The organism is Streptomyces sp. NPDC099050, from assembly GCF_044759865.1.
In the GTDB taxonomy this organism is placed as follows: Bacteria; Actinomycetota; Actinomycetes; order Streptomycetales; family Streptomycetaceae; genus Streptomyces.
In genome coordinates this window covers 225488-281977 of record NZ_JBIWAE010000009.1, presented here as the reverse complement: position 1 = coordinate 281977, position 56490 = coordinate 225488, and the positions used below count along the sequence as shown (strand labels likewise).

At 71.6% G+C, this 56490-nt stretch carries 48 protein-coding genes (1 of these 48 running past the window's edge); 21 read left to right on the top strand and 27 right to left on the bottom strand.

Annotated features, from left to right (window positions below; all coding sequences use genetic code 11):
* The first annotated feature begins 345 nt into the window (after positions 1–345).
* Together ACIQV3_RS18240 and ACIQV3_RS18235 are read left to right on the top strand one after the other, a co-directional pair.
* Positions 346–1170: a S1 family peptidase gene (locus ACIQV3_RS18240; RefSeq protein ID WP_403713440.1), complete on the top strand. Its 825-nt coding sequence runs from the start codon at positions 346–348 to the stop codon at positions 1168–1170.
* A 143-nt stretch (positions 1171–1313) separates the two neighbouring features.
* Positions 1314–1793, top strand: a complete 480-nt coding sequence (locus ACIQV3_RS18235; RefSeq protein WP_403713394.1) for a hypothetical protein — start codon at positions 1314–1316, stop codon at positions 1791–1793.
* A 20-nt stretch (positions 1794–1813) separates the two neighbouring features.
* Here ACIQV3_RS18235 and ACIQV3_RS18230 read toward each other — a convergent pair whose 3' ends face one another.
* From ACIQV3_RS18230 to ACIQV3_RS18200, 7 genes are all read right to left on the bottom strand, one after another.
* On the bottom strand, positions 1814–2770 hold the full coding sequence (locus ACIQV3_RS18230; protein WP_403713393.1) for a DUF4231 domain-containing protein: 957 nt from the start codon (positions 2768–2770) through the stop codon (positions 1814–1816).
* A gap of 54 nt (positions 2771–2824) precedes the next feature.
* Complete coding sequence (gene fxsT, locus ACIQV3_RS18225) at positions 2825–6871, bottom strand: FxSxx-COOH system tetratricopeptide repeat protein (protein ID WP_403713392.1); 4047 nt, start codon at positions 6869–6871, stop codon at positions 2825–2827.
* Positions 6855–8276: a TIR-like protein FxsC gene (locus tag ACIQV3_RS18220; protein WP_403713438.1), complete on the bottom strand. Its 1422-nt coding sequence runs from the start codon at positions 8274–8276 to the stop codon at positions 6855–6857. Before ACIQV3_RS18220 ends, fxsT begins: the two co-directional genes overlap by 17 nt.
* A gap of 43 nt (positions 8277–8319) precedes the next feature.
* The gene (locus tag ACIQV3_RS18215) at positions 8320–9066 is read right to left on the bottom strand and encodes an aminoglycoside N(3)-acetyltransferase (protein WP_403713391.1); all 747 of its coding nucleotides are present in this window, start codon (positions 9064–9066) and stop codon (positions 8320–8322) included.
* 76 nt (positions 9067–9142) lie between these two features.
* Positions 9143–11425, bottom strand: a complete 2283-nt coding sequence (gene fxsBH / locus ACIQV3_RS18210; RefSeq protein ID WP_403713390.1) for a radical SAM/SPASM protein FxsBH, inactivated beta-hydroxylase extension form — start codon at positions 11423–11425, stop codon at positions 9143–9145.
* A gap of 29 nt (positions 11426–11454) precedes the next feature.
* Positions 11455–11619, bottom strand: coding sequence for an FxSxx-COOH cyclophane-containing RiPP peptide (gene fxsA, locus ACIQV3_RS18205; RefSeq protein ID WP_254384685.1), 165 nt, complete (start codon positions 11617–11619; stop codon positions 11455–11457).
* A 412-nt stretch (positions 11620–12031) separates the two neighbouring features.
* Positions 12032–12934 carry an alpha/beta fold hydrolase gene (locus tag ACIQV3_RS18200; RefSeq protein ID WP_403713389.1) on the bottom strand — a complete coding sequence of 301 codons (903 nt, stop codon included), beginning with the start codon at positions 12932–12934 and terminating at the stop codon, positions 12032–12034.
* 300 nt (positions 12935–13234) lie between these two features.
* Between ACIQV3_RS18200 and adhE the strand changes: the two genes are divergently transcribed.
* Entirely contained in the window at positions 13235–15871 is a 2637-nt protein-coding gene (adhE, locus tag ACIQV3_RS18195) for a bifunctional acetaldehyde-CoA/alcohol dehydrogenase (RefSeq protein ID WP_403713388.1), read from the top strand.
* 139 nt (positions 15872–16010) lie between these two features.
* Here adhE and ACIQV3_RS18190 read toward each other — a convergent pair whose 3' ends face one another.
* Positions 16011–16568 carry a TetR/AcrR family transcriptional regulator gene (locus ACIQV3_RS18190; RefSeq protein ID WP_403713436.1) on the bottom strand — a complete coding sequence of 186 codons (558 nt, stop codon included), beginning with the start codon at positions 16566–16568 and terminating at the stop codon, positions 16011–16013.
* Positions 16569–16816: 248 nt separating this feature from the next.
* Here ACIQV3_RS18190 and ACIQV3_RS18185 point away from each other — a divergent pair, with 248 nt between their 5' ends.
* From ACIQV3_RS18185 to ACIQV3_RS18165, 5 genes are all read left to right on the top strand, one after another.
* Complete coding sequence (locus ACIQV3_RS18185; protein WP_403713387.1) at positions 16817–18214, top strand: purine-cytosine permease family protein; 1398 nt, start codon at positions 16817–16819, stop codon at positions 18212–18214.
* 213 nt (positions 18215–18427) lie between these two features.
* Entirely contained in the window at positions 18428–20080 is a 1653-nt protein-coding gene (locus ACIQV3_RS18180; protein WP_403713386.1) for an amidohydrolase, read from the top strand.
* Between the two features lie 234 nt (positions 20081–20314).
* Positions 20315–21784: a hypothetical protein gene (locus tag ACIQV3_RS18175; RefSeq protein ID WP_403713385.1), complete on the top strand. Its 1470-nt coding sequence runs from the start codon at positions 20315–20317 to the stop codon at positions 21782–21784.
* Positions 21785–21870: 86 nt separating this feature from the next.
* Complete coding sequence (locus ACIQV3_RS18170) at positions 21871–23127, top strand: AAA family ATPase (RefSeq protein WP_403713384.1); 1257 nt, start codon at positions 21871–21873, stop codon at positions 23125–23127.
* Positions 23128–23159: 32 nt separating this feature from the next.
* On the top strand, positions 23160–24431 hold the full coding sequence (locus ACIQV3_RS18165; protein WP_403713435.1) for a VWA-like domain-containing protein: 1272 nt from the start codon (positions 23160–23162) through the stop codon (positions 24429–24431).
* A gap of 67 nt (positions 24432–24498) precedes the next feature.
* Here the strand turns inward: ACIQV3_RS18165 and ACIQV3_RS18160 are convergent, their stop codons facing one another.
* From ACIQV3_RS18160 to ACIQV3_RS18150, 3 genes are read right to left on the bottom strand one after another with little or no spacing between them, the layout of a single operon-like run.
* Positions 24499–25683, bottom strand: a complete 1185-nt coding sequence (locus ACIQV3_RS18160) for an AAA family ATPase (protein ID WP_403713383.1) — start codon at positions 25681–25683, stop codon at positions 24499–24501.
* A 24-nt stretch (positions 25684–25707) separates the two neighbouring features.
* On the bottom strand, positions 25708–26373 hold the full coding sequence (locus ACIQV3_RS18155; RefSeq protein WP_403713382.1) for an acetate uptake transporter: 666 nt from the start codon (positions 26371–26373) through the stop codon (positions 25708–25710).
* Positions 26370–27473 (bottom strand): DUF3533 domain-containing protein, encoded by a 1104-nt coding sequence (locus ACIQV3_RS18150; RefSeq protein WP_403713381.1) that lies wholly within the window; start codon positions 27471–27473, stop codon positions 26370–26372. Before ACIQV3_RS18150 ends, ACIQV3_RS18155 begins: the two co-directional genes overlap by 4 nt.
* Positions 27474–27717: 244 nt before the next feature.
* On the opposite strand from ACIQV3_RS18150, the gene ACIQV3_RS18145 reads away from it, so the two are divergent.
* On the top strand, positions 27718–28578 hold the full coding sequence (locus tag ACIQV3_RS18145) for an esterase/lipase family protein (RefSeq protein ID WP_403713380.1): 861 nt from the start codon (positions 27718–27720) through the stop codon (positions 28576–28578).
* A gap of 86 nt (positions 28579–28664) precedes the next feature.
* On the opposite strand, the gene ACIQV3_RS18140 is transcribed toward ACIQV3_RS18145, so the two are convergent.
* From ACIQV3_RS18140 to ACIQV3_RS18125, 4 genes are all read right to left on the bottom strand, one after another.
* On the bottom strand, positions 28665–29735 hold the full coding sequence (locus ACIQV3_RS18140) for a lytic polysaccharide monooxygenase (RefSeq protein WP_403713379.1): 1071 nt from the start codon (positions 29733–29735) through the stop codon (positions 28665–28667).
* A gap of 211 nt (positions 29736–29946) precedes the next feature.
* The gene (locus ACIQV3_RS18135; RefSeq protein WP_403713378.1) at positions 29947–30486 is read right to left on the bottom strand and encodes a hypothetical protein; all 540 of its coding nucleotides are present in this window, start codon (positions 30484–30486) and stop codon (positions 29947–29949) included.
* A 139-nt stretch (positions 30487–30625) separates the two neighbouring features.
* Positions 30626–31108, bottom strand: a complete 483-nt coding sequence (locus ACIQV3_RS18130) for a DUF402 domain-containing protein (protein ID WP_403713377.1) — start codon at positions 31106–31108, stop codon at positions 30626–30628.
* A complete protein-coding gene (locus ACIQV3_RS18125) occupies positions 31105–32058 on the bottom strand; it encodes a GNAT family N-acetyltransferase (RefSeq protein WP_403713376.1) in 954 nt (317 codons plus the stop codon). Before ACIQV3_RS18125 ends, ACIQV3_RS18130 begins: the two co-directional genes overlap by 4 nt.
* Before the next feature lie 71 nt (positions 32059–32129).
* Between ACIQV3_RS18125 and ACIQV3_RS18120 the strand changes: the two genes are divergently transcribed.
* Positions 32130–32522, top strand: coding sequence for a GntR family transcriptional regulator (locus ACIQV3_RS18120; RefSeq protein ID WP_403713375.1), 393 nt, complete (start codon positions 32130–32132; stop codon positions 32520–32522).
* Between the two features lie 126 nt (positions 32523–32648).
* Here ACIQV3_RS18120 and ACIQV3_RS18115 read toward each other — a convergent pair whose 3' ends face one another.
* Both ACIQV3_RS18115 and ACIQV3_RS18110 read right to left on the bottom strand, forming a co-directional pair.
* Positions 32649–33245, bottom strand: coding sequence for an FABP family protein (locus ACIQV3_RS18115; protein WP_403713374.1), 597 nt, complete (start codon positions 33243–33245; stop codon positions 32649–32651).
* Positions 33246–33364: 119 nt separating this feature from the next.
* Positions 33365–34465 (bottom strand): DUF5925 domain-containing protein, encoded by a 1101-nt coding sequence (locus tag ACIQV3_RS18110; RefSeq protein ID WP_403713373.1) that lies wholly within the window; start codon positions 34463–34465, stop codon positions 33365–33367.
* 224 nt (positions 34466–34689) lie between these two features.
* Between ACIQV3_RS18110 and ACIQV3_RS18105 the strand changes: the two genes are divergently transcribed.
* The gene (locus tag ACIQV3_RS18105; protein ID WP_403713434.1) at positions 34690–35490 is read left to right on the top strand and encodes an SGNH/GDSL hydrolase family protein; all 801 of its coding nucleotides are present in this window, start codon (positions 34690–34692) and stop codon (positions 35488–35490) included.
* A gap of 108 nt (positions 35491–35598) precedes the next feature.
* Here the strand turns inward: ACIQV3_RS18105 and ACIQV3_RS18100 are convergent, their stop codons facing one another.
* Entirely contained in the window at positions 35599–37296 is a 1698-nt protein-coding gene (locus ACIQV3_RS18100) for a serine/threonine-protein kinase (RefSeq protein WP_403713372.1), read from the bottom strand.
* 323 nt (positions 37297–37619) lie between these two features.
* On the opposite strand from ACIQV3_RS18100, the gene ACIQV3_RS18095 reads away from it, so the two are divergent.
* Positions 37620–37889 (top strand): hypothetical protein, encoded by a 270-nt coding sequence (locus tag ACIQV3_RS18095; protein WP_030720225.1) that lies wholly within the window; start codon positions 37620–37622, stop codon positions 37887–37889.
* Between the two features lie 74 nt (positions 37890–37963).
* On the opposite strand, the gene ACIQV3_RS18090 is transcribed toward ACIQV3_RS18095, so the two are convergent.
* A complete protein-coding gene (locus tag ACIQV3_RS18090; RefSeq protein WP_403713371.1) occupies positions 37964–39172 on the bottom strand; it encodes a CaiB/BaiF CoA transferase family protein in 1209 nt (402 codons plus the stop codon).
* 404 nt (positions 39173–39576) lie between these two features.
* Between ACIQV3_RS18090 and ACIQV3_RS18085 the strand changes: the two genes are divergently transcribed.
* The 4 genes from ACIQV3_RS18085 to ACIQV3_RS18070 all read left to right on the top strand — a co-directional run bounded on the left by ACIQV3_RS18085 (position 39577) and on the right by ACIQV3_RS18070 (position 43558).
* On the top strand, positions 39577–41136 hold the full coding sequence (locus ACIQV3_RS18085; protein WP_403713370.1) for a recombinase family protein: 1560 nt from the start codon (positions 39577–39579) through the stop codon (positions 41134–41136).
* Between the two features lie 1193 nt (positions 41137–42329).
* On the top strand, positions 42330–42566 hold the full coding sequence (locus tag ACIQV3_RS18080; protein WP_403713369.1) for a hypothetical protein: 237 nt from the start codon (positions 42330–42332) through the stop codon (positions 42564–42566).
* Positions 42567–42568: 2 nt separating this feature from the next.
* Complete coding sequence (locus ACIQV3_RS18075) at positions 42569–43066, top strand: hypothetical protein (RefSeq protein ID WP_403713368.1); 498 nt, start codon at positions 42569–42571, stop codon at positions 43064–43066.
* Positions 43067–43393: 327 nt separating this feature from the next.
* Entirely contained in the window at positions 43394–43558 is a 165-nt protein-coding gene (locus tag ACIQV3_RS18070) for an HNH endonuclease (protein ID WP_403713367.1), read from the top strand.
* Positions 43559–43631: 73 nt separating this feature from the next.
* Here ACIQV3_RS18070 and ACIQV3_RS18065 read toward each other — a convergent pair whose 3' ends face one another.
* The 4 genes from ACIQV3_RS18065 to ACIQV3_RS18050 form a co-directional block, all read right to left on the bottom strand.
* Positions 43632–44030 (bottom strand): hypothetical protein, encoded by a 399-nt coding sequence (locus ACIQV3_RS18065; protein ID WP_403713366.1) that lies wholly within the window; start codon positions 44028–44030, stop codon positions 43632–43634.
* Between the two features lie 89 nt (positions 44031–44119).
* Positions 44120–44449 (bottom strand): hypothetical protein, encoded by a 330-nt coding sequence (locus tag ACIQV3_RS18060; protein WP_403713365.1) that lies wholly within the window; start codon positions 44447–44449, stop codon positions 44120–44122.
* 211 nt (positions 44450–44660) lie between these two features.
* Positions 44661–44879: a hypothetical protein gene (locus ACIQV3_RS18055; RefSeq protein WP_403713364.1), complete on the bottom strand. Its 219-nt coding sequence runs from the start codon at positions 44877–44879 to the stop codon at positions 44661–44663.
* 690 nt (positions 44880–45569) lie between these two features.
* On the bottom strand, positions 45570–46676 hold the full coding sequence (locus ACIQV3_RS18050) for a helix-turn-helix domain-containing protein (RefSeq protein WP_403713363.1): 1107 nt from the start codon (positions 46674–46676) through the stop codon (positions 45570–45572).
* Positions 46677–47003: 327 nt separating this feature from the next.
* Between ACIQV3_RS18050 and ACIQV3_RS18045 the strand changes: the two genes are divergently transcribed.
* On the top strand, positions 47004–47234 hold the full coding sequence (locus ACIQV3_RS18045; RefSeq protein WP_403713362.1) for a hypothetical protein: 231 nt from the start codon (positions 47004–47006) through the stop codon (positions 47232–47234).
* Between the two features lie 246 nt (positions 47235–47480).
* Positions 47481–47972, top strand: coding sequence for a glycine-rich domain-containing protein (locus ACIQV3_RS18040; RefSeq protein WP_403713361.1), 492 nt, complete (start codon positions 47481–47483; stop codon positions 47970–47972).
* A 334-nt stretch (positions 47973–48306) separates the two neighbouring features.
* Here ACIQV3_RS18040 and ACIQV3_RS18035 read toward each other — a convergent pair whose 3' ends face one another.
* Both ACIQV3_RS18035 and ACIQV3_RS18030 read right to left on the bottom strand, forming a co-directional pair.
* Positions 48307–48537, bottom strand: coding sequence for a GntR family transcriptional regulator (locus ACIQV3_RS18035; RefSeq protein WP_403713360.1), 231 nt, complete (start codon positions 48535–48537; stop codon positions 48307–48309).
* Positions 48538–49550: 1013 nt separating this feature from the next.
* On the bottom strand, positions 49551–50702 hold the full coding sequence (locus ACIQV3_RS18030) for a type ISP restriction/modification enzyme (RefSeq protein ID WP_403713433.1): 1152 nt from the start codon (positions 50700–50702) through the stop codon (positions 49551–49553).
* A gap of 172 nt (positions 50703–50874) precedes the next feature.
* Here ACIQV3_RS18030 and ACIQV3_RS18025 point away from each other — a divergent pair, with 172 nt between their 5' ends.
* Positions 50875–51036, top strand: a complete 162-nt coding sequence (locus ACIQV3_RS18025) for a hypothetical protein (RefSeq protein WP_403713359.1) — start codon at positions 50875–50877, stop codon at positions 51034–51036.
* A 37-nt stretch (positions 51037–51073) separates the two neighbouring features.
* Here ACIQV3_RS18025 and ACIQV3_RS18020 read toward each other — a convergent pair whose 3' ends face one another.
* Positions 51074–51874: a GntR family transcriptional regulator gene (locus ACIQV3_RS18020; RefSeq protein WP_403713358.1), complete on the bottom strand. Its 801-nt coding sequence runs from the start codon at positions 51872–51874 to the stop codon at positions 51074–51076.
* 10 nt (positions 51875–51884) lie between these two features.
* The gene (gene hmgA, locus ACIQV3_RS18015; RefSeq protein ID WP_403713356.1) at positions 51885–53207 is read right to left on the bottom strand and encodes a homogentisate 1,2-dioxygenase; all 1323 of its coding nucleotides are present in this window, start codon (positions 53205–53207) and stop codon (positions 51885–51887) included.
* An 847-nt stretch (positions 53208–54054) separates the two neighbouring features.
* Here hmgA and ACIQV3_RS18010 point away from each other — a divergent pair.
* Both ACIQV3_RS18010 and ACIQV3_RS18005 read left to right on the top strand, forming a co-directional pair.
* Positions 54055–56235: a right-handed parallel beta-helix repeat-containing protein gene (locus ACIQV3_RS18010; protein WP_403713355.1), complete on the top strand. Its 2181-nt coding sequence runs from the start codon at positions 54055–54057 to the stop codon at positions 56233–56235.
* A 92-nt stretch (positions 56236–56327) separates the two neighbouring features.
* On the top strand, positions 56328–56490 hold the beginning of the coding sequence (locus ACIQV3_RS18005) for a hypothetical protein (RefSeq protein WP_403713432.1). 653 nt of this gene lie beyond the right edge of the window; only the first 163 of its 816 coding nucleotides appear in the window; the start codon lies at positions 56328–56330; its stop codon lies beyond the right edge, outside the window.

The following is a 56490-nucleotide window of genomic DNA, read 5'->3' as shown; positions in this document are numbered from 1 at the left end:
AGGGGGAGGGGCGGTACGGGTGTCCGACCTGACCGCACCAGGCCGCGCCGGGTGTTCGGCACGCGCCGCGGGTCGCGGCGGACCCCGCCCCTCGGGATCGCGGCGGGCGGGAAGCGGCTGAAAGGCGCCCTTGCTAGCGGTATCCGACACCAGGAGACTCCCGTCAGCGTCTCTCGGGGCTTGTCAGGGGCACGTCGAACGCCATCCCGTCCGCCGTGCCCTCGGCCGCCCTCCACGGGCTCCGGCACCACCCCACCCCGCCGGGCCTCCGAACCCCACTCGGGAGGACGACAAGTGACGATCAAGAGCATCATCCGTTCCAGGCTCTTCGCCGTGGCCACCGGCATGGCCGCGGTGGCCGCCCTCGCGGCCCCCTCGGCCGCACACGCCGACGGCGGCTTCAGTGCCGACCGGCTCGCCTCCGCCGGCGCCTCGGTCCTGCGCGCCGACGTGGCCGGCACCGCCTGGCACACCGACCCCGCCACCGGCACCCTGGTGGTCACCGCGGACTCCACCGTCTCGGCGGCCTCCATCGCCAAGATCCGCAGCGCGGCCGGAGCGAACGCCGCCGCCCTGCGCATCGAGCGCACCCCCGGCAAGCTGACGAAGCTGCTCAGCGGCGGCGACGCCAAGTACGCCACCAGCTGGCGCTGTTCGGTCGGCTTCAACGTGCGCAGCGGAAGCACCTACTACGTCCTCACCGCCGGCCACTGCACCGACGGCGCGGGCACCTGGTGGACCAACTCCGCCCGCACCACCGTCATCGGCGCGACGGTGGGCTCCAGCTTCCCGAACAACGACTACGGGCTCGTCCGCTACGACAACGCCGCCGTCGCCCACCCCGGGACCGTCGGCAACCAGGACATCACCAGCGCCGTCAACGCCACCACCGGCATGTCCGTCACCCGCCGCGGCTCCACCACCGGCACCCACAGCGGCTCGGTGACGGGGCTCAACGCCACCGTGAACTACGGCGGCGGCGACGTCGTCTACGGAATGATCCGGACCAACGTCTGCGCCGAGCCCGGTGACAGCGGCGGTCCGCTCTACTCGGGCACCCGCGCGGTCGGCCTCACCTCCGGCGGCAGCGGCAACTGCTCCTCGGGCGGCACCACGTTCTTCCAGCCCGTCGTCGAGGCGCTCAACGCGTACGGCGTGAGCGTGTATTAGCCGTGAGCGTGCCCTAGCCCTGCCCCCCGTGCGCCGTGGGGCCGCCACGGAGCCGTGCGCCCCCGCCGCACCCCTGGACGTCCTCCCGCCTTCTGGGAGGATGTCCAGGGCGTTCGTGTCCACGGGGGGGAGCGGGTTTCCGCATGAAGCGAATCGGCGTGACCGGGCACCGGTCGATTCCGGACGAGCTGCTCGGCCATGTGGAGGAGGGGCTGCGGGCCGTCCTGGAGGGCCACGAAGGGCCGTTGGAAGCCCTCTCCAGCCTCGCCGAGGGAGCCGACCAGCTGTTCGCCGCCATCGCCCTGGAATGCGGTGCGGACCTCACCGTGGTCATCCCCAGCGGGGACTACGAGGAGGGCTTCGGGGACACCGGCGCGCTGGACCGGTACCTGGGGCTCAAGCGCCGCGCCGCCCAGGAGGTCCGGATGGACTTCGCCCGCTCCACCGACGAGGCCTACTACGCGGCCGGCACCTACATCGCCGATTCCTGCGACCGCCTCGTCGCCGTCTGGGACGGCCTGCCCGCCCGCGGGCACGGCGGCACCGCGGAGATCGTCGCCTACGCCCGCGCGCTCGGGAAGCCCGTCACCGTGATCTGGCGGGAGGGCGTGGCCCGGGACTGATGCCACGCCCTCGCGGATGGTCAACTACTGTGCCGCGCCAGCCAGTCCGTGTGCTGCGGGGACACGTACCGCTCGGTCTCGTAGACCGCTGTCGGCCACTGCGTCTCCGTGATCGTCGTCTGCATCACGACCATCATCGCGGAGAGGTCCTGCTCGATCAGGGTGTGCGCCTCGATCAGCGGATGGTGGCGCCGCACCTCGTTCCAGGCGATGCCGGCCGTCGCCGCCGCGCTCAGCAGCCCCGTCAGCGCCGGCCCCGGACCCGAACCGAACGCCCCGAAGAGGGCGAACAGCAGCGCCAGCAGGGTCAATAGCACGATCGACCACGACCACAGGGCCGTGGCCCGCCGGGACACCTCCGTCTTGCGCTGGTACCAGTTGCGCTGCTCGATCAGCCGGTCGCGGACGTACGTCTCCCTGCGGACCTGGTAGTCCAGTCCCCGCAGCCGGAACATCGCCCCGGTGATCTCGCCGCCCTCCGGCACCAGCCCGGCGGTCCGCGGATCCTCCCAGCCCATCTTCCGCAGCTCGTTCAGTCCCGCCTCCAGCCGGGTCCGGTACGTCTCCTCGGCGCCCGGGACCTCGCTGCCGAAGGGGGCGCCGTGGACGGCGTACCGCCAGGCCAGCGATTTGATGAACTCCGCGGCGCTGCGGTTGAGCTGCCACTGCGGGCGGGCCCGGCGCCGGGTGGCCCGTACGCCCACGCCCAGCACCCCGGCGTACGCGAGCACGCTGAGGAGCCCGGACAGGTAGGCGGAGCCGAGTTTCGGCCCCTCGGGCAGGGCCGCGATCGCGGCGGCCACGACGAGCAGCATCAGCTGGGCGCGCGTGGCCTGGGTGGACTCCCGCTGCCGGGAGATCGCCGCCTGGTCGGTGTGGTGGAAGAGGGCCGGCAGGTCCTCGTTGCGAAAGGTGATGCTGTCACTCACAGCGAACCCCCCAGTCTGCTGGTTCTGCGTTCTGCGTTCTGCGTCCATCGGGAGGGGAGGGGAGGCGCGGGGGCGGCGCCCGGCGGGAGCCGCCCCCGCGGATCACACCGCCAGCGGCTCCAGGTCGCGGTGGACCCGGCGCTCGTCGCGGGCGTACCGGGTCAGACCGTGGTCCTCGCCGAGCAGCCGGGTCAGCTCGGCCACCGATTCGGCCCGTACCCGGTTCGCCTCCTCCTTGCGGCCCATCATGTCCAGGCTGACCGCCATGTTGGAGGCGCTCGCGAGGGTCTCCGGGTGGTGTACGCCCAGCGCTTCGCGCAGCCGCATCACCGATATCCGCTCCAGCTCCAGGGCGCCCTCCGGATCGCCCAGGTCGGCACGGGCGTTGGCCAGGTTGAGGTTGGCGAAGATGGTGTGCGGGTGGTTGTCGCCCAGGACCTCGCGCATGTGCCGGATGGTCTGGCGCAGCATCGGATCGGCGGTCTCCGCCGCCCCCGTGCCCCAGTGGAACACCGCGAGGTTGTTGACCGCGGCCAGGGTGTACGGGTGCCGCTCGCCCGGCACCTTGACGTACTCGTCCACCACCTCCTGGGCCAGGTCCCGCGCCCCGCCCGGGTCCCCGGTCGCGAACAGGTCCGCGGCCAGGTTCAGTTCGCAGGCGAGCAGGTCCGGGTTGACCGAGGTGTACTTGGCCCGGTAGCGGTTGCGGGTCGCCGTCGTCAGCCGCAGCGCGTCCTCCACGTCGCCCGCCCTGCGCAGCGAGACCGCGAGGTTCTTGGCCGCCGACAGGGTGCCGGGGAAGGCCCGGCCCAGGGTCCGCTTGTAGATCTCGTACGTCCGGCTCAGCAGTTGCACCGAGTCGTCGTACCGGCCCACCTCGCGCAGGTCGCGCGCCAGGTTCTGCGCCGAGGACAGGGTGTACGGGTGGTCCGTGCCCAGCACCTCGGTGCGCCGGTCGAGGACCTCCTGGTCGATCTCCCTGGCCCGCGCGTACTGCCCGATCATGCGCAGGTTCAGCGCCAGGTTGTTCGCGGCGGCCAGGGTCCGCGGGTGGGCCTCGTGGAAGATTTGCCCGAAGCCCTCGTGCGCGGCGTTCGCCAGCTCCATGGCCTCGCCGTAGCGGCCGAGCGCGCCGAGGTCCATCGCCAGACCGCTGGTGGTCATGTACGTGTGCGGGTGCGAGACGCCCAGCGCTGCCTGCTGGCGCTCCAGCGTCCCCTCGTCCAGCTCCATCGCCTCCACGAACCGGCCCTGCGAGCGCAGGATGTTGGAGAGGTGGAAGCGCAGGTACAGGTACTGGAGGTCATCGCCGCCCAGGGTCTCGCGCCAGGTCTCGCGCAACTCCTCGCCCAGCGCGTACGCGGCCTTGAAGTCACCGCGCTTCCAGAGGTAGCGGACGCGGTCGATCAGCAGCCGGCGGGTCTCCGGCTCCTTGCAGAACCGGGCCTCGGAGGGGGTCAGGTGCGGCCAGATGGTGTTGAACCGCGGCCAGGTCTCCGGGTTGTCTATCGGCTCGTCGTCGTCCGGCCGGGCACCCGCCAGGATCCGGTGCACCGCGTGCCGGGCCTCGCGCTGCTCCTCCTCGGAGAGCTGCGCCCGGATCACGGCCTGCACCAGGCGGTGCACCTGGATGCTGTTGCTGACCTGGTCGACCTTGGCCAGCGCGAACCGGCCGATCTCCCGGATGACGCGGCCGAGCACGAGCTTCTCCTGGAGGGAGGAGTCGTACGGCTTGAGGGCGTCGATCATCTCCTTGCTGTAGAGCAGGTTCGCCGAGATCGGCTCGGGCGCGAAGAAGGCGCACAGCTGGAGCAGCCGCACGGCCGCGGGGGAGCGGGACTGGAGCCGCTCTATGGAGACGTTCCAGGTGGCGGCCACCGGCTCCGGGTAGCCGGGCGGCTGGTTCAGCGCCAGCACGCGGGCGGCCTGCTGGGCCAGCTGCTCGATGTACGCGGACACCGGGGTCGCGGTCTCCGCGATCCAGGCGCCCGCCTGCTCGACGGCCAGCGGCAGGTCGCCGACGGCGACGGCCACCTGCTCGGCGTCCTCCTTGCTGAGGCCGGGGGCCCGGCGCTGGAGGTGCTCGATGGACTCCTCGCGCAGGAACACGTCCACCGGGAGGGCGTCGCCGTACTGGGACCAGGACTGGTTGCGGGAGGTGACGAGCACGTGCCCCGGGCCGCCCGGCGGGAAGTACCGCTTGAGCGTTTCGGGATCGTCGGCGTTGTCGAAGACGAGCAGCCAGCGCGAGGTGGGAACCCCGCGCCGCAGCAGGTCGATCGCCTCCTGGGAGGCGGCCGACATGTCCTCGCCGGTCTGCGCGCCGAGCCGTACGGCCAGTTCCGCGAGGGCGGCGACCACGTCGTCGGTCTGCTCGGCGGAGATCCACCAGACCAGGTCGTAGTCGGCCATGAACCGGTGCACGTACTCCAGCGCCACCTGGGTCTTGCCGACGCCGCCGAGCCCGAACAGGGTCTGCGGCTGGGGCAGCACCACGGATATGCCGCCGCCGAGCTGGTCGCGCATCCGCTCCAGCACGATGGAGCGGCCGGTGAAGCCGGGGTTGCGGGGCGGCGCGTTCCAGATCTTCGGGACCGTCCCCGGGAAGCGGGGGCCGGGCGCGGAGGCGCTGGCGACGGTGTCGGGCAGCGCCATGGGCCGTTCCACCGCGCGCAGCAGCGCGGTCGTGGCGTGCACCTCGTCGAGGCGGAACAGGTCCACCGGGTTGCGGTCGATGTACGGGGTGGACAGGCGGACGTCGCCCACCCGCAGCGGCACCAGCTGGCGCCGGCCCCCCGTCGGGTCCTCGGCGGCGGCCCGCTCCCACACGTCCACCGCGCGGGCGGACTTGAGGTAGGCGCTGGAGAGCAGCACCACGGTCCGCGCGGCCGTGTCCACGCTGATCCCGGTACCGCCCAGGGTGTCGCCGGCGGCGGTGGCCGGGGCCCTCTCGGCGGAGACGTCCCGGGGGACGACCCGGAAGCCGGCCCGGGTGAGCACCGATTCGATCCAGTCGGCCCACATGCGGTTCTCGGCGACGTAGGAGAGGAAGAGGTCGGCGGGCAGGGCGGGTCGGCGCCGGGTGAAGGCGTCGCGGATGCGCAGCCGCACCTCCTCGCCGATGGCCGGCATGGAGGTGACGTCGCCCTCGGTGACGACGGCGGTGAGCCGCTCGAAGGCGGACAGCAGGGAGTTGGTGAGCCCGGCCTCGTCCCCGAAGGTGGCCAGGGTCTCCTCGTAGGCGTAGTAGGGGCGGTACGGGATCTCCACCGCGCCCCAGTAGGAGGTGAGGTCGTCCCCGATCAGGCCGTTGGGGAAGCGGTCGAACTTGATGCGGGCCAGCGCGCGGCCCGCGTCGGCCTTCTCCTTCTCGCCCTCGTCGATGCGCATCGGAACCGGGTAGATCTTGATGCCGCGGTCGTTGAACCGCTCGTCGATCTGCCGGGCCACGGAGGCCGCGCCGTCGATGGACTGGTCGGACAGGGTGAAGCAGTCGACCAGGACGTCGGGCAGGTGGACCGTGCAGATGTCGGCGATGTCGGAGAGGCCGGTGCGGCTGTCGATCAGGACGTAGTCGTAGTTGCGCTTCATGTCGGCCCGTAAGGCGTCGAAGAAGAGCCCGCCGCCGAGCCGGTCGTAGAAGTTGTCCCAGTCGAAGGTGGAGACGGTCGCCGAGTACTCGCGGTTCTGCCGGCCCGCCGAGACGAAGTCGAGGGTCCCGCCGTCGGGGAACTCCCAGCCGAGGTTCTCGGGGGTGAGCGAGACGGCGTGCGGCTGGATCCGCGCGTAGTCCTTGTGCCAGTCGTCGGCGCGCTGCACCGGGCTGGTGGCCGCCCACGCGTACTCGCTGATCAGATCGATGACACCGGTGGTGGCGCCGAGGGTGGAGGGGTCCAGGAAGGGGTGGAAGAAGCGGTGCAGGCCGGGTGCCTCCAGGTCCCAGTCCACGGCGAGGACCCGCTTGCCGTTGGCGGCGAGGATCCAGGCGGTGTTGGCCAGCGCCATCGTGCGGCCGGTGCCGCCCTTGTACGAGTAGAAGGTGACGATGCGCCCCTCGCGGTGCTCGTCACCGCTGCCGTGCCGGCTGTCACGACTCTGGCTGTCACGACTCTGGCTGTCATGGCTCTGGCTGTCACGACTCGATGTCATCCGCGTCCCCCCGGTCGTTGTCGTTGTCGGTGTCGGGCCCGCCCGACCCGCTGTGCCCGTCGCCCGTGTCGCCCAGGGTGGGCGGGAAGGGGGCGGGCGGTGGGGCCGGTGGCCCGTTCATCCCCATCGGACCGAGCAGCCGGGGCCGTTCGGTTCCGGCCACGGGGCTGCCGGCCGGTGGATAGACCTGGGCGTGTCTGAGGAACTGCTGGGCGGCGGCCTCCACCACCTGCGGCAGGATCTGCCCGAGCGTCTCCATGTTGGCCACCCCGTTGGCGGCGGCCCGGCAGGCGGCCCGGCCCTGGCTCATCTTGACGGGCATGGTGTCCTCCAGCCGGTGGGCCAGCTCGCCCTCCTTCGCGCGGCTCTGGTGGTCGTACCGGTTCCACGGCACGACCACGTTGATCCAGGGCCGGGACTCCTGGTCGAAGGCGGCCAGGCGCTGCCGGCGCTGCTCGTCCTCCACCGCCCACCGGTCCACGATGAGGATCTCGGGCCGGGTCGGCGGCTGCTTGGAGTCGAAGTGGCCGGCTTCGTCGTCGAACGAGCCCACCGTCGTCTGGTAGTTGAGGTTGCGGACCAGGTCCTCGGCCACGTAGGCGATGGGCCGCTGGGAGACCGGGTGGTACGGGTTCCAGTCCAGCGCGCTGTCCCCGTAGTACTCGGGGCTGCGGCCCTCGGGCAGATCGTGCCGGGAGGCGGCGGCCACGGTGACGTGCAGGGTGCGGGTGGTGGGCCCCGGGGTGCTGCCCGGGGAGCCGAAGGCGCTGGGCACGAGGCGGTAGTCGAGCGGCCGGATCGGATCGAGCCGGACGGTCTCGGCGACCCGGACGATGCGTTTGGCGAGTTCGTAGACGGCGCTCTCGTACTGCTCGGCGTAGCCCCGCAGTTTGATCAGGCCGTAGAGCCCGTCGGTGACGTACCGCTCGCCGAAGGTGTTGTGGTTGAACTGCAACCGCTCTGCGGGCAGCGGGAGTTGTGAGGGAGGCACCGGCACCCATAACGCGGGCACGATGGCCTCGGCCGGCTGATTGCTGAGTGCCACGTGGTGGATGGTGCGCTGCGCGAAGGCGAACCATTCCTTCCCGCACATTTCGCTGGCGAAGTAGCGCGGCGAGAACAGGGGGACGAAGACCCGGCAGGTGGCGAGCGCCGCCCCGAGCCGTTCCGACCAGCCCTCACCGCTGCGTATCTCCCGGTCCATGAAGCCGGCCTCGGCTCCCGCGGGCAGATTCGTCAGTGCCATGACATGGCTGCAGAGATCGCGGAAAAGCCGCTCCACCCACATGTCCGGGTCCGGTCCTCCCGCCCCGAACCTCGGTGTATGCGCATAACTGAGAAAAAAGTACGGCTGCACTGATGCGGGCACACGACCCCCGTCCCGAAGATGCGAGCGAAGAAACATCATTCCGGAGCTGCTCCGCCACATCCCCTCATCGTTCAGTCAATCAGCGTCTGTTTTCGGTCATCCATTCAAGCGCGTGATCGACGGCATGCGGAAGGGCGAAGAGCATGGTCGATGCTCTTCCGATCCGCCCCCGGCGAATCCGGTCTTCCGGGAACGCCCTGCCGATCTCGGCGAAATCGCTGTCATCCAGCGCGATGTCCTCGTACGCGGTCCACCCTTCCCGCTTCGGCGCCTCTTTGCCGTGACAGGGCTGCCCCCCTGAAGACCCCGGATGGTTCACCTTCACCACACACTCGTACATGCGCAAGGGGGGCTTCGGAATTCGATACTCCGCGAGATGGAAAGCGGTGCAGACGGAAAATCCCACATTGATCATGAGTACCTTCCATCCCTCCCCGCACATCTTTCCCAAGGGGGATTCCTCGCCCAAATGGCTGGTCAGCGGATGCCCCGCACACAGCTCCCGGGCACCCTCGCCGACCGCGGCGAACGAGGTCTGCGGATGCCCGCTGCGGGCCGCTCCCGGAGCGGTGCGCACCGCCTCGGCGAACACCCCCATGCCGTGGCTCGGGGTGAGCGCCGGGTCGAAGGCGGGCATCCGTGCGCGGAAGGCCCGTACGCCCCCTTCGGAGAGGCCCGCGATCCGTGCCAGGTGCGCGGTGGAGGTCTTGGAGTTCTGCGGGGTGAAGGCCGGCGCCGCGAGGGTGCCGCCCGGCCCGACGGCGGTGAGCAGGGCGCCCCGCAGCTCCTCGGCGCGCAGACCGGTGCCGCCGAGCGAGGCGTGCACCAGGAGGCGCGTGCCGGGGCGGACGCCGAGTGCGCGCAGGGGGGCGGCGAGGCCGCTCGTCATGCGACGGCCGCCTTCATGCGTCGACCGCCTTGAGTTCCCAGCGGAGCCGCTCCACGAGCCGCTTGCCGGTGCTCGTCAGTTCCGCCGCCCCCGACAGCCGGTCCAGGGCCCGGTTGATCCGGTCCAGCCCGCCCGGCTCCGCGGCGGCGGTGGCCCGCCGGTAGGCCTCCACGGCCACCCGCTCGTGGACGTCGGCCAGCAGCCGGGACACCGGGACCGGGCGCTCCCGCCACGGCGAGGGGTGCTGCCACTCCCCGTCCAGCGCGTACAGGTCGGCCACCTCGGTCAGCGCCTGGAGCCCGGCCCGCCGCCTCCCCGTCAGCAGGGCGAGCGCGGTCTCCGCCACCCCCGCCGCGTACGGCACTCCGAGCGCGCCCGGACCGTGCCGCCCGGCCTCGCCCCAGCCGCGGGCCCGGGGGCCGCCCGCGAGCGGGGTCAGTGTGGTCAGCCCGGTGGCGGCGGCCCCGGCGAACTCGGGCACCGAGGACCGCAGCAGCGCCCACGCCGCGTCGAGGCGCCCGCGCCACTCCTCGGCCTCCCCGGCGCCGAGCCGCAGCCTGGGCGGGCGGGCGAAGCAGTTGCGGTGCGGGTCGAGGTCCTCCAGCGCCACCGGGGCCGTGTCCGGCCCCGGCGACCAGGTGCGTACGGGCTGCCAGCGCGCGTCACCCGCCGCGGGACCGAAGCGGTGCTCGGCGCGACCCTCCTCGCGGACGGCGTACCCCCCGTCGGCGGCGTGCAGCGTGGCCCGCCCCTCGGTGCCGGGCTCGCCCAGGCGCAGCAGGCCGAGCGTCGGCAGGTACACCTCGCCGTCCCGGTAGACGACCTCGGCGGGCAGGTCGAGACCGCCGCGCAGCACGGCGGCGGCGGCCAGTGCGGTCAGCCGGCGGGCCGCCCGCGGGGCCTCGGGGCCCTCCTGCGCGGGGTCGAGGCAGGCCATGACCCAGGTCCGGGTGAAGGGGTGGGCCAGTACGGCGTCCAGCGCGTCCGCGCCCGCCCGCCCGGCCCGCTCCACGGCCCCCAGCACCCGCCAGGCCCGGTCCCAGTCGGAATCACCCGTACGGCGGTCGTTCAGGAGGGCGAGCAGGTCCCGGGTGAGCTGCTCCTGGGAGGCGGCCAGTGCGATGGGGTCGGACAGTTCCGGCGCGCTCGCGCGGGCGCCCGTACGCCCCTCCACGCCGTCGACGAGTTCGCGCAGGTCGGTGCAGTAGACCGAGGGGTTGTCGAAATCACCGACGGCTTCCGGGCCGGACAGGTGCTCGGGACCGGCCTTGTAGCGGTGCGTGTAGAGCCCGCCTCCGCACGAGCGTACGACGGGGCAGCGGCGGCACGTGTCGCTGACGCCGGCCAGGCCCAACTGCCTGGCGCGGACCCCGGGATGGGACGCGACCAGGTCGAAGGCGTGGTCGAAGACGTTGAACCCGGTGGCGGCGGCCCCCTCGAAGGCGCTCTTCAGGGAGTCGACCTGTTCCAGGTTCCCGTCGGTTTCCACCACCACGAGATCGGTGGGCGCGAGGCCGAGGGACTCGGTGAGGCTGGGGCCGCCGGCCAGGGTGGAGAACAGCGAGTCGAAGAGCCGTACGGGGACCGGGCGGCCCAGGCGCTCCCAGTGGTCGAAGACCCGCAGCAGCCAGCGCGCGTAGGTGTCGGGGGCCTCGTCGGGACGGACCGGGGGCGTCTGCCAGGTGGCGTGCGGGAGGAGGAAGTCAACCCGTGGCGGGGCCAGTTCGACGAGGGCGTCGAGGACGGCCACGGGATCGTTGGCCACGTCGATGGTGCAGAGCAGACCCTGGTAGAGATGGCGGTAGGGCTCGGTGCGCAGGAGGTCCACGGCGGCCAGGACCAGGGGGTGGCTGGTGCGTCCGTCGGCGAAGCGGCGGTGGCGGTCGTTGGCCGCGCGGTCCCCGTCGAGGGAGACGCTGACGCTGACGCCGAACTCCGCGAAGAGGTCCAGGTAACGGCGGCTGAGCTGAAGGCCGTTGGTGTGCATGCGCAGGTCGAGGTCGGCGATGCCGTCGAGGGCGCGGGTGAATTCCTCGCACACGAGCCGGAGGCGGGCGGTGCCCGCGAGGAGCGGTTCCCCTCCGTGAAGGATGACCGTGACGGAGGGGAGTGCGTGTGTCCTTGCGTGTTCGGCGAGACGCGACGCGGTCTGTGCGATCACCTCGGGGGAGATCACCTTGGGCCGGCCGCGCCAGCTCTGATCTGCGTGTTCGTAGACATAGCAATGATCACAAGCGAGATCGCATCTGCTGTGAACTTTCAGGACGATCTCGCGAAAAGCGATCAGGCCGGTCATTCCACCAGTCTAGAGCGCTGACTTCGTCGTCAGAGTGCAGAGTTGAAGATGGGCGTCTGGACCTTTCGGCCGGATTCCGTCGGGAGGACGCGACCCAGGGTCGCGGCCGCGCGCGCACCGCGGACATCGATCCGGTCGAGCGGGACGCGGGTGGCCGTGACGGTGCTGGCCGGGTGGGTTGCGGAGGTGTTCATGACGCCGTCCTCGGGGAGGTCATGGGGAATGGGAGGGTTGACCATGGCGAGAAGCCAGTGTCTGGCGCGGACTTTACCGCCCCGGCCGCTGATCGGCGTGCCGAACTGCCCAGGTCGTCGCTACAGAGTGATGTCCTGTGCAGGGCCGATCGGGCGGCTCTGGTAAACATGATCGAATTCCCTCGGACCCGGTATTCGCCCGTTTGCCTCAAGGAAAGATCCTTTCCATTTGGGGTGTCCATGTTCACCCCTCCCGGCCGGGTACGGCGGCCCCCGGTCGGGAGGGGCGGCCGCGCCGCGGTCGCGGTGGCCCCCGCATCCGCGGACCGGGCCCGGCGGGGTGACAACTCGCGTTGCCGTGCGGGCGAGTTGATGGCGCGGTGGGCGGTGGGACCACTTCCGCGCCGGTCGTCTACGCCGGCTGCTGTTCGTTGACGGGAGGCGCGGGTACCTCCCGGAGCAGCCAGGTCAGTACGTCGGGCAGGGCGCGCAGCGCCGCGAAGTGCGCGGCGGCCGGGTCGATGTTCGTGGTGGCGCCCGGGATGCGGCCGGCCAGCCAGCGGGAGTGGCCCACGGGGGAGAACACGTCGAGCTCGCCGTGCCAGATCAGCACCGGGCAGCGGATGTCCGCCGGGTCGAAGCCCCAGGGGCCGCTGAAGGAGATGGCGTCGTCGATCCAGCCGTAGGCGGAGGTGCGGACCCCCTCGCGGTAATTGCGCAGCAGCATGGCCCGCAGCCCCGCGTCCGCGACGATCATGCGGTCGCTGTCGGTGAGCTCGCGGCGCAGCTCGTCCAGCAGCCGGCCGGGGTCCTCGGCGATCCCGGCGGCGCGCGGGATCAGCCGGGCGGCGAGCTCCTCGGGGTCCCGGCCGGCGGTGGAGTGCTCCCGGATGTTCGAGGGGGACATGCCCTCGAACCAGTCCAGGTCCTCCGCGTCCCGGGGGGCCAGGGAAACCAGCGCGGCGGTCCGGGTGACCCGGTCGGGGAGCAGGGCGGCGCAGGCCAGCGCGCCGGGGGCGCCGCCGGAGCGGCCTGCCACGGCGAAGGTGTCCAGGCCCAGGGAGTCGGCGATCGCGGCCACCTCCGTGGCCACGTCGGCGACGGTGCGGCCCGGATGGCGGTCGGAGCCGCCGTAGCCGGGGCGGTCGTAGGCGATGAGCTGCATCCGGCGCTGGTAGAGGACCATGCCCCGGGGAGCGGGGCCCAGCCGGCTGCCGGGCATGCCGTGGAGCAGGAAAACGGGTTTGCCGTGCGGGTCGCCCCAGCGCTCCACCGTCAGATTCCGTCCGTCCGCGACGCGCACCTGACTGCGCACGCGCTCCCTCCCTCACGGTCGAAGCGACTCGTCACGGTGATTGTGCGCGCTGGGGGAGGAGTGCGGTAGGGCGCACTTCGCCCGAAATTCTTGTGAAAGTTTTCACAAGCACACAGGGGTCTTAGGTCCCAAGGTATCTGCGCAGGTCAGGTGGGTGGTGGAGAAGGTGTGAACGGGCGTGAACGGACCTTCGGCCTGGTGGATAAGGGCTTTTTCGGCGGCGCGGCTTCCGCTTTTGGGTGTCGAATTGAGTCATCAGGAAAGCGGTTCGGGTTGAGTCGAAATGAAGGAGTTCCTGCCATGCAGGCGAACGAGATGGTGGATGGACTGGTCCAGGGGGCACTCAAGGCGCTCGACCAGTTCTCGTCGTTCAACCAGGAGCAGGTCGACCACATCGTCAAGAAGGCCTCGCTGGCCGCGCTGAGCCAGCACGGCGAGCTCGCCCAGCTGGCGGTCGAGGAGACCGGTCGCGGCCTCTTCGAGGACAAGGCCGTCAAGAACCTCTTCGCCTGCGAGCACGTCGTGAACTCGATGCGCGGGCTCAAGACCGCCGGCGTCATCCGCCGCGACGAGCTGAACGGCATCACGGAGATCGCCGAGCCCGTAGGTGTCGTCTGCGCGATGACCCCGGTCACCAACCCGACCTCGACCACGATCTTCAAGGCGCTGATCGCCCTGAAGACCCGCAACCCGATCATCTTCGCCTTCCACCCCTCCGCGCAGAACTGCTCGGCCGAGGCCGCCCGCATCGTCCGCGACGCCGCCGTCGCCGCCGGCGCTCCCGCCGACTGCGTCCAGTGGGTCACCGCCCCCTCCATGGAGGCCACCGGCGCCCTCATGAACCACCCGGGCGTCTCCACCATCCTCGCGACCGGCGGAAACGCGATGGTCAAGGCCGCTTACTCGTGCGGCAAGCCGGCCCTGGGCGTCGGCGCGGGCAACGTCCCGGCGTACGTCCACAAGAGCGCCAAGCTCGGCCGCGCGATCCACGACATCGTGCTCTCCAAGGCCTTCGACAACGGCATGATCTGCGCCTCCGAGCAGGCCGTCATCCTCGACACCGAGATCTACGAAGCGGGTCTGGCCGAGTTCAAGCGGCTCGGCGCCCACGTGGTCTCCGCCGCCGAGAAGACCAAGCTGGAGCAGTTCGTCTTCGGCACCACCGCCTACGCGGCCGACGCCAACGGCGCCAAGCTGAACCCCAACGTCGTCGGCAAGTCCCCGCAGTGGATCGCCGAGCAGGCCGGCTTCACCGTCCCCGCCGAGGCCTCCATCCTCCTCGCGGAGTGCAACGAGGTCGGCGAGAACGAGCCGCTGACCCGCGAGAAGCTGTCCCCGATCCTGGCCTGCCTGAAGGCCTCGGACACCGAGCACGGCCTCGAACTGGCCGCAGCGATGGTCGAGTTCCACGGTCTGGGCCACAGCGCCGCCATCCACGCCGAGGACGAGGAGCTCGTCGAGGAGTTCGGCAAGAAGGTCAAGACGATCCGCGTCATCGCCAACTCGCCCTCCACCTTCGGCGGCATCGGCGACGTCTACAACGCCTTCCTCCCCTCGCTCACCCTGGGCTGCGGCTCGTACGGACACAACTCGGTGTCGAACAACGTCACCGCGGTCAACCTGATCAACGTCAAGCGGATCGGACGGCGCAACACCAACATGCAGTGGTTCAAGGTCCCGCCGAAGATCTACTTCGAGCGCAACTCCATCCGCTACCTCGGTGAGATGGACGGCATCAGCCGCGTCTCGATCGTCACCGACAAGACGATGGTCTCCATCGGCTTCGTGCAGAAGGTCGTCGACATCCTGCAGGCCCGCGAGGGCGCCGTGTCGATCCAGATCATCGACAACGTCGAGCCCAACCCGGAGCTCTCCACGGTCCAGGCCGGCGCCGCGATGATGCGCGACTTCAAGCCCGACACGATCATCGGCCTCGGCGGCGGTTCGCCGATGGACGCCGCGAAGATCATGTGGCTGATGTACGAGCGCCCGGAGGTGGAGTTCGCCGACACGAAGGAGAAGTTCTTCGACGTCCGCAAGCGCGCCTACAAGTTCCCCTCGCTGGGCGAGAAGGCCAAGATGGTCGCCATCCCGACCACCTCCGGCACCGGTTCAGAAGTCACCCCGTTCGCCGTCATCTCCGACCCGGCCGCGGCTCAGAAGTACCCGCTCGCCGACTACGCGCTGACCCCGAACGTCGCCATCGTCGACCCGATGCTGCCGATGGGCCTCCCGCCCAAGGTGACCGCCGACTCCGGCTTCGACGCCCTGACGCACGCCACCGAGGCCTACGTCTCCGCGTACTCGAACGACTACACCGACGGCCTGTGCCTCCAGGCCATCAAGCTCATCTTCGAAAACCTGCAGCGCTGCGTGGTCGACGGTCCGAACGACCCCGAGGCCCGCGAGAAGATGCACAACGCCTCCACGGTGGCGGGCATGGCCTTCGCCAACGCCTTCCTGGGCATGGTCCACGCCATGGCGCACACCCTGGGCAACACCTTCCACGTCGCCCACGGCCGCACCAACGCGCTGCTCCTGCCGCACGTGATCCGCCACAACGGCACGGTCACCCACAAGGCCACCCCGTGGCCCAAGGCCGAGGTCTACCGGGCGCCGGAGCGCTTCCAGGAGATCGCCAAGATGCTGGGCCTGCCGGCCGCCACGGCCGCCGAGGGCGTCGAGTCCTACGCCAAGGCCGTCGAGGACCTGCGCGGCAAGTGCGGGATCACCTCCTCCTTCGCCGAGGAGGGCGTGGACGAGCAGTCCTTCATCGAGGCCCTGCCGACCCAGGCCATGAACGCCTACGCCGACCAGTGCGCCCCCGCCAACCCGCGGATGCCGATGATCGACGACCTGAAGCAGCTCATGCGCCAGGCGTACTACGGCAACGCCGAGGGGGCCCTGGCCAAGAAGGCCGCCGCCAAGAAGAAGTGACCCTGGCAAGGAGCGACCCTTCTTCTTCCTGAGAACCTCCGCCAAGGAGCGGAAAAGCCCGTCCGGGGCGCTAAGGCCCGGGCGGGCTTTCCACATGTCCGGCTGCGGGATGTCCGGCTGCGGGCGGTGCGCCGACGGCTCAGGTGTGCGGGATCAGCAGGGCCGCGGCCGAGCGGGCACGCTCCAGGGAGGTGGCCCGGTCGGCGCCGCGCTCGCCCAGGACCACCCGGGTGCTCAGCCCGTCGAGCAGGGCGAGCAGCTCCGAGGCCCGGGCGGGGACGTCCAGGCCGGGGGTGAAGCGGCCCTGCTCCACCCCCCTGGCGAGCAGTGCCTCCAGATCCCGCTGCCAGCCGTCGTCGATCTCCTGCTGGGCGGTGCGCAGCGGCTCGTTCGAGGGGATCCGGGCCCAGAGCTCGATCCAGAGCGTCCAGCGGGGGTCGCGCGGGCCGCGCGGCAGGTAGAGCTCCAGGAAGAGCGCCAGCTTGCGGTGGGCGGTGACCCGGCGCGCCAGCAGTGCGGCGCGTTCGGCGGCGAGCTGCTCCTCGCTCCAGCGCAGCGCGGCCAGCAGCAGCCGGTCCTTGCTGCCGAAGTAGTACAGGATGTGGCCGCCGCTGGTGCCGAGCCGTTCGGCGAGCGCGGACATGGTGAGCGTGGCCAGCCCGTCCTCGGCGATGGCCGCCATGGCCTCCTCCAGCATCCGCTCCTGGGCGATCCGCCCGTCGCGCCGCCGTGCCGCTCCCGCCGGTCCTGCCGGTCCTGCCACCCGTGCCGCCTTCCCGATCTTCGTGGGCCGACCTTATCCCGGACAGGGTCTTGACGGGGTCCAGGTCGGCAGCGCATCTTGAATGCCATTCAAGAACTTAGAACGCCGTTCAAGGTCTGTTCGCGGTTCACGGTTCACGGTTCACGGTTCGCGGTTCACCGCCGAAGGTCAGGGGCAGACGCATGGCACACCAGGAGACGACGGCCGACGTCGACGAGGTCTTCAGAGTCGAGACGCACGGCATCGACCCCATCCCCGACGCCGAGCGCCACGGCGGGGCCAAGGACCTCTTCTGGCTCTGGTTCGGGTCGAACCTGACCTTCACCTACGTGATCAACGGAGCCCTCGCCGTCGCCTTCGGCCTCAGCTTCTGGCAGGCCACCGCCGTGGTCGTGATCAGCGGACTGTCCTTCTTCGCGATCAGCGCCGCGGGTCTCAGCGGCATCCGCACCGGCACCGCCACCCTGGTCATCTCCCGGGCCGCCTTCGGCGTACGGGGCAACTGGCCGGCGGGCGTCCTCAACTGGGTGGTGAGCATCGGCTACACCATCGTCAACACCGTCGTCGGGACCCTGGCACTGGAAGTCTTCTTCGCCGAGGTCGGTCTGGGCGAAGGCACCTTGATCCGGGGCCTCGCGCTCGGCGTCACCCTCGCGCTCACCTTCGCCGTGGCCATGTGGGGCCACGCCACCGTGCAGTTCGCCGAGCGCTGGATGGCCTACGTCCTTGCCGTCGGCTTCGGCGCCCTGCTGGTCTTCGTCCTGCCCGGCGCCGAGACCACCGCCCCGGCCGACGCCCTGGCCCCGGGCCTGTCCGGCTGGAGCCTGGCCTTCGTCGTGATGCTCGCCGGGCCCTTCTCGTACCTGCCGATGCCCGCCGACTACACCCGCTACCTGCCCCGCACCACCTCGCTGAAGTCGATCACCTGGATGGGCGCGCTCGGCGGGTTCGTCTCCTCCGTCGCCCTCGGGATCGCCGGCGTGGCCGCCGCCACCCAGACCGACATGACCGACGCCGTCGCCGGAGCCGAGAGCCTGCTCCCCGGCTGGTTCCAGCCGCTGTTCCTGGCCCTGGTCCTGGGCGGCTCCGTCACCAACTCGATCATCACGCTCTACTCCTCCAGCCTGAACCTCCAGGTCCTCGGCATCCCGTGGAGCCGGGCCCGCGCCATCGTGATCAGCGCCGCCGTGACCGCCGCGGGGTCGCTCGCCGCGCTCTTCCTCACCGACTTCACCACCTCGCTGCTGTCCTTCCTCTCCCTCCTGATCATCGTCTTCGCCCCCTGGGGCGGCGTCTTCCTCGCCGACATGCTGCTGCGCCGCTGCCGCTACGACTCCGACGCGCTGCACGCCGGGAGCGCGGGCGCCTACTGGTACCGCTCCGGCTACCACCCCGCCGGCATGACCGCCCTGCTCGCCGGCATGGCCTTCGCCGCCCTGACCTGCGATTCCGAGCTGTGGACCGGGCCGCTCGTGGCCCCGCTCGGCGGCGCTGACCTCACACTGCTCGGCTCGGTGGTCTCCGGGCTCACGTACTGGGCCCTCGCCCGGCGGGTGCCCGCGTACGCCCCGGCGGCCTGAGGGCCCTGCCCCTCCGGGGGCCTGCCGCCCCGGGCCCTGCCGCCCCGGGCCCTGCCGCCCCGGGCCCTGCGGCCCCGGGCCCTGCCGCCCCGGGCCCTGCCTTTTCCGGGCCCTGCCTTCGCGAGGCCCCGGCTTCCCGTCGTCCTACCTCCCCGACGCCCACTTCCCCGACGCCCACCGTCCCGTACGGCCTCTGCACAGGAGCACCACCCCATGTCGCACTCCGCCCCCGCCGATCTGCTCCTCACCGGAGCCCGCATCCACACCGTCGACCCCGAGCTGCCCGAGGCCGAAGCCCTCGCCGTGCGGGGCGGGCGGATCGTCTGGGTCGGCCCGGACGCGGAGGCCGCCGACTGGGCGGGCCCCGGCACGGAGCGGATCGACGCGGGCGGCCGGCTCGTGCTGCCGGGATTCATCGACGCCCACAACCACGTCCGGCTCGGCTCCGACGACGCGTGCGTGCAGCTCGCCGGGGTGCGGACGCTCGAAGCGATCCTCGACCGGATCGGCGCGTGGCGGGAGGCCAACCCGGACGCCGAGTGGATCGAGGCCGAGGCCTTCGACTACTCCGCGATCCCCGGCGGTCGCATGCCCACCGCAGCCGACCTGGACCCGGTCACCGGGGACACCCCCGCGATCGTGCTCTCGTACGACGTCCACACGGCCTGGCTGAACACGGCGGCCATGCGCCGGCTCGGCGTCGCGAAGGACCGTACCGACCTGCCCTTCGGCACGGCTGCCGTGAACCCCGAGACCGGCGAACCCACCGGATTCGTCAAGGATTTCGCCATCAAGGGGCTCTCCCGCGACGGCCACCGCGCCCTGCGCGACCTGGGCGTGCCGTGGGCCTCCCCGGACCGCCAGTACGGGCGCCTCGCCAAGAGCCTCGACGACGCGATCGGCTTCGGCATCACCACCGTGGTGGAGCCGCAGAACTCCCTCGACGACCTGGAGCTGTACGACCGGGCGCGCGCCGAGGGACGGCTGCGCTCGCGGATCGTCGCCGCGCTGTTCCACCCGCGCGGGACCACCGAGGAGGACCTCGACCTCTTCGAGGCGGCGGCGAAGGTGCACGCGGGGGACCGCTTCCGGGTCGGCCCCCTCAAGCTCTACATCGACGACGTGGTGGAGCCGCGCACGGCCGCGCTGCTGGAGCCGTACACCGGCTGCGGAGCGCACCGGGGCGAAACCTTCTACCCGGCGGAGGAGTTCGCCGAGCTGCTCGCCCGGCTGGACGCGCGCGGGTTCCAGTGCTTCGTCCACGCCACGGGCGACCGGGGCATCCGTACCGTCCTCGACGCCGTCGAGCACGCACGGGCGGTGAACGGCCCGCGCGACGCCCGCCACCAGGTGGTGCACGTGGAATGCCTGGACCCCGAGGACGTACCGCGCTTCGAGCAGCTCGGCGTGGTGGCCTGCATGCAGCCCCGGCACTGCGCGCCGGAGATCGCCGGTCCGGGCCAGGACTGGGCGGAGAACGTGGGGGAGGACCGCTGGAACAAGGCGTGGCCGATGCGGAGCCTCGCCGAGGCGGGAGCGGTCCTGGCCTTCTCCAGCGACTGGAACGTCGCCGAGATGGACCCGATGATCGGCATCTACACGGCGCTGACCCGGCGCCCGCTGGGCGGCGGCGACCCGTGGCAGGAGCAGGAGACGGTGGACGCCCGGACGGCGGTGTACGGCTACACGATGGGCTCCGCGTACGCCAACTTCCTTGAGCAGGACCGTGGTTCGCTGACGGTCGGCAAGGCGGCCGACTTCGTGATCCTGTCCCGCGACATCCTCGCGGTGGCCCCGGAGCAGATCCCGGGAACGGTGGCCGAAACGGTCGTGGTCGCGGGCGAGGTGGTCCACCGGGCGGGGTAGGCCGGCGGAACTTCAAGGCGCCGCTGCGCCCGGCAGTCACGCCCCGAGCAACGCCGGTGCGCTGCCAGCCCAGTTGGGCCGACCCGGCTGGGCCGACCCGGCTGGGCTGACCCGGCTGGGCCCGGCTGGTCGAGAAATGCCTGGCGGGCCGTGGGGGAGGGCCGTTACTCTCGCCGCGATGACTACTTTCCGTACACAGAGATCGGGGGTCCCGTCCGCGCAAGGTGAGTGCTGATGCTCACTCAGAACGCGAACGGGGTTCCTTCCCGCCCTTCCTACTGGCTGCGCGTGCGCGAGTTCGCCGTGCCGCCCTCCATGATCGAGACCGCGACCTCCCGCCGCTCCGCCGGAGACTGGGCGGGGGCGTGCGCCGCGGCCGCCGTCGACGTGGACTTCGACCTGCGCGTCCTGGCGCGCACCCACGGCCGCGACCTCGCGGCCCGGATCCGGGCCGACCTGCGCCACCTGGCGCCGGACCTGCTGCGCTGGCACCTGCCGAGGATCGCCCCGGACGGGCTGCTGCGCCCCGGGCTGACCATCGCGCTGGCCCGGTACGGGGACGCGGGGCCCGGTGGTTCCCGCCCGGTCCACCTGGTGGCCCGGACTCCACCCGCCTGGGCGGAGTACGGGCAGCGGATCAGCCTCGCCCTGTGGGACGGAGCTCGCTCCGAGGACGCAGCCCGCCGCCGTGCGGGGGCCGGGCCCCATGCCCATGCCCATCCCCATCCCCATCCCCATCCCCATCCTCATTCCCGCCCGCATCCGCGGTTCCGCCTCGATCTGCACCGCCACCTGTGGGACGCCCGCCGCAGCGACGAGCTCCGCACCCGGTCCGGGGCCGACCGGCCGCCCGGCGGTTCGGCCCCCGCGGTGGATCCCGCGGTGGATCCCGTCCTGTCGGGGCCGCTGCCCGGGCTGCCCGGCTGCGCCGTCGACCGGTGGGTGGCCGAGGCCGGGATCGTGCTCCGTGCCGAGGGACGCCCCGGCGGTACGGTCACCGTCCGGCTCGGAGCCCGGCACCGGCTGTACGTGCACCTGCGCGGCGGCGGGGACGGCGGCGGGGACGCCGACCGGGACGGTGAAGGCGCCGGGCAGATCTCCGCGGCCGCGCCCGTGGAGCCGGGTGCACCCGCCCCGCCGGCCCTGCCCGACGCGGCGACCTGGGTGCTGCCCGACCTGGAGCTGCTCCGCGCCGGGGCGATCGACGCGGGCCGGCTGCACCCCCTGGTCGGCCGGGCCCTCCTGCCGGACCGGTCGCCGCCGCGCCCTGCCGCGGTCGCGGACCGGCCGGGGGGACCCCGCCTGGTGGACTGCCGGGGTGCCCGGCACCGGATCGGCCTGGTCGACGGGGTACTGGCTCCGCTGGACCACGACCCGGCCGAGATCCGCCGCGAGGAGCTGCTCGTCGCGCTGACCGGCACGCCGCTGCCCTGCCTGCGGGCCATCGACGAGGCGCACCGCCGGCCGGACTCCCTCTCCGGAGTCCGTGAACGCCTCGACCACGGCGACACCGCCGGCGCCCTGGCCGTCGTAGAAGGACTGCTCGGTCCCGGAGCGCTGCTGCGCGACGGCCCGTTGCGGGATGAGCTGGAGGCGGCCGCGCTCCGGCGGATCACCTACGGCCTGTTCCGGGCGGGGCTGGCCGGACCGGCCGCCGACCGCGCCCACGCCGGCTACCGCTCTCCCCGTCCGCGCCGGCCCTAGCGCTCGCGGGATGCGACCCGCCGCTGAACCGGCCTCCCGCACCACCCCCATTCACGCTCCCGCCACACAACCGAAGGTGATTCCGCATGCGTTCCCATGCCCAGACCGCCCCGTCCGCCCCGACCCCGACCGGCACCACCCAACTCGACGTCACCGCAGGGCTGCTGGCCCTGCTGCGCGATACGACGACCGAACCGCGCCCCGACATCCAGCTGGAGGCCCTGACCCTGGCCGTGGCCGCCGACCTGCCCGTACTCCTGTGGGGCGAGCCGGGGATCGGCAAGACCGCGGCCCTGACCCAGCTCGCCGCCTCCCTGGACCTGCCGCTGACCACCGTCATCGCCAGCGTGCACGAGCCCTCCGACTTCTCCGGCCTGCCCATCGTCGGGGACGACCCCGCGGAGCAGGGGGTGCCGATGGCCCCGCCGGACTGGGCGGTGCGCCTGGTACGGGCCGGCCGGGGGCTGCTGTTCCTCGACGAACTGTCCACCGCACCGCCGGCCGTGCAGGCGGCCCTGCTCCGCCTCGTACTGGAGCGGAGGATCGGCGCGCTGCGGTTGCCGCCCGAAGTCCGGATCGTGGCTGCGGCCAATCCCCGGTCCTCCGCGGCGGACGGCTGGGAGCTGAGCCCGCCGCTGGCCAACCGCTTCGTCCACCTCCAGTGGACGCACGACCAAGAGGTGGTGGTACGGGGCCTCGGCGGGACCTGGCCGCGCGCCACGCTGCCCCGGCTCGACCCCGAACGGCTTCCCGGGGCCGTGGACTTCGCCCGCCGTGCGGTGTGCGGGCTGCTCGCCGCCCGGCCCAACCTGGTCCACCGGCTGCCGTCGGGCGAAACCCGCCGGGGCGGCCCCTGGCCCTCACCGCGGAGCTGGGAGATGACGCTCTGCCTGATCGCCTTCGCGACCGCGGCCGGATCCTCCCGGGAGGTGCTTTCCCTGCTGGTCAGGGGAACCGTGGGAGACGGTCCCGGACTGGAACTCCTAGCGAGCCTGGACCGGATGGACCTCCCGGACCCGGAGTCCCTGCTCGCCGACCCGGCGGGCGCCGTCCTGCCCGAGCGCGGGGACCTGCGGCAGGCCGTGCTGGACGGTGTCGTCGAGGCGGTGCGGGGGCGCCCGGAGAAGTCCCGCTGGGACGCGGCGTGGGCGCTCCTGGCCCGGGCACTGGAAACCGGAGCCCCGGACCTGGTGGTCGTCCCCGCGAGCACGCTCGCGGCGCTGCGCCGCGAGGACTGGGAGGTTCCGGCCGCGATCGACCGGCTCGCCGGGGCGGTGGCCCTGTCCCGGCGTGCCGACCGGGCGGGCGTCCGGTCGGGGGCGCCCGTCACGGTGGGCCGGTGAAGCCAGTGACGCCCATGACCCCCGCAACGCCCATGACCCCCGCGCCGGTGACACCGGTGAGGCCGGTGAGGCCGGTGACGCCGGTCGCCCTGGACCTGGACAAGCTCTACGCCGCCCGGCTGCACGCCGTACGCGTGCGTCCGTACCTGGCCACGGCGCTGTTCGCCCTGCACGTCGTGGAATCGCGCCGGGTGCCCACGATGGCCGTCGACCGGCACTGGCGGTGCTACGTCTCGCCCGGCTTCGTGGACCGCACTCCCGTGGAGGAACTCGCGGCGGTCTGGGTGCACGAGGTGTCCCACCTGCTGCGCGACCACCACGGGCGCGGGGACCGGGTCGCGCGGGAGCCCGGGCTGAGCGGCCCGGGGGAGCGGCTGCGGATCAACATCGCGGCCGACTTCGAGATCAACGACGACGTGTACGGCGACGGGCTGGTCCGGCCCGCCGGTGCTGTCCAGCCGGCGGCCGTGGGGCTGCCGGAAGGGGAGCTCATGGAGGAGTACCTGACGCAGTTCGGGCTCGGGCCGCACACCCAGCACATGGCCTGGCTGGACTGCGGCAGCGGCGCCGACGGGCTGGAGCGGGAGTGGGACCTCGGCGCGGACGGCGCGGACGGCCTCGGCGAGCAGGAGCGGGACGCGGTCCGGTTCCGGGTGGCGCAGGGCATCACCGGCCGGCCGGGAAGCGCCCCGAGCGGCTGGAAGCGCTGGGCGGAAGAAGCGTTCCACCCGCCGCAGCAGTGGCGGGAGCTGCTGGGAGCGGCCGTCCGCTCGGCCACCTCCGGATCCGGCGCGGGCGACGACTACGCGTACAGCCGGCCCTCGCGGCGTTCGGCCGGGGTGCCGGGCGCGGTGCTGCCGAGCCTGCGGCGCCGGCCGCCCCGGGTCAGCGTGGTCATCGACACCTCCGGCTCCGTCAGCGACGCCGAACTGGGCAGCGCGCTCCTGGAAGTCACCGCGATCTCCCGGGCGGTGGGCGGCCGCCGGGACCTGGTCACGGTGGTGCCGTGCGACGCGTCCGCCCGGATCGCCCATCCGCTGTGCCGTGCGGAGGGGATCCCCCTGCTGGGCGGCGGGGGCACGGACCTGCGGACGGGCTTCGCCACGGCGCTGCGGTCGGGGCCCCGTCCGGACGTGATCGTGGTCCTGACCGACGGGCAGACGCCCTGGCCGAGCACGCGGCCCTCGTGCCGGACGGTGGTGGGGCTGTTCCCCCGGCAGGGGCGCAGGGGTTCGTGGGACGAGAACCGCGACCACGTCCCCGACGCGCCGCCCGCCTGGGCACGCGTGGTGCGGATCGGCTAGGCGGGAGGCGGGTCGTGGCGGACCGGAGGCGGACCGGAGGCGGGCTGGGGGCGGAACGACCCGGCGTCTACCGCTTCGGCCAGTACCAGAGGGGTTCGTCCAGGGGGCCCTCGCGGTCCGCGACCTCGGTCTGGCCGAAGTCCTTGAGGAGGGTGATGGTCCGCAGGTCCACGCGGTGGCGGTGGACGCCCGACGCCAAGGCGTCCGCCAGCGGTGTGGCGTGCGTGACGACCACCGTCTGGGTGGTGCGGGCCACCGTCAGGATCAGGTCCGCGAGGGGGCCCAGCAGGTCGGGGTGGAGGCTGGTCTCCGGCTCGTTGAGCACCATCAGGGCCGGCGGGCGCGGGGTCAGCAGGGCGGCCGTCCACAGCAGGTAGCGCAGGGTCCCGTCGGAGAGTTCCGCCGCGCCGAGCGGGCGCAGCAGCCCGTGCTGGTGCAGCTCCAGTTCGAAGCGGCCGTCCCGTTCCGCGACCGCCACGCTGCTGCCCGGGAAGGCCGCCTCGACGGCCGCGTCGAGCGCCGCGTGGTCGCCGGTCTCCCGGATCGTCTGGAGCGCGGCCGGCAGGTCGGAGCCGTCCGCCGCGAGCACCGGCGTACGGGTTCCGACGCGCGGGGTGCGGGCCGGCGCGTCGGTGTCCGTGCGGACGTGGTCGTAGAACCGCCAGGAGCGGATCAGTTCGCGCAGGGCCAGCAGGTCGGGGGCCAGTTGCGGGTCCGCGAGCTCGCTGAGCATGGAGTCGTACGGGCGCAGGGCGCCCTGGGTGCGGTGCCAGCCGCCGTCCGCCGTACGGGTGCGCACGGCGGGTCCGGCGCGGTCCGAGAGCAGGGCGGCGGGGCGCAGCACCGGCCCGGCCCAGGTGCACTCCCGTTTGATCTCCGGGTCCAGGCCGAAGAGCGAGCCGGGGACGGGCGAGGGATGGCCGAAGTCCACCGCGTAGCCGAACTCGTCCCCGGCGAAGCCGAGCCGCAGGCTCACCGGTTCGGAGCGGACCGTCGGCTGGACGGCGTACCGCCCCTCGCGCACCGCCCGCCCGAGCTTCTCCGGGCCGGCCCACAGGGTGGAGGGCAGTCCGCCCTCCCGGGCCAGCGCCGCGACGGCGCCGCCCCGCGCGGAGTCGGCCAGCAGCCGCAGCGACCGGTACAGGCTGGACTTGCCCGTGCCGTTGGCGCCCGTCACCACGGTGAGCCGGCCGAGGGGGACGATGAGCTTGCGCAGAGAGCGGTAGTTCTCCACCGCGAGGGTGCTGATCATGGCGTGCCGGTCATCATGGAGTGGTCACGCCTCCGGGTGCTCCTCGGGGGCCAGGAAGCGGCCCATCGGCAGCACCTGGCGGCCCCAGGTGCTCGCCATGATCTGCCCGGCGAGCAGGTACGTGGCCCCGAGCGCGGCCAGCAGACCGCTCCAGCCGGTGATCCGGTTCCAGATCACCGAGCCGGTGAACCCGCTGACCGTCATGGCCACGAAGACCACCAGCACGCACGTGAAGGTCGACAGCAGCACCAGGTGGATCCGCCAGCTGCCGATCCACAGCACGAACACCACGAACACCCACGGCAGCGTGAACAGCGCGCTCACGTCGCCGCGCAGCGCCGGATCCGTGGCGGGCAGCACCCACTGGATCAGGAGTGCCTTCGACATCCAGAACAGCCCGAAGCCGCCGAAGACGGTCGCGTGCCAGGTGTCGCCGCGCTGCGCCTGGAAGAGCCCGGCCAGCAGCTGGGCGAGCCCGCCGATGAAGAAGCCGACCAGCGGCAGCACGGAGTGGCTGAGGTGCTCGGGGAAGATGCCCGCGTCGATGCCGGTGGCGAGCGTGGTGACCACGATGAAGCCGGTGAGGCCGAGGGGGCCCAGCTGCGCCTGCGCGCTGGGCTCCATCCGCTTGACGGAGACGGCCTGTTCGGCCGGGCCCATGCGGTTGCGGACCTGGATGGGATTGTTCATCGCACGGTTTCCCTCTCCGGCAGGGCGTCCGGCCCCTCGGGGAGCCCGCTGCCCACCGCCGCCCCCGCCTTGCCCCTGCGGCCCGCCGCGCAGGCCAGCGTGATCGCCGATCCCAGCACCGCCCAGCCGCTCAGGACCAGCAGCGGGCCGGTGATGTCATTGCCCTTGAAGTACGCGATCGAGCGCGCGGCGTACGTGCCCGCGCCCGGCGGCAGCCACGGGCCGATGGCCTTCCAGAACGGCGGCAGCAGCGGGTACGGATAGGCGCCGCCGGCGCTCGGGTTGCCGAGCACCACCACGAGCAGGATCGCCAGACCGATGCCGACCACGCCCGCGAGGCCCTGGAAGGCCAGGGTGATCGCGCCGACGGCGAAGACGACGAGGGTGCCGAGCCCCCACAGGGCCCAGATGCTGCCGGGCAGGGCCCCCAGGACCGGGTCGGCGATCACCGCGCCGAGCAGCCCGGCCGCGATGGAGTACACCAGCAGGGCGCCGAGCCGGATGACGGCGCGGTGGATGTTCGCGGGCCGTGCGCCCGCGCTGATCGCGAGGATCGCGGCACACAGGTAGCCGCCCACGCACCAGCCCACGACCAGGTAGAACGAGCTCAGCCCGCGCCCGTCGCCGGCGGCCGCCGGGGCCACGTCCACGACGCGCACGCCGCGCCCCTGGGTCTTCTCGACGGCGCCGACGATCTCCTCGATGGCCTGGGACAGGGAGGCCCCGGCCCCGCTCGCGACCAGCAGCTTGTCGGTCGTGCCGGCCGGGTCGATGATCAGCGCGCCGTCGACGTCCCGGTTCTGGATCTGGCGCAGCGCCGTCGCCTCGTCCTGTACGGCGCGGGGGTCGAGCGGTTTGCCCGGCAGCGCGGAGAGCTGCTTCGCCGTCTGGTCGGCGATCGGTCGGGCCGGCGCGGCCACCGCGAGGGGGATCTCGCTGGGCTCGGGGTGATGGAAGGCCCCGACGTAAGAGGTGATGAAGGCGAGCTGGAGCGCCAGTACGCCCAGGACCAGGAGAGCGGCCCGGGTGGTGACGGCGTCCTTGATCTCGGCGAGGAACCCGCCGGACTGCCCTGGGTCTGCGTGGGTGGGCTGGGTCATGTCTCACACGCTCGGCGTGCCGGGCGCCCGGCGCAGCAGGGGAGGGCCGAATGGATGACGGCCGTCGGAGCGGTCCATCAGGGGGACCACGGATTTTTTACCGCCGCGTAACTTCCCAGTTTTGCTACTCGCCCGTAATTTAGCGGCTGCAGCGCCCCCTTGTGATCCGGATCACGGGATGCACCCCCACGCACTTCCCGCGCCATCCCTCGTTACTCCCCTTGAGCCGCAAGGAGATCACACGATGCTGCCCTGGAGACGCCTCCTCCGCCCCCTGGCCGTCCTCACCCTGACCGCCGCCGCGCTCGTCGCCCCCACCCAGGCGGCCCAGGCCGCCCCGGCGCCGAGCAGCGGCTGGAACAACTGGTCCTGCAAACCGTCCGCCGCCCATCCCCGGCCCGTCGTCCTGGTCCACGGAACCTTCGGGAACTCCGTGGACAACTGGCTCGGCTTCGCGCCGTACCTCGTCCACCGGGGCTACTGCGTCTACTCCCTCGACTACGGGCAACTGCCCGGCGTCCCCTTCTTCAACGGACTCGGCCCCATCGAGCGGTCCGCCGGTCAGCTCGACGACTTCGTGGACAAGGTGCTCGCCGCCACCGGAGCGGCCGAGACGGACATCGTCGGCCACTCCCAGGGCGGCATGATGCCGCGCTACTACCTGAAGTTCCTCGGCGGCGCCGCCAAGGTCAACGCCCTGGTCGGACTCGCCCCCGACAACCACGGGACGACCCTGCTGGGCCTCACCAAGCTCCTCCCGTACTTCCCCGGAGCCGGACACCTGATCAGCGAGGCCACCCCGGGCCTCGCCGACCAGATCGCCGGATCGCCCTTCCAGAACAAGCTGAACGCGGGCGGGGACACCGTCCCCGGAGTCGCGTACACGGTGATCGCCACCCGGTACGACGAGGTGGTCACCCCGTACCGGAGCCAGTTCCTCACCGGGCCGAACGTCCGCAACGTGCTGCTCCAGGACCTGTGCGGGGTGGACCTCTCGGAGCACGTGGCCATCGGGCTCACCGACCGGATCGCCTGGCACGAGGCGGTCAACGCCCTCGACCCGGCGCACGCCGAGCGGACCACCTGCGCGTCGGTCTTCTCCTGACGGTGGCGCTCCGCTCCTGACGGTGGAGGTCCGCTCCTGACGGCGGCGGGCGGCCCGCGGTGCGGGCCGCCCGCCGCCGTCCCCGGTCAGCGGCCGTGGCGGCCCGGGGTCGCGCGGCGTCGCGCCAGCCCGAACAGCACGGCCGCGCCCACGGCCAGGACGCCCGCCCCGCCGATCGCGATCACCGGCGTGGTGCTGCTGCCGCCCGTCTCCGCGAGGTTGGTCCCGCTCTGCGAGGGGATCGGGCTGCTGCCGCCGTTCGTCTTCGGGTCGTTGTCCCCGTGGCCGCCGTGCTCCACCGTGGACTTCCCGGCGCCCTGGGAGATCTGCTCGTCGGTGGGGGCCGAGGGGATCTCCGAGGGGAGCGTGGACGGCCGCCCCGAGGGCACGGAGGTCGGCTTCGTACCCGGCTTCGAGGTCGGCTTCGAGGTCGGCTTCGAGGTCGGCTTGGAGGTCGGCTTGGCCGTGGGCTGGCCCCCGCTGCCGCCCGTACCGCCCGTACCGCCCGTACCGCCCCCGCCGTTGTCCTTCCCGAAGACCACGTCCGAGCAGGTGTAGAACGCCTCCGGGCTGTCCGAGCGCTGCCAGACGCTGTAGATCAGGTGCCGGCCGGTCTTGTTCGGGACGGTGCCGGAGAAGACGTAGTCGCCGCCCTGCATCCCCGGGTCGGTGACCTTCGCGAACGGCGCGGCCTCCAGGTCGGACCACTTCAGCGGCTTCGACGGGTCGTAGCCGTCCTTCGTCACGTACAGCTCGAAGGAGCCCTTGTGCGGGGCGGTCCCCTTGTAGCGGAAGGTGTGCGCGCCCGCGGTCATCGGGCTCGCCGGCCAGTCGGCGCGCGCCAGGTCCAGCCCCCGGTACTTGTCGTTGCCCGCCGAGCACAGCTGTCCGTCCGGGATGAGAGCCTTGCTCTGACCGGCCGCGTTGGCGATGTTCACCGCGTTCCAGTCGTAGAACGCCTGGGCCCCGCTCGCCGCGACCGCCGCCTTGCAGGCCGCCGACTTCGGGGACTCCGGGCCTTCCGCGTAGCACGCCGCCACCCGGCTGACCGGGTCCGTCATCGAGCCGTGGGCGGCCGCCGGGGCGACGGCGTACGCGGCCACCGCGAGCGGGGCGAGTCCGGCTGCGATGCGGGCTGCGGTACGGCGTGCGGGCATGGTGGATCTCCTCTGGGCACGGCACAGGGCTGCGCGAGTCGTGGGTGCGCCGGAAGACCGGGGCTGTGCGGCGCCGCCCCTCACGGGTCACGGCGCCGCCTCCGGCCCTCCCTGGCTCAGCCAAACTAACCGCCCGCGGCCGCCGTTCCACCGGCTCGGGGGCTCAGGAGCCGATCCTTAGGTTCTGCTTAAGGCAGGGGTAAGAAGGGCCTCAGGAAACGGCGCCGCGGACCCCCGGCCCCGCGCCTGAGGCGTTTACCCACTCGCGCAGGAGGGCTTCGCGCTCGGGTGGTGCCGGTGCGGCACCGAGGTGCTTCCGGCTCCACGCCGTGAGGGTCCGGGGGGCGCACGCGCCCTCCCGGTAGCGCGCCAGCAGGCGCTGGGACAGGGCGATCTCCCGGGAGGTGTAACCCGAGGTCGCCGCCGGCACCCACAGCTCCTCCGTACCGTCCTCCGTCGCGAGGGACAGGAGCATCTGAGGTGGGCCTTCGTGTGCGTAGGGCGTTTCCATGGTCATCACCGCTTCCAGCACCGCGGCCAGGAAGCGGCCCGCGCGCTTCGCCGTGTTCCGCACGGGCACGGCCCTCACGACCGCCGATCGCAGGCTCGGCCACGGCCACGACCGGAGGCCGTCCGGGCCGTGCGCCCGGACGCCTTCGGAGGTGAGGCGGACGCAGTGGCCCGCCGCGTTCGGCGGAGAACCCACGTACACCGCGTCCTCGGTGATCCAGAACAGCCCCACCATCGCCATGTCCGACTCCTGTCGTCCGTGCCCGCACCCACCGGGCCGCTTCCCTCGGTCCCGGGCGCCCGCAGCACCCGGTTCCAGTAGGCCGCGCCCGTGCCGGGCGGCGCACGCCCCTGCGTTTCGGGGCTTGACAGTCCGCGGATCAGGCCAGCAGCGCCGCCAGGCCGGCCGCCGAGCGGGCCTGTGCCTCCAGGGCGTCGAGGGCCCGTACCGCCTGGGCGGCCGCCTCCGGATCGGTGGCGGCGAGCCCGCTCGCGGCGAACTCGTCCTCGTCCAGGCGCAGTACGGAGCTGCCGTCGGCGGACACCCACAGGTCCAGGTCCAGGTCCTCGACCGTGATCACTCCGTCCTCCACCGAGGCCGGCCGGGTCACGTCGCAGTACCAGCCCTTGAGGACGCCCCCGCCCGTCCGCACCTCCTTGACCGCGTACCAGCGGTCGCGCCAGAAGTGCTCGGTGAACACGTCGCCCGGCTCGAAGCGGACGAAGCCGAAGTCCCGTACCCCGGGAGCCGCCCAGGGCGCCCGTACGGTGATCCGGGTCCCCGTGTCGGCGACCGGCTCGGCCGGGTAACTGATCTTCGTACGGCCCGCCTTGGTGAGGGTGACGGTCAGCCGGCCGGTCATCGCGGTGTCTCCTGTTCTCGCAGCCGCTTGGTGAAGCGCGTCTCCGTGGCGCAGACCTCGTACCCGAACCGGGCGTTGACGGCGAGCATGGGAGCGTTCCCGGTGTCGTTGCCGGTGAACGCCTCGGTGCAGCCGGCCGCGCGGGCCCGCAGCAGCGAGTCGGTCTTGGCCAGCCGGGCCAGCCCCCGGCCGCGGAACGGGCGCAGGGTGGCGGTCATGGCGGAGGAGTACCGCCCGGCCCCGTCGGTGTGGGCGGCGGTGAAGCCCGCCACCTCGCCGTCCACCAGGACCACGGTGGTGAGGTCCCGGTCGAGGTACGGGTGCTCCCAGGTGTTCCGCAACCAGGCTTCGTAGTCGTCGAACTCCACCGGAACGTCGCCCGGTTCGTCCAGCGTCCCGGCCGCGTCGGCCTCGAACAGCGGGCGCGGATCGGCGGCGAAGGCCGAGCCGGCGCGCAGCTCGACCCCGTCGGGCAGCATCCCGGGAAGCGACGGCAGGGCGGCCGTGGTGAGGTCGAGGCGCAGGAAGTGCGCGGAGCGGGAGGCACGGTAGCCGTGCCGCTCGGCGAACGCGCGGTGCGGCGGCTCGTCGAGGACCCAGGCGTACGCGGCCTTCGCACGCTCGGCCCTCAAATGCTCCTCGGCCGCGCCCAGGAGCGCGGTCCCGGCGCCGAGGCCGCGGTGGGCGGGGTCGACGTAGGCGTTGACGAAGCCCTGGCCGGGCTCGGGGCTGTCGTGCACGATGCCGACCTGGGCGGTGGCGACGACGAGGCCGTCGGCGTTCTCGGCGACCAGGAGGCGGTACCGCCTGTCGGGGTGGGCGGAGGCCACCTCGAAGGCGACACCGCGAGCGGTACTGATCATGAAGGGCAGGGCGGCGCGGCGCACCCGTACGACGCGCTCGGCGTCGGCCGGGTCGTTCGGGCGCAGATCCCGGATGGTTGTGATCACGTGGCGACGGTAGGGGCCGCCGGGGGTCCCGCGCCTGCGAATTTCCCGGCCGATGGGGGACAATCGGCCGCGTGACCTCGACCTCTCCGCACCTGAAGATCCGCATCGACGCCGCGGCGGGCGCCACCGCCCCGTACGAGCAGCTGCGCGCCCAGATCGCCGCCGGGGCGCGGGCGGGCCGGCTGCCCGCCGGGTTCAAACTGCCGACGGTCCGCGGGCTCGCGGAAGAGCTGGGGCTGGCGGCGAACACGGTCGCGAAGGCCTACCGGGCGCTGGAGTCGGACGGCGTGATCGAGACGCGCGGCCGGGCGGGCAGCTTCGTGGCGGCGGCCGGCGACGGACCCGCCCGGGAGGCGGCCACCGCGGCGCAGGCCTACGCGGAGCGGGCGCGACGGCTGGGCCTGACCTTCGACGAGGCGACCGCGACGGCGCTGGACGCGCTGCGCGCGCGGTACGCGGACTGACACCCGGGCGGGCCGGACGGGCCGGACAGGCCGGGCGGGCCGGACAGGCCGGGCGGGCCGGACGGGGCCCGCTCTGCTCGGCCGGTACCGCCGGAACGGCGCCCCTGCCCGATGCCGCCCCCGCGGTCAGTCCTTGCGAGGGAAGAGCCGCGCCTGGAGGTGGTGCTGCATGGGCTGCCCCACCGCGGCCATCTCCTGCACGATCGTCAGCCCGCCGTCCTGGAGCGCGTACCGGCGCCGCATGCCGGTGACCTCCTTGGCCCGCGGGGTCAGCCCCACCGTGTCGGTGGCCATCTCGATCCGCGTGTCGTCCGCACCGCCGGTGCGGTCCGCGCCGTCAGGACCGTCCGCACCGTCCGAGCGGGAGACCTGGCCGACGTACGTCTCGACGATGCCCGTCGGGTGGGCGAGCGTGACCTCGACCGAGGCGTCCGGGAGGACGCGCCACCACCCGGTCTCCCGGCCCGCGGGACGCACGGCCTTGCCGGAGTCGTCGATCAGCCACGCGCGGGACTCGTAGACGAGGAAGGGCCGGCCGTCGTGGCCGAAAGTGATCTCCTGCTCGTAGCGGAACCCGTGCTCCAGGGTCGGGTACTCGCCGCTGCCCCGGCCGTGCCAGCGTCCGATGAGGCCGAGCACCGGCTGGAGCTGCGGGTGCGGTTCGGGGCCCTCGCCGAGGACGTGGCTGTCGGGGTAGGGGTTCTCCTGCGCCGGTTCGAGCACGGTGGGTTCTCCTGTTCGTGGGTCCCCCGGAGGTGCGCACGGCCGGTGGGGGCCTTCGGCCGCGCCCCCATTGTCCTCGCCGCGGCGCGTCGGCCCCCGCCGACCTGCGGCCGCCCCACCTACAGGTACATTCCCGCCTCCGCGTCATGGCCCTGCGGCGGCAGCAGGGCGGCGGAGCCCGACGCGCCGCGGCGCAGGGCGTAGAGCTCGGCCAGCGTCGCCCCCTCGCGGGAGATGCCCTCGTCGGTGCCGAGCCAGTCCACCGCCTCACGGTGCGTCAGCCGGCCGATCTCGATGCGGGCGAGGCAGCGCCCCGGCCGGACCACCGCCGGATGGAGCCGCTCCAGGTCCTCGTTGGTCGTGACGCCGACCAGGACGTTGCGGCCCTGGCCGAGCAGCCCGTCCGTGAGGTTCAGCAGCCGTGACAGCGCCTGCCCGGCGGTGTGCCGGGCCTCGCCGCGGATCAACTCGTCGCAGTCCTCCAGCAGCAGCAGCCGCCAGCGGCTCTTCGCGGTGCCCTCGTCCTCGCCGATCGCGATGTCCATCAGGTAGCCGATGTCGTTGAACAGGCGCTCGGGATCCAGTACGCAGTCCACCTGGCACCAGTCCCGCCAGGACCGGGCGAGCGTGCGCAGGGCGGAGGTCTTCCCGGTGCCCGGAGGGCCGTGCAGCAGGAGCAGCCGGCCGGCGATGTCGTCCGGCGTGACCTTCATCAGCCGGTCCATCGCCCCGGCCACCGGAGCCGTGTAGTTGGGCCGCACCTCTTCCCAGGTGCCGGCCGCGATCTGCCGGGTCGTGCGGTGGGGGCCGCGGCGCGGGGAGACGTACCAGAACCCCATCGCGACGTTCTCGGGCTGCGGTTCGGGCTCGTCCTGCACGTCCTCGGTGGCCTCGCCGAGCACCTCGGCGGCGAGTTCCTCGCTGACCGCCGTCACCGTGACGTCCGCGCCCCGGCTCCAGCGGGAGACGAGCATGGTCCAGCCCTCGCCCTCGGCGAGCGTCGCGCTGCGGTCGCTGTCGCGGGCCGAGCGCAACACCGTGGCCCCGGTCGGCAGCAGGGTCGCGCCCGGCTTGACCCGGTCGATCGACACGCTGTGCGAGTGGGGCTGCTCGCCGGACGCGAAGCGGCCGAGGAACAGCGCGTCGACGACGTCCGAAGGGGAGTCGCTGTCGTCGACGTTGAGCCGGATCGGCAGCGCGTCTTGTGGGTTGGCTGGCATGGCGCCCATGATCCGGCACGAACTGCCCTCCTGCACCCGTGTTTCGCTGGAACGGGTGGCGGGATTCCCTCTTCAAACGCCGTGCGGGTGAAGATTCGCGACGCATGTCCGCCCCGAACATTCTTGGCATGGACACTTCCAGCGGACCGCGGTTCCTTGTACCACGGACTCAGGAGTAACTCCGCAGTAACTCCCCCCCCCCACGAGGAGCCGCACACATGAGCATGAGAATGCCTCGTTTCGCCGCCTTGGCCTCCGCCCTGTTACTCGCAGCGGGCGCGGCCCTGTTCGGAGCCGGTCAGGCGAACGCCGCCGCAGACTTCGGCTACGTCGCCCTCGGCGACTCCTATTCCTCCGGCGTCGGCGCCGGCAACTACGACAGCGCCAGCGGGAACTGCAAGCGCACCACCCGCGCCTACCCGGCCCTCTGGGCCGCCGCACACGCCCCCCAGACCTTCTCCTTCGCCGCCTGCTCGGGTGCTCGTACGGGTGATGTGATGAGCGGCCAGCTCGCACCGCTGAACGCCGGCACCGACCTCGTCAGCATCACCATCGGCGGCAACGACGCCGGATTCTCCGACGTCATGACCACCTGTGTGCTCCAGTCCGAAGCCACCTGCGTCAGCCGGGTCAACCAGGCCAAGGCGTACGTGGACTCCACCCTTCCCGGCCAGCTCGACACGGTCTACAACGCCATCCACAGCCGTTCCCCGGGCGCCCGCGTGGTCGTCCTCGGCTATCCCCGCTTCTACAAGCTGAACGGCACCTGCGTGGCCGGGCTGTCGGAGGGCGAACGCAAGGCCATCAACGGCGCCTCCGACCACCTCAACGCCGCCATCGCCAAACGCGCCGCCGACCACGGCTTCGCCTTCGCCTCGGTCGCCGGCGCCTTCACCGGGCACGAGATCTGCTCCAGCAGTCCGTGGCTGCACAGCGTCAACTGGCTGAACATCGGCGAGTCCTACCACCCGACCGCCGCCGGACAGTCCGGCGGCTACCTGCCCGCCTTCACCGGCGCGGCCTGATCCGTCAAGGGCTGATCGGTCAAGGCTCGATCCGTCGAGGCCTGATTCGTCAAGGCCTGATTCGTCAAGGGCTGAAGCCCGGTCCGTCAAAGGCTGACGCCCGGTCCGTCACGGACTGACCGTGGGCCCCGGGTTCGGTGACGGGGAAGCGGTCGGTCCGGACGTACCACCGGAAGGTCCGGGGGAGGAGGCCCCGCCCGTCGGGGTCTCCTCCCCCTTCTCCTCGCACGTCACCGAGAACTCCAGCCAGGCCGAAGCCGCCTCCGACGGAGCGCGGATCTCCAGGCGCACCGCGTCCTCGAAGGTCGCGTCCGGATAGTGCGTCAGCTCCGTGTGGTCCAGCCGTACGCTCCCGGGTCCGCCCGCCGGATACGCCAGGGTCTGCCAGCCGGGGCCCGAGGTCTGCCCGCTGCGCGTGGCCCACCGGTACTCCAGCACCGCCGGGGTGCGGTCCACCGCCACGGTGGCGGTGAAGGCGGGCGCCCTGGCCGCGGGCGCCGGGCAGGGGCCCCGATAGGCGTCCCGGACGGCCCGCACGGCGGACAGGGCGATGCCCGGCGGCGGCGTGGCCGAAGGGGAGGCGGAGGAGGACGGCGAGGGCGAGGGGGACGCGCTCGGCGAGGGGGTCGGCGAAGGCGTGGCGCTCCCCGTGACGGTCGGGGTGGTCGTCGGCCCGGCACCGCCGTCCCCGCCCGAGTCGCGGTCCTTCAGCAGCAGCCATCCCAGCAGGACCACCACCGCGAGCAGCACCACGATCCCGCCGGCCAGCACCATCCCGGCCGCGTTCCGTTCGGGTTCCGGGGGGAGCGCCGGACCCGTCCCGGTCCCGGGGGCGGGCAGCGGCGGGGTGGGGTGGCCGTACCCGTGGTGCGCCACGGAGGTCGGGTCTTCGGAGCCCGGCACCGGAGCCGCTGCGGGACCCGACACCGGCCCGCCGGAGGCCCGTACGGTCCCGCCCGCGCCGACGATGCGCAGCATCCGGGCCGCCTCCGCCGCGGACAGCCGCTCCCCGGGATCCTTGACCAGCAGCCCCTCCAGTACGGGCGTCAGCGGTCCGGCCCGGCGCGGAGGCGGGAACTCCTCGTCCACCACCGCCCGCAGCGTGGCCACCGGGGACTCCCGGTGGAAGGGCAGGACCCCCTCCACGGCCAGGTACAGCGTCACCCCGAGCGCCCACAGGTCCGAGCCGGGACCCGGATCGCGGCCCAACGCCCGCTCCGGCGGCAGGAATTCGGGCGAGCCGACCACCTCGCCCGTCATGGTGATGGCGGTGGACCCCTCCAGGCTCGCGATCCCGAAGTCGCCGAGCACCACCCGGCCGTCGTTGGCGATCAGCACGTTGCCCGGTTTGACGTCCCGGTGCAGCACCCCCGCCTCGTGTGCGGAGCGCAGCGCGGCCAGCACCTGCTCCCCGATGTGCGCGGTCCGCTGCGGGGTGAGCGGCCCGTCGCCCTCCAGGACCTCCGCGAGCGAGAGGCCCCGTACGATCTCCATCACGATCCAGGGTCGGCCGTCCTCCGTGGCCACGTCGTAGACGGTGACCACGCCCCGGTGCGAGACGCGGGCCGCGGCCCACGCCTCCCGCTCCAGGCGCCGGTACATCCGGGCCACCTCGGCCTCGTCCATCCCTGCGGGTGCGCTCACTTCCTTGATGGCGACCTCGCGCCCCAGGACCTCGTCCAGGGCCCGCCACACCATGCCCATCCCGCCGCGGCCGAGCGGACCCAGCAGGCGGTACCGTCCGGCGATGACCCTCCCGCCGGCGCCGTCCCCGTCCGCCGCCGACTCAGTCACCGAAAGCCTCATTCACGCGCGCCCCCAAGAGCGTTACCGGACGATCACTCCAAGTTAGCGCAGAGCGTGCGCCGTGGCTCCGGTCGCGACAGGAGTCGCGCACTCGGTCACGCACTCGGTCACGCAGACGGTCACGCAGACGGTGCCGATGCGGTTCCCCGCACCTCGAACCCCGTTGAATTTCGCGGAGAGTGACGATCGACTCCGCTGAGTAATCGTCAACTCCCGCTCGCCACACGGGCAATTCACACCACCGGGATACCCGTGCGCGACGTGGGGACGATAGGGTTACCCTGCCCGGTGGGCCGGGTGCCCTCGTACGGGTGGGGAGAGACATGGAACAGATAGCAATGCGTAGCAGGCCGCCTCGCGTGCCTGCCATCACATGCGGGAGCGGTGCGACCAGTTCGCGCCTCGACCGCCACCTCGCCGTGCTCGGCGGTCCTGCCGTCCCGCACCGCGAGACCGCCGAGGCGACGCTGCTCATGCGTGAGCTCACTTCGCGAGACCACACGCACCGGCTGCGGAGCCGGAGCGCGCGCGTCTCGCTCTTCGCGCCGCTGCGCAGGCTGCGGCGGACCCTCTTCGGCAGCCGCCGTTCGTAGTCGGCGACCCTGCGGGGCGTGTCCCGCTCCCGCAGCGCCGCCGCTTCGTTCCCGGCCCGGCCGACCCTGTCCAGTCAGCGAACCACGCCGACCCGGCGCAACGCCGTGATCTGTTCGCCCGTCATCCCCAGGGCGCGCAGCAGGGCTTCGGTGTGCTCGCCGAGCGCGGGCACCGCACCCATGTGCGGTGCCGCGCCGCCGGGCAGCCCGATCGGCGGCAGCAGGGCCCGCAGCGGGCCCGCGGGCGAGCCCACCTCCCGCCAGCGGTCCCGGGCCTCCAACTGCGGGTGCGTGGCGAGCTGCGCCACCGAGTTCAGCCGTGCGCAGGCGATGCCCGCCTCCTCCAGCCGCCCGATCGCCGTGTCCGCGTCGAGCCGGCCCAGCGCTTCGGCGACCACCGCGTCGGTCTTCTCCCGGTTCGCGGTGCGGGCGGCGTTCGTGGCGAACCCCGGGTCCTCGGCCAAGTCCGGCCGCTCCAAGAGCTGTTCGGCAAGCCGTCGCCACTCCCGGTCGTTCTGCACCGACAGCAGCACCCGGTCCCCGTCCGCCGTCGGGTAGGCGTCGTAGGGCGCGATCACGGCGTGCGCGAGGCCCGTCCGCACCGGCTGCTCCCCACCGTGCATCGTGTGGTGCAGCGGATGCCCCATCCACTCGGCGAGCGCGTCGAGCATCGACACCTCCACCCTGCCCCCGCGCCCGGTGGTCCCGCGCCGCAGCAGGGCGGCGAGCACGCCCGAGAAGGCGTACATGGCGGCCGCGATGTCCGCCGCCGGGATCCCCGCCTTGACCGGCTGCTCCGGGGTGCCGGTCACCGAGACCAGGCCCGCCTCGCACTGGACGAGCATGTCGTAGGCGCGCTTGTGGGCGTACGGGCCTTCGGGGCCGTAGCCGGAGACGTCCACGGCGACCAGCCGGGGGTAGCGGGCGCACAGCGCGGCCGAGTCGAGCCCGAGCCGGGCGGCGGCCCCCTGGGCGAGGTTCTGCACGAACACGTCGGCCCCGTCGAGCAGCGCGTGCAGGACCTCGAGGCCGCGCGGGTCCTTGAGGTCGAGGGCGATCGACTCCTTCCCCCGGTTCGCCCACACGAAATGCGAGGCCAGACCGTGCGCGGCGGTGTCGTAGCCGCGCGCGAAGTCCCCGCCGTCGGGCCGCTCGACCTTGATCACCCGAGCCCCGAGGTCGGCGAGCTGACGGGTGGCGAAGGGCGCGGAGACGGCCTGCTCGACGGAGACGACGGTGACCCCGTCGAGCGGGAGCGGCTCGGTGAACGAATCGGTAGCCATGCCCCCTGCCTACTCGATCCCACCCCGCCAGGTCCACACCCGCCCCCGCCGGCGTGGGCGGCGCGGGGTCCAGGGCGGAGCCCCGGGATCGCTCAGCCGTCCGGCGTCCGGCGTCCGGCGTGCGGCGTCCGGCGTGCGGGGTGCGGGGTGCGGGGTCCGGGGTCCGGGGTCCGGGGCGGAGCCTCAGGATCGTTCAGCCGTCCGGCGTTTGAGGACCGGGGTCTGGAGTGGAACCAACACCCTGGGTTCTTCCGGACAGCGAACTTTTCGCAGGTCACAAGGGCTTTCCCATGTCTACGAGCACCCTCGCACGGTTCGACAGGCAAGCATTGCTCCCCACAGCGGGCATGAACAAGACTACTGACGGGCTGTGCCCGTGCCACGGACGACCGTACGTTGACCTGTTGCTCCGTAAGTCGAAGATCGTTCGCGAGGGCGAGCGTGCACTGTCCATCCGGGCGCAGGAGGAACGGGGCCGGGCATGGGCGGACGAGCACGGGTACTGCGTGCGGAAGGTGTGGCGAGAGAACCTGTCCGCGTGGTCGGACGTGCAGCGCCCGAAGTATGACGCTGCAATGGTCGCTGTACTCGCCGGCGAAGTGCCCGCGCTGTGGTGCTACGCGCTCGACCGTTTCAGCCGCAAGGGCGCCGAAGCGGTGGTGCCCATCTTGGGCAAGGCTCGCGTGATCTTCGACTACGAGCGTCTCGATTCGCTGGACGAGCGGGATCGCCGTTGGATCATCGACCGTGCCGAGAACGCGCGGGAGTACTCGCAGCGGCTGAGCTACAACGTGCGGGGCACGAAGTCCCGGCAGCGCACCGAGGGCAAGTGGCTGTCCAAAGCCCCGTTCGGTCTCGTTGCCGACCCGGTCACGCGGAAGCTCACCCCGGACCGCACCCCCTACATGTGCATCGTTGCCGACCGGCGGGAAGTCACCCCGTGGGACATCGTGCAACGCGTGTTCAGCGAGATTGCCGCAGGAGTCTCCTCCCGCGCGCTGACCCGAAAGCTGAACAGCGAGGGTCTGCGGACCGGGACCGGTGTTCCGTGGCGGGCCGATGCGGTCCGGGCGATCATCATTCACCCCGTATATGAGGGGTGGCTCACGCACTGCCCCGGCGGGAAGGCTCACCGCGACCGTGTGCCGTTCCTGAACAGCGAGGGCGAGCGGATTCGTGTGGTCACGGCCGAGACGCTGCCGGACATGATCCCGTCCGAGCTCGCCGAGCGTGCCCGCCGTGTGCTGTCCGGAAACCAGACCATCAGCAAGATTGCCCCGACTCCGGGCCGCGCCGTCCGGGCGCTGACGAGCCGCATGCGGTGCGCATCCTGCAAGAGCGCCATGACGCTAGAGGGGACGTCCTACGCGTGCAGCCGCTACGGCGACGGTGACCAGGCATGTGCCGCACCCGCATTCGTCACCCGCAAGGCCATCGAAAAGTACGTCGTACAGACATGGTCCGAGCGGCTCGCAGTGACCGACGATGATGACCCGCTGTTGGTTGCCGTGGCCGAACGGTGGCAGGCCATTACGCGGCCCGAGGAGACACAGGTCATCAGGGACGCACGCGCCGAGCTGAAAGCCGCACAAGCCAAGTTGGACAAGTTCCACGCGGACGATGCTGCGGACTTCTACACGGGCCGCTCCGCCCGGTACCGCATCCCCCACAAGAACGCTGCCGAAGCGAGGATCAGCAAGGCTGAAACGGCCCTCGCCGAGCTGGTCGGCAACAGCGGACCCGTATCTCTCTCGTTCCTGCTGAACGGCAACGGTGAGAAGTACTGGAACACCGCCGACGCACGGATGCAGCGTGACCTACTCGGACTCGCGATAGACACCGTGACCGTGACGAAGTCTCCGGGGCAGGGACACCGCTTCGACGGCATGAAGCGGGTCACCATCGCATGGGCCACCCCCGAGGGCGCCGAGCCCGACGCAGACGGATTCGAGCAAGCCGCCTAGCGGCCCTGTAAGGCTTGAACAGCCCCGGACGGTCCCCGTGATCATCCGGGGCTTTCTGCGTGCCCCTCGCGGCCCGGTACGCTCTTTGCACCCCTCGCCGACATGGGTGCGCGGGCTAGGGCTGGTGCCTCACAGGTTCGTCCTGGAAGCAGTACGACCGGCCCGCCTCGCCCCGGTAGTCCCTCGGACCGCCGGGGCTTTCCCATTCCCGCAGACGGGCGTACAGAGCCCGCGCTGCCGCCTCGCCGGCTAGCCCACGGGGCTTGGGCTTGGCTGCCCTACAGCGGAGCGGTTGGTGTTGGGGTGTTGAGTTCAACCATTTTTTTAGAACACATAGAAAAAATAAGAAGAAAGAGAACCGGTGTCTCCCTTAGCACCGCGTCACCCCTCTTGGGTGCGGGAAACCCTCGCCCTCCACTCTGGGGAGAGAAGGAACGGTCCGAGCGTCAGAGCGGACACGGGAACCCTTCGCCCTCCACTACGGGGAGAGAACGACCGGTTCTACCGCCTCCACGGCGCGGGAAACCTTCGCCCTCCACTACTGAGGAAGCAAGGGCCCGAGCGTCCAAACGGACACGGGAACCCTTCGCCCTCCACTACTTCCGAGAGCGGGATTACCGCGCACCCACCCAACGGGGGAATCGGGCGGACTGAGTGCCCGCTCTCGGATACAGCGTTGCCCGTGCTACACCGCACCCCGCGTTACAGGGGTGGCCAGGAGTCGACGTGAGGCAGCGCTGCAAGGCCCGAGCGGCCCCGAGCCGGCGAGGCACAGCGGATAGTGCGCGTGACGATGTGACGCACAAGGGCCCTGTCCTATGTTCTCTCTATTTTTATAAGAGATATCTACGAGGACCCTCTGTACGTCACATCGTCACGCCCTCGGCTCCGGCAAGGTCTGCTCCCCACTAAGAGTGGAAGGGAAACCGGAACCAACTCGTTCCGCTTCACTGCGTCCGGCGGGAATCCCTCCGTCCTTACAACCAGTAGGGAGACGGTGAGCCCGGTAGCGGAGATGCACCGCGAGACCACGGGAATTCGTCCGTCCCTACTACTCCCAGAGAGCGGGCCTACCGCTGCTCCACCGCAGACCGCATGACGGACCGAGCGTCCAACGACGCCGATCCCTCCCACCGCCGTTGCCCCCTGATCAGCCACGGGGCCATGTCATATCCGAAAGAAGCGGAGTGATCGTGTTCGACAACAGCAACTGGTACAGCTCAGTTGATCGAAAGACCCTCAAGGAGCAGCGCCGCGCCGATGCGTGGAAGTGGAATGAAGAAATGGAGCAGGCCGCGTCGCTCCGCTCCTCGAACCCGGAAGCGTACGACCGCATGGGGCCGATGATCCGAATCAGCCTCGGGCATTACGAGAACGACAAGAAGATTGCCGCGCAGTACGGGCGCGACGTAAACAAGGGCGGTAACTGACTATGTCTGCTGAGATTGAGAAGGCCGCTGCGCACGTCGCCAAGCTTCGCGCCCAGGCAGAAAAGGTGTCGGGGCCGCTCGCTGACGCTGAAGCCCTGTTGCAGGCGGCAGAGAAAGCCGAGATCGCGCGACGTGCCGAGCGTGCGATGGACTACAGCCGCGAGGTGGTTGCTACCTGGCGGGGGCGGGCTGACGCTGCTGCCAACTCAGGCGATGCCGCCCGGGAGCGGTTCTTCGATGCGTTGAGCGATGAGCCCTGGTTCGCCGCCTATGTGGAATACCGGTCGGCTCGGCACAAGCGTGGCCACGTTTTGACCGAAGCGCAGCGCGCGCAGTCGGCATTGGGTGAAGTGTCCACTGTTCCGGATCAGCGCTGGTATGACGCGGGCCTGCTGGAAGATATCGTATCGCACGCTGACAGGAAGGCCCTGGCGCTGGCTGCCGAGTTCGACAGTGAGTTGAGCGCCAAGCGCGAGGCTTACATTTCAGGCCAGGGCTGACCGTGGTCGTTGACGCTCTCGATCCGGGGCCGGAGGGGAACTATCCCTATTTCCCTCGCGACGCGAGGGGACGGCCGGTCTGGTCCGATTCTCCAACGGGTCTTCCCGTAGTGAACGGTGGGGCACCCATGCCACGTGGAATTCAGCGCATGAAGAACCCCGGGCATCCTGGCCGGCTGGTGACTGTTGATGTGACTCCCCGGCATTCAAACGGGGAGCCGATCGACCCGCCCGTGATATCTCCATTGGCAGGCGATGTGACGTAAGCCGGACAGTGCTGCCGCTCGGCTCCGCCGGATCATCCGGAAGTCGGGGCGCTGGAAGTGTGTGCGCTGTGGTCGGCATGTCCTCGCATCGGCCATCGATGTGGACCACATACAGCCGCTCGCGTTGGGCGGGACGGACACGGACGGGAACGTTCAGCCGCTGTGCCGTCCGTGCCACAAGCTCAAGACGCGTGAGGATTTCGGGGCCGCTGGTCCGCCGTTCTGACTGGCCCGGACATGGTTCCGCCCCGGCACAGTGTCGGCGCTGTACCGGGGCGGCTGTATTGCTGCGGAGGCGATTACTCGGCGGCCTTTGCCTTGCCGCTTTCGATGACGAATGCAGCAGAGTTGGTGGTGCCAAGATCAATGCCGATGATCTTGCCTCGTGCTCCAGTCGCAGGCGCGTACTCGTTGTACGCGTCGTAACCCATCTGCCCGATGTCCCTCTTCCCGATGCTCGCCGGAGCGATCGTCACTGCGCTACCGGGACTAGACACCAGGGCGAAGGCTCGTGCGAGAGCTTCGAGCCCCTCGGATGCCTGTCCTGCCCGCTGGTCGGCAAGGAACACCGCTTCACGGCCGATGGCTTCGACAAGCCGTTCGCGGGCTACGGCGACGGTGGGCGACTCGGCCACGGTGATCTGTGCCGGGATTGATCCCAAGTCAGTTGCTTCGGGCGTTACTTCGTTCTCAGGCATGCCTGTGTCCCTTGCTCGGCCGATGTGATATCGGCCGACGTCGATATTTCCTGGCGGCGTCCTGTACCGGGGCCGCGGTATATCGCGTGCTAGCGGCCCGTGAGCTGGACCGTTTCGCGCTGCGCAATCGTGTCTTGGTTCACGGGCAACAGGCGGGACGTTGATACCGGAGTGGCTGTCACGGCAGTAGCAGCCGCCGCACTGGCCGGGCTGGCTACCAGGGCGAACGCGCGGGCGAGAGCTTCGAGCCCCTGGGATGCCTGTCCGGCTCGCTGGTCGGCGAGGAATACGGCTTCGCGGCCGATGGCCTCAACCAGTCGTTCGCGGGCTACGGCGACGGTGGGTGACTCCTGTGCCTGGACCTGTGACGGGATGGAACCCAAGTCAGTCGGTTCGGGCGTTACTTCGTTCTCGGACATGGATGGCTCCCCTCACGGCCGACACCCTGCCGACCGTCAGTGATCTTGCCATGACGAGTCGTCACGTCACTATCCCCCTTGACAGATTCGGAGATACCCCCATGCCCCGACGTCCTCGCCCCCCTTGCTCGGTACCCGGCTGTCCTGAGCTGACAGCACGGCGCCCCGGCACGGGCTCTGAGAAGTCCGTACCGGGGCGGAGTGGAACGGCCTACTTCTCCTCGGCCGTCGCCTGCCGGAGTAGTTCGGCCATCGTCGTGTCTGCGGCCTCGGATGCCGGTGCCGTCGTCAAGGCGTGGATGGCCTCCTTCTCTTCCGCTTCGTCCCGCTTCTTTGCCTGGGGTGCCTGCTTCTCGGACATGAGTCCGCCTCTCTGGTCGACGAGCCCTGACGGGCTGTCGCCGATCTTCCCATGATGGATCGTCAGCACACCATCACTCTTGACAGCTCGGAGGTGATCCCCCCATGCCCCGTAAGCCCCGCCCCCCGTGCTCGGTACCCGGCTGCCCCGAGCTCACCCGAGCCGGCGGACGCTGTGCCGAGCATGAGCGCGTGGCGAACGCGGACCGTGCTTCACGTGGTGGCGCTGTCTATGACACACGGTGGCAGCGCATGCGCAGGGCCTACCTGTACCGGCATCCGTGGTGCGTGCTGTGCGGCCGTCTGGCCAACGTGGCGGACCACTTCCCCTTGTCCCGGCGCGAGTTGATCGCACGGGGCGACGCGAACCCTGATGCTGCCGGTCATCTGCGTCCGCTGTGCGTCGCGTGCCATAACCGAGAGACCGCACGCAACCAACCGGGCGGGTTTGCTGCTGAGGCTCGTTCACGGCGCGAATCGCGCGAGGCTCCGCCCTTCTGACCAGGGGGAGGGGGTCAACCCCTCTCACGCCCGAGCGGCAGGGAGGCAAAAAACTCGCATGGCTAATTAGACCGCTTTCACGGAGGTGAATTCATGGCTGTTCCCGGACAGAAACCCAAACCCCATGGATGAATCGGATGCGTGGGACTGGTGCAGACCGCAGCTTCACGACAGAGCCCCCGTGCTCGTCTCCTTCGGGCGGCGGGTGCGGGGGCTTTCTGTGTGGCCGCAGGCGGGATAGGCGCGGCCCCAGATCCTCTTAGGAACCCTCGATCTCCGACATGAGGAGCCGTAGCGTGAGGGAGTGTCTTTCCGGCGGCAGGGCATCCAACGCGCCACGTGCGTAAGCGATCCCGCCAGCAACGTCGCCAGACCGGGCGAGCATGAGCCCTCGATGCATCTCCAAGTGCGTGGCGAACCGGGGCAGCGAGGAAGGCAGTTCCTGCCGCGCTGCGTCCTGTGCTGCCACTGCCGTGCTTTCATCCCCCAGCCTCGCGGCGAGTAGGGACATGAAGACGTTGACCCGCCAATAGGGCACGGCATAGTCGCTGGTCTGCTCATGCGAGCCAGCTTTGTCGAACACGCGCCGCCCTTGTTTCAGAAGGCTGCGTGCGGTGTCCACGTCGCCCCGGATGGCTGCGGCATGTGCCTTGCCGAAGATGGCGTTCAAGAGGCCTAGTGAGGGCTTGTCGCTGACGGCAATTGCCTGGTCTGCCAGCACGTCAGCGACTCCGAGCGACGCCCCTTCGTAGCCGAGTGCGATAGCAGCCCGTCCCCGAACCCACACGCGTGCCGCATCATCGCCGGACTCGTCTGCGGCCCGTGCTGCCATCCGATACCAGTGCACTGCCTTGGCGCCGTCCGACCCTGGGAAGGTTTTGGCGTACAAGGTCATCAGCCGACTCGCGACGGACCACAGCCGGGGGTTGTCGAGTTGCTGCTGTACGGTGACCAACTCGCCCGAGACGCGCCGCTGAATGTCGGCAGCGCCCAAGCTCATGTACTCCGTGCCGTACGTCGTCAGCTTGGCCTCCCAGGCTTCCACTGAGGGCCCGCCGGACAGGCGGGCGGAGAAGCCCGCTGACAAGAGGTCTGAAGCCACGACGGGGGCTATGGCGATCCCGGCCACGTCGGTAAGGAACTCGCGTCGGTCCACTTGACCTTCCAAGACAGCTAGGGGCACGTCGAGCGTGGAGGACAGTGCAGCAAGGTAGAACGCGCCAGGCGTCACTTTGGAACGCTCCCAGTTGCTCACGTACTCCCGCGTCAACGTCGTTCCGTACACGTCGTTGATCGCTGACGCTAACCGCCCCTGGCTCCATCCGCGAGCCTTGCGGAGATCACTGATCAGTGCCCCGAGTTCCATGCGCCCATCTTGCTACTAGGTCTGCCACTAGACCGAGGGATTGGCGGGCTTCAGCGCAGCTTGCCACTACGGGTCACACTAGGCCGAGCCCATCCTGCGGCGAGACGATCGCGTACACCAAACGCGACGCGAGGGGTGCGGCATGGCAACGGCAGCGCAGCAGGAGACAGCACTTACCGACCCGCTCGAACCGGTACCCGTACCCGGTTGCGGAGTGTGTACCGCCCTGGCAACGGCCCGTGAGCTCTCGCGCGAAGCCCTCGACCCGTGCTCCGTGGCGGTGCAGAACGAGGAGCTGCGTAACCACCCGCACCGCCGGAGTGCGGCATGAGCGTGATCTCGGTGATGCGCTATATCCCCTACGTCATGCGGCGGCACCCGTCCGCCGAGACAACCGCGACCGCACGGTGCATGAACCCTGACTGCGACTGGACAGCGAAGCCGACGCCCAACGCGGACGTGTGCAGCGACATGTGCATTGAGCACACGGGGCGCACGGGCCACATGACGTTCGTCCGGGAGTTCTCGGAAGTCGCCGTGGTGGAGCGGGTCCAGTGACCGACGACAACGAGCACCAGGAGCACGGGCACCCTCGCCGGCTGGGCGCGTTAGCCGTGACGCTGGGGGCGGTCACGTGGGTCGTGGTTGTTGCCGCTCTCGTTGCTCGGGGGTGGGGCGCGTGATCCTGGCGAGACAACTACGCGAGGTCACGCGAGCCCTTGACCGGACGGCTGCGGAAGCCCCGATCTCCCGCCCCCTCGCGGGGTGGGCAGCAAAGTACCTCCCACTAGAAACGGAGCTCACATGACACAGCTCGCCGTACGTGAGACCCCCTTACCGTTCTCCGTCCGTCTCTCTCCCGCAGGCCTCGCCACTGCCGTGCGCACCGTCGAACGGGCGAACCCTCACCTGCCGGAGGGCATGGCCGAGAGGATCGTTCGTGAGGCGGTGAAGTTCGTTACGGCGGCAGCGCGTAACCGGACCCCGGGTCTCGCACTGCGCCCGTCCCGGCTCGTGGACGAGGGATGGCATGCGCTCCTAACGGACACGAGGACGTACGACAACCTGTGCCGGCTGCTCGGCAGGTTCGTCCACCACGTTCCGGAGACCCCCGCGACGAAGAAGCACGACACGGCCACTGTCGCTCGCACGCTCAAGGCCATCCGTGAAGCGGGAGACGAACCCGATGAGTACCTGTGGACCGTAGAGGCGCAGTCTGCGGTTCTGGTCTCCGCTGACTGCATGCACAGCGAATGCACGGACGGCGGGTCCAACTGCGCGGCCCCGCCGAGCTGAGAACTAGTCTCGGCAGACCGGACGTAGGGGAACCTTCTACCCGCTACCGTTGGCCACGTTCTGCAACGAGGAGGATGCGGTGAGCGAAGAGCGGCGTAGGGCACAGTGGACCGATCCCCGCTACAGCGAGGCAGTCACCCTGTTGGACACCTGCCGCACGGTGACGGGCCCGAGTCGACGTGTGCGCCGCGTCTGTCCGCACGGATCGGGCGTAACGATCATCATTGATCCGGTCAGCGGTCATCCTCGCAACGTGGCATGCGCGGATTGTTGATCATCGGCGCCGCGAACAACCGTGAGCCCGCTTAGCCGCTGCGTGGATGGCTAGGCGGGCTCAGTCGTCGGTACCCGCGACGAACGAGCCCATGCCGGGCGTAGTAATGATGAGGCCCGCTTCCCGCAGTGCGGCTGTCATCTTGCGGATGGTTACGCGGGTTACCTCGAACTCCTCCGCCAACTGAACTTCGGAGATCAGGTGGTGTTGCGGGTACTCGCCGGACGCGATGCGAGCCCGAACGACTTCCGCGATCTGTACCCACTTCGGGCGGGTTGGGTCGTACTTCACGCCCTGGACGCTACACAACACCAGCCATGTACTCATAGACACTGCTGTCCATATCCAGCTATAGACAGGTGGATACAGGATGGCTACCGTCGGAAACGAAAACGCCCCGGAAGACCGCTCGAACGGTCTGCCGGGGCTCAGTCGCAGCAGCTTTAAGGGAGCTGAACGACCATGCGCGAGCTTATAGGTTTCATCATCATCGGACTCTCGTCCGTCCTCGCCGTTTACTGTGCGCTCCGATGGGAGTCGAGCGGGCGAACGCCCGGGAAGCACTCCGGCGCCTACCGACCCGAGCCCGCCCCCGCCGTGCCTTACAGCGCACGCCCGTGGATCGGCCCCAGCAGTACGCAGGCCCGTGCAATCTTCCGCCCCGAGACCGACGCGGAAAGCACCCTCATTCTCTCCCCGGTCCAGCGGGAGCGACGCTACGCGGCAGAGTTCGCGGCCATCGGCGTGGACTATCCGTACACGTACAAGGGGGCACCCTTCCCGCGCAGTGCGTTCGCTGCGGCGGTGTCGGCATGACCGGCCCCGAACTGTTCCCGCTGTTGCTCCCCGCGAACGTGGCGGTGTGCATCGTCTGTCACGTGAAGACGGAAGCGCCCGTAGCGGTACGCGAGATCCACAGCACCAGCGGCCCCGGAACGACGCTGTGGGCCTGCCCTGAGCGCGCTCCGAGCATTGCCCCCGGTCCCATGCCTGGTGAGCTGCACTGGCCGTAGCGCCCCGCTGGCTGCCCCGTCCGACACCACGTCGGGCGGGGCTTTTCCATGTCCACTGACCTGGTGTTTTTCTAGGTCCCGGGGTGTAGGGTCCACCGGGGCGGAGCCCCAGGGGGTTCGGGCGCAGCCCGGGACCCCTCTTCCTTTCAGCCCGTCCGGCGTTTGAGGACCGGGTCAGGGCAGAGCCCTGGGAACGGTGGAAGGGCCGCAGCGGGACTCAGCCCCGCGCAGCGGCAATGGCCGCAGCGGGACTCCGCCCCGCAGGGCCACCCGCCCCGAGGCCCCCGCGCCTCAGAGCAGTGCGAACTGCCCGCCCGGCCCCTCCTCCTGGTGGTCCAGGACCGAGGCCGGCCGCCGGGCCCAGCCGGGAGGCGGCAGCACCCCGCCCACCCGCAGCTCGGCGGCGCTCAGCACCGGGCCCACCTCGAACGCAGCCCGCTCCGGCTCCAGTTCGGCGAGCAGCGCCAGGGTCGTCACCAGCTCCAGCAGCTCCGAGGTCCAGCCCTGCGGCCACTCGTCGGGGCCCACCGCGTCCAGCCCCTCGGCCTCCGGGTCCCGGTGCGCGAGCCGGGCGGCGAACCAGGACTCCAGGACGCGGACCCCCTGGATCTCGTACTCCCACGCTCCGGCGGGTACGGGCGACACGGTGCCGCCCTCGCCGCCCTCCCCGCCCCCGACCGTCAGGGTCTCGCTCCCCGGGTCGTACGAGAGCCCGCGCGGCCACGCCGGCAGCGCCGAGCGGACGTACGGCCGGCGCCCGCCGGGCAGCCGGGGCGCCTCGCCGCCGCGAGCCCCGCGCAGCCGGACGGAGAGCACCCGGTGGCCCAGCTCCAGCCCGGCCCGCCAGCGCGCGGCGTCGGCGGTGAGGGGGACCTCGTACCCCCGGGGGCCGGGGCGGCCGGCGGCGAGGATCCAGCAGAGCACGTCCTCGGGGGTGACCCAGGTGCCGTACCGCTCGCCGAGCAGGTGCTGCAGCCCGGGGGCGAGATTCGGCTCGGCGCCGCCCGGCCGGCGGTGCAGCGGGCGGATCCGCCCGAGCCGGCCGGCCGGGAGGTGCGCGGTGACCAGCAGCTCCGCGGGCTGCGCGGGCTCCACGACGAACAACTGGTGCTCGTCCAGCACCCGCCACAGCTCCGGGCGGGCCAGGTCGATGAGCCGCTGGTCGGGCAGCAGCCACTGTTCGTCGAAGGGCTCGCGCAGGATCCGTACGGGGTCCGGGCGCGGCCCGGGAGTGTCCGCGAACCGGGCCGTGGAACCCGCGCGCTGACCCGGCAGCGCCGCCGCCCCGGCGCCCGGGGTCCGCGCCCGGGTCGGGCGGAACAGCCGCTCCCGCTCGGGGCCCTCCGAGGCCGCCAGGGCGGCCCACCGGGCACGCAGGGTCGCCGGATCGGGGGCCGCGACCCAGGTCCGGCCCAGGCGCAGGGAGCCCACGGCCCAGGGCATCAGGTCGTCCAGCAGCGGGTCCCGCGGGGATGCGTCAGCGCTCACCCGGCCGATGGTAGCGACGCCACCCGGTGACCGGGCCGCGTCCAGGCCGGAGAGTTAGGCTCGCTATGGAGGGATCTGCCCGGATCCGGACGGAGCCGGGCTGGACCGGATGACCCGGGAGGCGGACATGAGCCAGTACGACGAGTACTCGACCCCGTCGCAGGCCGAGGGGGAACGGCTCGACGAGGACCTGGACGAGAAGCAGCGCAAGCTCCGCCACGCGCAGACGCAGCGGACCACCCCCTCCCAGGCGGAGGGCGAGCGCGGAACGGAGGACGAGCAGAAGTAGCGGGTGCGCCGCTCGTTGGCCGCGTCGATGAGCCGCCTCAGTGCGCGTCGACGGTCACGGTGAAGGAGAACCGGTCCCCGCGGTACCGGATCCGCGCCACGTCGACCACCCGGCCGGAGCCGTCGTAGGTGACGCCCGTGTAGTGCAGGATCGGGCTCAGCAAGGGCACTTGGAGCAGCTCGGCCGTGAGCGGGTCGGCGAGCCGCGCCTCCACGGTGTCGGTGATCCGGCTGATGTCCACCTTCGCGACGTCCCGCAGCACCTTGGTCATCGGCCAACGCGCCAGATCCGCCAGGTCGATGGAGTCGGCGAGCTCCGGACGCACCGCGTTCTCAGCCCAGTTGGTCGGCTCGCCGCTCTCGCTGTCGTGGCGGAGCCTGCGGTACGTGACCACCTCGGCGATGTCCGGGAAGTGTTCCAGCAGCTCCCCGGACACCGCCGTCCGCTCGTGCCCGAGGATCGTCGTACGGTCGCCCGACTGCTGCGCCACGATCGCGTCGACCGAGCCGAGCAGCCGGACCGGGGCCCCGCGCAGCGCCCCCGGCTCGATGAAGGTCCCGCGCCGCCGGTGGCGGCTGATGAGGCCCTCGGTCTCCAGTTCCTTGAGCGCCTGCCGCATGGTCAGCACGCTCACCCCGTAGTGCTCGGCGAGCTGCTCCTCGGTGGGCAGGCGCAGCGAGGCGTCCGCGGTGCGCCCGAGTATGGAGGCGCGCAGCGACTGGGAGACCTGGTACCAGAGGGGCAGTTTCCGGTTCAGTACCAGCGAGTCGGGGGCGAAGGCGGTCACGGGTGGATCTCCGTAGGACGGGGTGGGCGCGGCGGCGGCGCCGCGCGGCATGCTCGTGATGTTAGGCGCGGAAGTGGCGCTGGAGGCCCTGCCAGACGTCGTCGTATCCGCTCTGCAGGTGGTCCGCGCCGGCCGCCTGGGCGGTGGCGGTGATCGGCCAGCGGGTCTCGAACATGAAGGCCAGGCCGTCGTCGATCTTCTGCGGCTTCAGCTCGGCGGCGCTCGCCCGGTCGAAGGTCTCCCGGTCGGGGCCGTGCGCGGACATCATGTTGTGCAGCGAGCCGCCGCCGGGCACGAAGCCTTCCGCCTTGGCGTCGTAGGCGCCGTCGATGAGCCCCATGTACTCGCTCATCACGTTCCGGTGGAAGTACGGCGGGCGGAAGGTGTCCTCGCCGACCAGCCAGCGCGGCGCGAAGACCACGAAGTCCACGCCCGCCAGGCCCGCCGTGTCGGAGGGCGAGGTCAGCACGGTGAAGATCGACGGGTCGGGGTGGTCGTAGCTGATGGAGCCCAGGACGTTGAAGCTGCGCAGGTCGTAGACGTACGGGACGTGCGTGCCGTGCCAGGCGACCGCGTCGAGGGGGGAGTGGTCGTAGGTGGCGGTCCAGAGGTTGCCGCAGAACTTGTTCACCACCTCGGTCGGGCGCTCGTGGTCCTCGTACGAGGCCACCGGCGCGCGGAAATCGCGGGCGGCGGCCAGCCCGTTGGCACCGATGGGGCCCAGGTCGGGCAGCTCGAAGGGCCGGCCGTAGTTCTCGCAGACGTACCCGCGGGCGGTCTCGTCCTGGAGTTCCACGCGGAAGCGGACCCCGCGCGGGATCAGCGCCATCTCGCCCGGCCGGGCGCTGAGCAGGCCGAACTCGGTGCGCAGGAGCAGACCACCGCGCTCCGGGACGATCAGCAGCTCGCCGTCGGAGTCGCTGAACACCCGGTCGGTCATCGAGGCGTTCGCGGAGTAGAGGTGGATGGCCATGCCGGAGCGCTGGGCGGCGTCGCCGTTGCCGCCGAGGGTCCACAGGCCGGACAGGAAGTCCGTACCCGGCGCCGGGTCCGGCAGCGGGTTCCAGCGGAGCCGGTTCGGGTCGGCCGGGGCCTCGGTGAAGGGCGCGGAGCGCAGGGCGCCGTTGCCGGTCCGGGCGAAGGGCGGGTGCGCGGCCGAGGGGCGGATCCGGTAGAGCCAGGAGCGGCGGTTGTGGGAGCGCGGCTCGGTGAACGCGCTGCCGCTGAGCTGCTCCGCGTAGAGGCCGAGGGGGGAGCGCTGGGGCGAGTTCCGCCCGATCGGCAGCGCCCCGGGCACGGCCTCCGAGCTGTGCTCGTTGCCGAAGCCGGTGAGATACTCCAACCCCTCCGCCGTCTTCCTGGCCTGCTCGCTGCCGCCGCTCATTGCACGCTCCCGGTCTGCCGAAGGAATCCTATGCCTGACAGTAGGATTCCTGGGCTCGTGCGTCAACGGGGGATTCCGGTCAGTCGACCGACGGACAGGCCGACCGACAGGCCGACCGACAGGCGGGCGGGGCGGGGCCGGGCGGGGGCGGGGGGCTGGCCGAGGTGGGGTCGGGGGCTGGCCGGGGTGCGGTCGGGGGCTGGCCGAGGTGGGGTCGGGGCGAGGCCGGGTGGGGGTCGCGGTGGGTCGGGCGGGGGTCGCGCAGGCGTGGGGCGGGGTCGGGCAGCCGCCGGGCGGGCCCGGGTAGGGGTCGAGGTGGGGTCGGGGCGCCGCCCGGGCGGGCGCCGGGCGGTGTCCGGGCAGGGGCCGGGGTTGGGGTCGGGGCGACGCCCAGGGAGGCGTAGGGCGGGGTCTGGGCGGGCGTAGGACGGGGTCCGGCCCGCGTCGGTCGGGGTCCGGGCCTGCGCAGGTCGGGGCCGGGGCCCGCATCGGTCGGGGTTCGGGTCTGCGCCGAACGGGGCCCGGGCCTGGGTAAGGCGGGGTCCGGGCCTGCATCGGACAGTGTCCCGGCCTGCGCAGGGCGACGCTCGAGCCTTCGTAGGACGGTGTCCCGGCGGGCGTCGGCGTGGCGGGTAGGGCGGGTCCGGGGAGGCGCTGGCTCGGCGGGCGGGGTGGCGGCCAGGGCGGTGCCCGGGCCCAGGCCGGGGCCACGGCCCCCGCCCAGGCACGGCCCCGGCCGCGCACAGGCATGTCCCCGGCCCAGGCGCGGGTTACGACTTGGCCCGTCAGAGCCCTATTCCTGCGCGAGGGGATCCCAAAAGATGAACATTCCTCTACTCTCACGCGCATGTCGTGGACCCGCAGGTTTCCTGCCGTGCCGGCGGCGCTCCTCGCCGCCCTCCTAGCGCTCCTGTCACTCCTCGTCGCCGCGCCCGCCGCGAGCGCGCACGAGGAGCGCCCCGTCGAGTTCCCCGACGGCACCGGCTCCGTACCCGTGTACCGCACGGGCGAGCCCGACCTGATCGTCTGCAAGACCGACCGGCCCGCCTTCGAGCGCCGGATATCCGCCTTCCCCGACGCCCTCAGGCAGCGCAACCTCGCCCTCTACGAGCGCTGCGAGAAGAACGGCTTCCGCGATCTCCAGGCCGCGGTCGACGCCGTGGACCGCCCGGGCATGAACATCGCGATCCTCCCCGGCCTCTACGAGGAGGAGCCCTCGCTCCCCAAGCCCACCGGGGAGTGCGCCGCGCTCAAGGCGCCCAACTCCTCGCTCGGTTACCAGATCCTGAGCTACGAGCAGCAGGTGGCCTGCCGCCACAACCAGAACCTGGTCGCCATCCTCGGCAAGACCGACCTCCAGATCGAAGGCACCGGGGCCTCCCGCCAGGACGTGGTCATCGACGCCAAGTACCAGAAGCTGAACGGGATCCGCGCGGACAAGTCCAACGGCATCTACTTCCGCAACTTCACCGCCCAGCGCACCACCTTCAACTCGCTCTACGTCCTCGCGGGCGACGGCTTCGTCATCGACGACGTGCTGACCCGCTGGAACGACGAGTACGGCTTCCTGACCTTCGCCAGCGATCACGGGCTGTACAAGAACTGCGAGTCCTACGGCAACGGCGACTCCGGCATCTACCCCGGTAGCGCCTCCGACATCAACGAGGACCGCGGCTACGACGTCCCCCGCTACTCCATCGAGATCACCGGCTGCCGCAGCCACCACAACATGGTCGGCTACTCCGGTACCGCGGGCGACTCCGTGTACGTGCACGACAACGAGTTCGACCAGAACATGGGCGGCGCCTCGATGGACAGCGCCTTCCCCGGCCACCCCGGCCTCCCGCAGAACCACGCCCGCTTCGAACGCAACCTGATCCACGACAACAACGCCGACTACTACCGCTACGTCGCGGACGGCACCTGTGCCAAACCGCCCGCCGAGCGCGGCTACGAGCAGGGGGTGGTCTGCCCGCAGATCTCCATGCCCCCCGGCACCGGCATCATCACCGCCGGCGGCAACTGGAACCTCTACGAGAACAACTGGGTGTACGGGCACCAGCGCGCGGGCTTCTTCCTCTCGGCCGTGCCCGCCTTCATCCGCGGCGAGGAGGAGCTGTCCAAGCAGACCGACACCTCCCACCACAACCGCTACGCCGGCAACATCCTGGGCAAGGACAAGTCCGGTGCCTCCCGCCCCAACGGCATGGACGTGTGGTGGGACGGCCAGGGCCGGGGCAACTGCTGGCAGCAGGGCCCGGACGGCTCCACCCCGGGCACGCTCCCGCAGTGCGGCGAGCGCCGCGGCGCGGTCTCCGGAGCCTCGGCCCGGCTGGCCGGTGAACCGGTGAAGCTGGCCCAGCTCCTCGTCTGCGCCGACTACAGCGTCCAGGCGCGCAAACTCCCGGCCGGCTGCGACTGGTACGGCTCCCGGGGCCTCCAGCGGGTGGAGACCCAGCTCGCCCTCGCCGTCGCGGCGGTCCTCCTCCTGGTCGGCGGCCTCCTGTGGTGGCGCCGCCTGCGACGCATTCGTCCCTCCCTGGCCCGGCTGGCCGGGGTGGCCGCCCTGCTCGGCCTCGCGGGCCTGGCCCTGGACGTGGCCGGCTCCACGATGGGCCTGGTCGGCACCTTCGTCCCGGCGCTGGCGCTGCTCTGCCTCGGCCTGTGGTGGACCGGCACCGGCCTCGCCCTGCGCCCCACCCGGCCCTGGCTGGCCCGCCTGACCCTGCTGCTCGGCGCGCTCACCCTCCTCGACGCCTTCGACAAGGCCGTCCTGATGGTTCCCTGGATCCCGCTCAGCCCCGCCTGGATCCGGTCCCTCGTCGCGGTGGTCTGGGTCCTCTGGGCCGTCATCGCCGCCGCGCGTCCGGGCGGCACGCCGGCCCGCCCGGCAGGCCCGGGCGGAGACCCGGCCGGCGACCGGGTCCCCGTCCCCGCGGGCCCGGCCCCGACCCGCAGCGCGGAGGCCGAAGCCGAGGCCGAGGCCGAGGCCGAAGGCGGCCCCGCGGCCGGGGGAGACCGGCCGTGACGGGCCACCCGGGCCACCCGGGCCACCCGGGCGACCGCTCCGAACGGCGCACCTGGTGCGACGTGTGCGGTACGCCGCCCCGCCGGTCCCCCCTGTCCCGCCGGACGGGCCGCGCCGCGGCGCTGCTCGCGCTGGCCCTGCTCCTGGCCGGCGGGGCGGCGACGGGCTGCGGGGGGCGGGCCGCCACCCACCACAAGCCCGGCACCACCCACGAGCAGGCCTCCGGGAAGACCGGCACCCTGCTCACCGCCGACG

Coding starts and splice junctions, on each gene's coding strand:
- ACIQV3_RS18175 (WP_403713385.1), top strand. CDS start 20,315: ATGCTCACTCAGAACGCGAACGGGGTTCCTTCCCGCCCTTCCTACTGG.
- ACIQV3_RS18020 (WP_403713358.1), bottom strand. CDS start 51,874: ATGCCGCGCGGCGCCGCCGCCGCGCCCACCCCGTCCTACGGAGATCCA.
- adhE (WP_403713388.1), top strand. CDS start 13,235: ATGCAGGCGAACGAGATGGTGGATGGACTGGTCCAGGGGGCACTCAAG.
- ACIQV3_RS18130 (WP_403713377.1), bottom strand. CDS start 31,108: ATGACCGGCCGGCTGACCGTCACCCTCACCAAGGCGGGCCGTACGAAG.
- ACIQV3_RS18030 (WP_403713433.1), bottom strand. CDS start 50,702: ATGCCCTGGGCCGTGGGCTCCCTGCGCCTGGGCCGGACCTGGGTCGCG.
- ACIQV3_RS18230 (WP_403713393.1), bottom strand. CDS start 2,770: ATGGACGCAGAACGCAGAACGCAGAACCAGCAGACTGGGGGGTTCGCT.
- ACIQV3_RS18105 (WP_403713434.1), top strand. CDS start 34,690: ATGAGAATGCCTCGTTTCGCCGCCTTGGCCTCCGCCCTGTTACTCGCA.
- ACIQV3_RS18220 (WP_403713438.1), bottom strand. CDS start 8,276: ATGTTTCTTCGCTCGCATCTTCGGGACGGGGGTCGTGTGCCCGCATCA.
- ACIQV3_RS18170 (WP_403713384.1), top strand. CDS start 21,871: ATGCGTTCCCATGCCCAGACCGCCCCGTCCGCCCCGACCCCGACCGGC.
- ACIQV3_RS18185 (WP_403713387.1), top strand. CDS start 16,817: ATGGCACACCAGGAGACGACGGCCGACGTCGACGAGGTCTTCAGAGTC.
- ACIQV3_RS18060 (WP_403713365.1), bottom strand. CDS start 44,449: ATGTCCGAGAACGAAGTAACGCCCGAACCGACTGACTTGGGTTCCATC.
- ACIQV3_RS18075 (WP_403713368.1), top strand. CDS start 42,569: ATGTCTGCTGAGATTGAGAAGGCCGCTGCGCACGTCGCCAAGCTTCGC.
- ACIQV3_RS18100 (WP_403713372.1), bottom strand. CDS start 37,296: ATGAGGCTTTCGGTGACTGAGTCGGCGGCGGACGGGGACGGCGCCGGC.
- ACIQV3_RS18010 (WP_403713355.1), top strand. CDS start 54,055: ATGTCGTGGACCCGCAGGTTTCCTGCCGTGCCGGCGGCGCTCCTCGCC.
- ACIQV3_RS18190 (WP_403713436.1), bottom strand. CDS start 16,568: ATGCTGGAGGAGGCCATGGCGGCCATCGCCGAGGACGGGCTGGCCACG.
- ACIQV3_RS18160 (WP_403713383.1), bottom strand. CDS start 25,683: ATGATCAGCACCCTCGCGGTGGAGAACTACCGCTCTCTGCGCAAGCTC.
- fxsBH (WP_403713390.1), bottom strand. CDS start 11,425: ATGACCGGCCTGATCGCTTTTCGCGAGATCGTCCTGAAAGTTCACAGC.
- ACIQV3_RS18090 (WP_403713371.1), bottom strand. CDS start 39,172: ATGGCTACCGATTCGTTCACCGAGCCGCTCCCGCTCGACGGGGTCACC.
- ACIQV3_RS18165 (WP_403713435.1), top strand. CDS start 23,160: ATGACCCCCGCGCCGGTGACACCGGTGAGGCCGGTGAGGCCGGTGACG.
- ACIQV3_RS18235 (WP_403713394.1), top strand. CDS start 1,314: ATGAAGCGAATCGGCGTGACCGGGCACCGGTCGATTCCGGACGAGCTG.
- ACIQV3_RS18180 (WP_403713386.1), top strand. CDS start 18,428: ATGTCGCACTCCGCCCCCGCCGATCTGCTCCTCACCGGAGCCCGCATC.
- ACIQV3_RS18145 (WP_403713380.1), top strand. CDS start 27,718: ATGCTGCCCTGGAGACGCCTCCTCCGCCCCCTGGCCGTCCTCACCCTG.
- ACIQV3_RS18050 (WP_403713363.1), bottom strand. CDS start 46,676: ATGGAACTCGGGGCACTGATCAGTGATCTCCGCAAGGCTCGCGGATGG.
- ACIQV3_RS18065 (WP_403713366.1), bottom strand. CDS start 44,030: ATGCCTGAGAACGAAGTAACGCCCGAAGCAACTGACTTGGGATCAATC.
- fxsA (WP_254384685.1), bottom strand. CDS start 11,619: ATGAACACCTCCGCAACCCACCCGGCCAGCACCGTCACGGCCACCCGC.
- ACIQV3_RS18240 (WP_403713440.1), top strand. CDS start 346: ATGGCCGCGGTGGCCGCCCTCGCGGCCCCCTCGGCCGCACACGCCGAC.
- ACIQV3_RS18155 (WP_403713382.1), bottom strand. CDS start 26,373: ATGAACAATCCCATCCAGGTCCGCAACCGCATGGGCCCGGCCGAACAG.
- ACIQV3_RS18110 (WP_403713373.1), bottom strand. CDS start 34,465: ATGCCAGCCAACCCACAAGACGCGCTGCCGATCCGGCTCAACGTCGAC.
- ACIQV3_RS18140 (WP_403713379.1), bottom strand. CDS start 29,735: ATGCCCGCACGCCGTACCGCAGCCCGCATCGCAGCCGGACTCGCCCCG.
- ACIQV3_RS18045 (WP_403713362.1), top strand. CDS start 47,004: ATGAGCGTGATCTCGGTGATGCGCTATATCCCCTACGTCATGCGGCGG.
- ACIQV3_RS18095 (WP_030720225.1), top strand. CDS start 37,620: ATGGAACAGATAGCAATGCGTAGCAGGCCGCCTCGCGTGCCTGCCATC.
- ACIQV3_RS18025 (WP_403713359.1), top strand. CDS start 50,875: ATGAGCCAGTACGACGAGTACTCGACCCCGTCGCAGGCCGAGGGGGAA.
- hmgA (WP_403713356.1), bottom strand. CDS start 53,207: ATGAGCGGCGGCAGCGAGCAGGCCAGGAAGACGGCGGAGGGGTTGGAG.
- ACIQV3_RS18135 (WP_403713378.1), bottom strand. CDS start 30,486: ATGGCGATGGTGGGGCTGTTCTGGATCACCGAGGACGCGGTGTACGTG.
- ACIQV3_RS18150 (WP_403713381.1), bottom strand. CDS start 27,473: ATGACCCAGCCCACCCACGCAGACCCAGGGCAGTCCGGCGGGTTCCTC.
- ACIQV3_RS18040 (WP_403713361.1), top strand. CDS start 47,481: ATGACACAGCTCGCCGTACGTGAGACCCCCTTACCGTTCTCCGTCCGT.
- fxsT (WP_403713392.1), bottom strand. CDS start 6,871: ATGACATCGAGTCGTGACAGCCAGAGCCATGACAGCCAGAGTCGTGAC.